The sequence below is a fragment of the Proteus alimentorum genome, from assembly GCF_002607735.1.
Lineage (GTDB): Bacteria > Pseudomonadota > Gammaproteobacteria > Enterobacterales > Enterobacteriaceae > Proteus > Proteus alimentorum.
In genome coordinates this window covers 576715-634385 of record NZ_NBVR01000031.1, presented here as the reverse complement: position 1 = coordinate 634385, position 57671 = coordinate 576715, and the positions used below count along the sequence as shown (strand labels likewise).

At 38.0% G+C, this 57671-nt stretch carries 48 protein-coding genes, 1 tRNA gene and 2 riboswitches (2 of these 51 only partly in view); of the genes, 21 read left to right on the top strand and 28 right to left on the bottom strand.

Annotation, left to right across the window (positions count from 1 at the left end; genetic code table 11):
* The 3 genes in view from B6258_RS13465 to B6258_RS13455 are tightly spaced (at most 2 nt apart) and all read left to right on the top strand, a layout consistent with a single transcriptional unit that may run on beyond the window.
* On the top strand, positions 1-392 hold the 3' end of the coding sequence (locus B6258_RS13465; RefSeq protein WP_099075675.1) for a fimbria/pilus outer membrane usher protein. The gene continues 2137 nt to the left of window position 1, outside the view; only the last 392 of its 2529 coding nucleotides appear in the window; its start codon lies beyond the left edge, outside the window; the stop codon is at positions 390-392.
* Entirely contained in the window at positions 389-1768 is a 1380-nt protein-coding gene (locus B6258_RS13460) for a fimbrial protein (RefSeq protein ID WP_099075674.1), read from the top strand. Before B6258_RS13465 ends, B6258_RS13460 begins: the two co-directional genes overlap by 4 nt.
* A gap of 2 nt (positions 1769-1770) precedes the next feature.
* Complete coding sequence (locus B6258_RS13455) at positions 1771-2460, top strand: fimbrial biogenesis chaperone (RefSeq protein WP_099075673.1); 690 nt, start codon at positions 1771-1773, stop codon at positions 2458-2460.
* Between the two features lie 238 nt (positions 2461-2698).
* Here B6258_RS13455 and B6258_RS13450 read toward each other — a convergent pair.
* Positions 2699-2774: transfer RNA gene (locus tag B6258_RS13450), tRNA-Lys, on the bottom strand.
* Positions 2775-3034: 260 nt separating this feature from the next.
* On the opposite strand from B6258_RS13450, the gene cycA reads away from it, so the two are divergent.
* The 3 genes from cycA (at position 3035) to B6258_RS13435 (ending at position 6074) form a co-directional block, all read left to right on the top strand.
* Positions 3035-4447, top strand: coding sequence for a D-serine/D-alanine/glycine transporter (cycA, locus tag B6258_RS13445; protein WP_099075672.1), 1413 nt, complete (start codon positions 3035-3037; stop codon positions 4445-4447).
* 175 nt (positions 4448-4622) lie between these two features.
* Positions 4623-5057, top strand: coding sequence for a universal stress protein (locus B6258_RS13440; protein ID WP_099075671.1), 435 nt, complete (start codon positions 4623-4625; stop codon positions 5055-5057).
* 198 nt (positions 5058-5255) lie between these two features.
* Entirely contained in the window at positions 5256-6074 is an 819-nt protein-coding gene (locus B6258_RS13435) for an MBL fold metallo-hydrolase (protein WP_099075670.1), read from the top strand.
* A 191-nt stretch (positions 6075-6265) separates the two neighbouring features.
* Here B6258_RS13435 and B6258_RS13430 read toward each other — a convergent pair whose 3' ends face one another.
* The gene (locus tag B6258_RS13430) at positions 6266-6712 is read right to left on the bottom strand and encodes a universal stress protein (protein ID WP_099075669.1); all 447 of its coding nucleotides are present in this window, start codon (positions 6710-6712) and stop codon (positions 6266-6268) included.
* 241 nt (positions 6713-6953) lie between these two features.
* Between B6258_RS13430 and psiE the strand changes: the two genes are divergently transcribed.
* Both psiE and rlmA read left to right on the top strand, forming a co-directional pair.
* Positions 6954-7367 (top strand): phosphate-starvation-inducible protein PsiE, encoded by a 414-nt coding sequence (psiE, locus tag B6258_RS13425; RefSeq protein ID WP_099075668.1) that lies wholly within the window; start codon positions 6954-6956, stop codon positions 7365-7367.
* Between the two features lie 145 nt (positions 7368-7512).
* The gene (gene rlmA, locus B6258_RS13420) at positions 7513-8328 is read left to right on the top strand and encodes a 23S rRNA (guanine(745)-N(1))-methyltransferase (RefSeq protein WP_099075667.1); all 816 of its coding nucleotides are present in this window, start codon (positions 7513-7515) and stop codon (positions 8326-8328) included.
* A 91-nt stretch (positions 8329-8419) separates the two neighbouring features.
* On the opposite strand, the gene mntP is transcribed toward rlmA, so the two are convergent.
* The 4 genes from mntP to pabB form a co-directional block, all read right to left on the bottom strand.
* Entirely contained in the window at positions 8420-9007 is a 588-nt protein-coding gene (gene mntP / locus B6258_RS13415; RefSeq protein WP_099075666.1) for a manganese efflux pump MntP, read from the bottom strand.
* An 84-nt stretch (positions 9008-9091) separates the two neighbouring features.
* A riboswitch (yybP-ykoY riboswitch) is annotated at positions 9092-9205 on the bottom strand.
* 493 nt (positions 9206-9698) lie between these two features.
* Positions 9699-11060, bottom strand: coding sequence for an L-serine ammonia-lyase (locus tag B6258_RS13410; RefSeq protein WP_099075665.1), 1362 nt, complete (start codon positions 11058-11060; stop codon positions 9699-9701).
* Positions 11061-11244: 184 nt separating this feature from the next.
* Positions 11245-11808: a CoA pyrophosphatase gene (locus tag B6258_RS13405; protein ID WP_099075664.1), complete on the bottom strand. Its 564-nt coding sequence runs from the start codon at positions 11806-11808 to the stop codon at positions 11245-11247.
* Positions 11795-13180, bottom strand: a complete 1386-nt coding sequence (gene pabB, locus B6258_RS13400; protein ID WP_099075663.1) for an aminodeoxychorismate synthase component 1 — start codon at positions 13178-13180, stop codon at positions 11795-11797. Before pabB ends, B6258_RS13405 begins: the two co-directional genes overlap by 14 nt.
* 112 nt (positions 13181-13292) lie before the next feature.
* Between pabB and B6258_RS13395 the strand changes: the two genes are divergently transcribed.
* Positions 13293-13475 (top strand): YoaH family protein, encoded by a 183-nt coding sequence (locus B6258_RS13395; protein ID WP_069367593.1) that lies wholly within the window; start codon positions 13293-13295, stop codon positions 13473-13475.
* Positions 13476-13571: 96 nt separating this feature from the next.
* Positions 13572-13961, top strand: a complete 390-nt coding sequence (yebF, locus tag B6258_RS13390) for a protein YebF (protein ID WP_099075662.1) — start codon at positions 13572-13574, stop codon at positions 13959-13961.
* Between the two features lie 104 nt (positions 13962-14065).
* Here the strand turns inward: yebF and B6258_RS13385 are convergent, their stop codons facing one another.
* Entirely contained in the window at positions 14066-14299 is a 234-nt protein-coding gene (locus B6258_RS13385; RefSeq protein WP_099075661.1) for a DNA polymerase III subunit theta, read from the bottom strand.
* A 1341-nt stretch (positions 14300-15640) separates the two neighbouring features.
* Here B6258_RS13385 and B6258_RS13380 point away from each other — a divergent pair.
* Both B6258_RS13380 and B6258_RS13375 read left to right on the top strand, forming a co-directional pair.
* Positions 15641-17113, top strand: coding sequence for an alanine/glycine:cation symporter family protein (locus tag B6258_RS13380; protein WP_099075660.1), 1473 nt, complete (start codon positions 15641-15643; stop codon positions 17111-17113).
* 99 nt (positions 17114-17212) lie between these two features.
* Complete coding sequence (locus tag B6258_RS13375; RefSeq protein WP_099075659.1) at positions 17213-18052, top strand: N-acetylmuramoyl-L-alanine amidase; 840 nt, start codon at positions 17213-17215, stop codon at positions 18050-18052.
* A gap of 141 nt (positions 18053-18193) precedes the next feature.
* On the opposite strand, the gene brnQ is transcribed toward B6258_RS13375, so the two are convergent.
* The 3 genes from brnQ to B6258_RS13360 all read right to left on the bottom strand — a co-directional run bounded on the left by brnQ (position 18194) and on the right by B6258_RS13360 (position 21164).
* A complete protein-coding gene (brnQ, locus tag B6258_RS13370; protein WP_099075658.1) occupies positions 18194-19540 on the bottom strand; it encodes a branched-chain amino acid transport system II carrier protein in 1347 nt (448 codons plus the stop codon).
* A 302-nt stretch (positions 19541-19842) separates the two neighbouring features.
* Positions 19843-20649 carry a sugar-phosphatase gene (yidA, locus tag B6258_RS13365; protein ID WP_099075657.1) on the bottom strand — a complete coding sequence of 269 codons (807 nt, stop codon included), beginning with the start codon at positions 20647-20649 and terminating at the stop codon, positions 19843-19845.
* A gap of 128 nt (positions 20650-20777) precedes the next feature.
* A complete protein-coding gene (locus tag B6258_RS13360; protein WP_006533085.1) occupies positions 20778-21164 on the bottom strand; it encodes a helix-turn-helix domain-containing protein in 387 nt (128 codons plus the stop codon).
* Positions 21165-21523: 359 nt separating this feature from the next.
* Here B6258_RS13360 and mgrB point away from each other — a divergent pair, with 359 nt between their 5' ends.
* Together mgrB and B6258_RS13350 are read left to right on the top strand one after the other, a co-directional pair.
* Positions 21524-21679, top strand: a complete 156-nt coding sequence (mgrB, locus tag B6258_RS18400; RefSeq protein ID WP_226892284.1) for a PhoP/PhoQ regulatory lipoprotein MgrB — start codon at positions 21524-21526, stop codon at positions 21677-21679.
* A gap of 149 nt (positions 21680-21828) precedes the next feature.
* Positions 21829-23211 (top strand): amino acid permease, encoded by a 1383-nt coding sequence (locus tag B6258_RS13350; protein ID WP_099075656.1) that lies wholly within the window; start codon positions 21829-21831, stop codon positions 23209-23211.
* A gap of 115 nt (positions 23212-23326) precedes the next feature.
* On the opposite strand, the gene pagP is transcribed toward B6258_RS13350, so the two are convergent.
* Both pagP and B6258_RS13340 read right to left on the bottom strand, forming a co-directional pair.
* The gene (gene pagP, locus B6258_RS13345) at positions 23327-23962 is read right to left on the bottom strand and encodes a lipid IV(A) palmitoyltransferase PagP (RefSeq protein WP_099075655.1); all 636 of its coding nucleotides are present in this window, start codon (positions 23960-23962) and stop codon (positions 23327-23329) included.
* 605 nt (positions 23963-24567) lie between these two features.
* Positions 24568-25212 (bottom strand): hypothetical protein, encoded by a 645-nt coding sequence (locus tag B6258_RS13340; RefSeq protein WP_099075654.1) that lies wholly within the window; start codon positions 25210-25212, stop codon positions 24568-24570.
* A 316-nt stretch (positions 25213-25528) separates the two neighbouring features.
* Positions 25529-25617: riboswitch (TPP riboswitch) on the top strand.
* A 51-nt stretch (positions 25618-25668) separates the two neighbouring features.
* Here B6258_RS13340 and thiD point away from each other — a divergent pair.
* Positions 25669-26466 carry a bifunctional hydroxymethylpyrimidine kinase/phosphomethylpyrimidine kinase gene (thiD, locus tag B6258_RS13335; RefSeq protein ID WP_099075653.1) on the top strand — a complete coding sequence of 266 codons (798 nt, stop codon included), beginning with the start codon at positions 25669-25671 and terminating at the stop codon, positions 26464-26466.
* Between the two features lie 72 nt (positions 26467-26538).
* Here thiD and fbaB read toward each other — a convergent pair whose 3' ends face one another.
* The 8 genes from fbaB to B6258_RS13295 all read right to left on the bottom strand — a co-directional run bounded on the left by fbaB (position 26539) and on the right by B6258_RS13295 (position 39878).
* On the bottom strand, positions 26539-27588 hold the full coding sequence (gene fbaB, locus B6258_RS13330; RefSeq protein ID WP_099075652.1) for a class I fructose-bisphosphate aldolase: 1050 nt from the start codon (positions 27586-27588) through the stop codon (positions 26539-26541).
* A 49-nt stretch (positions 27589-27637) separates the two neighbouring features.
* Positions 27638-28531: a lipid kinase YegS gene (gene yegS / locus B6258_RS13325; protein ID WP_099075651.1), complete on the bottom strand. Its 894-nt coding sequence runs from the start codon at positions 28529-28531 to the stop codon at positions 27638-27640.
* 296 nt (positions 28532-28827) lie between these two features.
* The gene (trhP, locus tag B6258_RS13320; protein ID WP_099075650.1) at positions 28828-30207 is read right to left on the bottom strand and encodes a prephenate-dependent tRNA uridine(34) hydroxylase TrhP; all 1380 of its coding nucleotides are present in this window, start codon (positions 30205-30207) and stop codon (positions 28828-28830) included.
* A 119-nt stretch (positions 30208-30326) separates the two neighbouring features.
* Positions 30327-31034, bottom strand: coding sequence for an envelope stress response regulator BaeR (gene baeR / locus B6258_RS13315; RefSeq protein ID WP_099075649.1), 708 nt, complete (start codon positions 31032-31034; stop codon positions 30327-30329).
* A 24-nt stretch (positions 31035-31058) separates the two neighbouring features.
* A complete protein-coding gene (gene baeS, locus B6258_RS13310; protein WP_099075648.1) occupies positions 31059-32435 on the bottom strand; it encodes an envelope stress sensor histidine kinase BaeS in 1377 nt (458 codons plus the stop codon).
* Positions 32432-35515 carry a multidrug efflux RND transporter permease subunit MdtC gene (gene mdtC, locus B6258_RS13305; protein ID WP_099075647.1) on the bottom strand — a complete coding sequence of 1028 codons (3084 nt, stop codon included), beginning with the start codon at positions 35513-35515 and terminating at the stop codon, positions 32432-32434. The genes baeS and mdtC overlap by 4 nt, the downstream gene beginning before the upstream one ends.
* Positions 35512-38643 carry an MdtB/MuxB family multidrug efflux RND transporter permease subunit gene (locus B6258_RS13300; protein ID WP_099075646.1) on the bottom strand — a complete coding sequence of 1044 codons (3132 nt, stop codon included), beginning with the start codon at positions 38641-38643 and terminating at the stop codon, positions 35512-35514. The genes mdtC and B6258_RS13300 overlap by 4 nt, the downstream gene beginning before the upstream one ends.
* A complete protein-coding gene (locus B6258_RS13295) occupies positions 38643-39878 on the bottom strand; it encodes an MdtA/MuxA family multidrug efflux RND transporter periplasmic adaptor subunit (protein ID WP_099075645.1) in 1236 nt (411 codons plus the stop codon). Before B6258_RS13295 ends, B6258_RS13300 begins: the two co-directional genes overlap by 1 nt.
* 561 nt (positions 39879-40439) lie before the next feature.
* Between B6258_RS13295 and dtpA the strand changes: the two genes are divergently transcribed.
* Positions 40440-41906, top strand: a complete 1467-nt coding sequence (dtpA, locus tag B6258_RS13290; RefSeq protein WP_099075644.1) for a dipeptide/tripeptide permease DtpA — start codon at positions 40440-40442, stop codon at positions 41904-41906.
* A 146-nt stretch (positions 41907-42052) separates the two neighbouring features.
* Here the strand turns inward: dtpA and B6258_RS13285 are convergent, their stop codons facing one another.
* Positions 42053-43426: an MFS transporter gene (locus B6258_RS13285; protein WP_099075643.1), complete on the bottom strand. Its 1374-nt coding sequence runs from the start codon at positions 43424-43426 to the stop codon at positions 42053-42055.
* 769 nt (positions 43427-44195) lie between these two features.
* Between B6258_RS13285 and B6258_RS13280 the strand changes: the two genes are divergently transcribed.
* A complete protein-coding gene (locus B6258_RS13280; protein WP_099075642.1) occupies positions 44196-44417 on the top strand; it encodes a hypothetical protein in 222 nt (73 codons plus the stop codon).
* 71 nt (positions 44418-44488) lie between these two features.
* Here the strand turns inward: B6258_RS13280 and mgtE are convergent, their stop codons facing one another.
* The 6 genes from mgtE to purM all read right to left on the bottom strand — a co-directional run bounded on the left by mgtE (position 44489) and on the right by purM (position 52244).
* Positions 44489-45952 (bottom strand): magnesium transporter, encoded by a 1464-nt coding sequence (mgtE, locus tag B6258_RS13275; RefSeq protein WP_099075641.1) that lies wholly within the window; start codon positions 45950-45952, stop codon positions 44489-44491.
* 246 nt (positions 45953-46198) lie between these two features.
* Positions 46199-47731 carry an exopolyphosphatase gene (gene ppx / locus B6258_RS13270; protein ID WP_099075640.1) on the bottom strand — a complete coding sequence of 511 codons (1533 nt, stop codon included), beginning with the start codon at positions 47729-47731 and terminating at the stop codon, positions 46199-46201.
* A 4-nt stretch (positions 47732-47735) separates the two neighbouring features.
* On the bottom strand, positions 47736-49817 hold the full coding sequence (gene ppk1 / locus B6258_RS13265) for a polyphosphate kinase 1 (RefSeq protein ID WP_099075639.1): 2082 nt from the start codon (positions 49815-49817) through the stop codon (positions 47736-47738).
* Positions 49818-49863: 46 nt separating this feature from the next.
* Positions 49864-50454, bottom strand: a complete 591-nt coding sequence (gene speG / locus B6258_RS13260) for a spermidine N1-acetyltransferase (RefSeq protein ID WP_088495291.1) — start codon at positions 50452-50454, stop codon at positions 49864-49866.
* Positions 50455-50560: 106 nt separating this feature from the next.
* Positions 50561-51190, bottom strand: coding sequence for a phosphoribosylglycinamide formyltransferase (gene purN / locus B6258_RS13255; RefSeq protein WP_099075638.1), 630 nt, complete (start codon positions 51188-51190; stop codon positions 50561-50563).
* 13 nt (positions 51191-51203) lie between these two features.
* The gene (purM, locus tag B6258_RS13250; RefSeq protein ID WP_099075637.1) at positions 51204-52244 is read right to left on the bottom strand and encodes a phosphoribosylformylglycinamidine cyclo-ligase; all 1041 of its coding nucleotides are present in this window, start codon (positions 52242-52244) and stop codon (positions 51204-51206) included.
* Positions 52245-52475: 231 nt separating this feature from the next.
* Here purM and upp point away from each other — a divergent pair, with 231 nt between their 5' ends.
* From upp to hda, 4 genes are all read left to right on the top strand, one after another.
* Positions 52476-53102, top strand: coding sequence for a uracil phosphoribosyltransferase (gene upp / locus B6258_RS13245; protein WP_099075636.1), 627 nt, complete (start codon positions 52476-52478; stop codon positions 53100-53102).
* A 125-nt stretch (positions 53103-53227) separates the two neighbouring features.
* Positions 53228-54529 (top strand): uracil permease, encoded by a 1302-nt coding sequence (uraA, locus tag B6258_RS13240; protein ID WP_099075635.1) that lies wholly within the window; start codon positions 53228-53230, stop codon positions 54527-54529.
* Between the two features lie 285 nt (positions 54530-54814).
* Positions 54815-56020: a mechanosensitive ion channel family protein gene (locus tag B6258_RS13235; protein ID WP_099075634.1), complete on the top strand. Its 1206-nt coding sequence runs from the start codon at positions 54815-54817 to the stop codon at positions 56018-56020.
* Positions 56021-56184: 164 nt separating this feature from the next.
* Positions 56185-56892, top strand: coding sequence for a DnaA inactivator Hda (gene hda / locus B6258_RS13230; protein WP_006533048.1), 708 nt, complete (start codon positions 56185-56187; stop codon positions 56890-56892).
* A gap of 217 nt (positions 56893-57109) precedes the next feature.
* Here the strand turns inward: hda and B6258_RS13225 are convergent, their stop codons facing one another.
* Positions 57110-57671: the 3' portion of an MFS transporter gene (locus B6258_RS13225; protein WP_099075633.1), read on the bottom strand. 689 nt of this gene lie beyond the right edge of the window; 562 of the gene's 1251 nt are visible here — the last part of the coding sequence; its start codon lies beyond the right edge, outside the window; its stop codon occupies positions 57110-57112.

The following is a 57671-nucleotide window of genomic DNA, read 5'->3' as shown; positions in this document are numbered from 1 at the left end:
TTGTGCCTTCTCTCGTCCCTTATCAATATAACAATGTTAGTTTGGATGGGAAAAATATTAGAAATAATAATATTGAGCTATTGGAAAATACCAAGCAAATAGCACCGTATTCAGGTTCAAGTACCAAAATCGTATTCAAAACCCAAGTCGGATATCCTGTATTGATTTCAGTTAAGCCTGAAAGCCGATTGGCATTAGGTGAAAATGTTTATGATAAAGATAGGCATATAGTTGGCATGGTAGGGCAAAGTAACCAGATTTATGTCAGGGTTGAAAATAAAAAAGGGACACTGACTGTTGGTAAAGATGAAGATAGTTGCCAAATTGATTACTCAATACCAGAAGAAAAAGAAGCCGATAAACTCATTTTATTATCAGGTCAATGCTTATGAAATTAAATCACTGTTTACTTTCGTGTCAGTCCTCTATTTTATTGACGTTGATGCTATTTCCTTTTTTAGCTTCGGCAGCATGTTATAAAATAACAACCACGACGACGAATCCCAATAGTGTACTTTATACCGAGCCAGGTAAAGGTACAGCAAAGAAGTGGACGGGTTCTATAGATACATCGGGTTCAATGGGAACAACACCTAAAGTTATTAATGTTAATAATAACCAATTCCAGCCATTAGGATCATTAGTAGCAAGTGGATTTGTTCCATTTATAGAAGCGGGTTATGAAAGTTATGATCCTGACCAAATATTATTTCGCTGTAGTGCTGATGAGGACGGAAAATTAAGAGAGTTCTATTCAACGAACGGCGATTATCTTTATGGGGGTAATAAATTAGTTAATCCTGCATTAGGATTACAAGAAACATATATTAGTCTTGCTAGAGGATTAGGTATTCGTATTAAAAACACCGTTACGGGTGAGTATTATAGTCGTTACTGGAAATCTCGACCATTGACGAATTTAGAAAGAGACAGTAAAGGTTGGATATTAGTTAAAGCTAAAGATTTTTCCAATATGGAAGTTGAACTTTTCAAAATTAATTATGAAAAAACAGCAGATATGCCTCCTGCACAATCAGCTAGCGGATTAATTAATTTTATTAACCAACCTGCAGGTTATATTGCTTTCCAAGGTCCCGGATATTCCCCTTTATTGAAAGATGGGGCTGATCATTTGACAAATTACAGCGGCTTCTTCGATGCTTGGCCTGGTGCTGTTAATATGTCTCGCCGTATTTATATCCGTAATGCGTCCACTTGTTTTGTGCGAAATGTTACGCCTTATGTTTCATTCCCATTGGTCACTATTAATGAGTTAGCAAGTGGCAAAAAAGTGACTTTACCTATTACTATTGATTTTTATTGTCAATTAGCACCACCTGCAAGCGATGGTATGAGTAATATTGCCAGCGGAACTGGAGCAGGGCAAACTGCAATGGGATTTTTACCTAGGCCTACAAATGTTAATAAAGCAATTGAATTAGGATTAACAGTACCTAATGGTGCCGCAATTACCCATTTAGTGACAGACGGTTATGGTACTGACTCAAATATGGCAAAAGGGGTTGGTGTAAGAATATATCGCCCATCAGGTATGCCATTAAACTTATTATCAACATTAGCGAATGAAGGGCAAGGTGACGGTTATGGCTGGTATCCTATTTATGATGATGCCAGTTCAGTCTCATATAATAATGGTATTGCTGATTTATCTAAAACATTATATGCCTCATTAGAAGCGTTACCGAGAGAAAAAATAACCGCCGGTAAATTTAATGCGACATTACAAGTGATTATACAGGTGCAATAAATATGAAAAAGATCAGTATTTTTATTCTGTTACTGTGTTTTTCATTCATTGCTAAAGCGAATTTAGCATTAGAAGGGTCAAGAGTGATCCTTTATCACTCAGACAGAGAAGCATCCTTAAATATAAAAAATGATGGTGAATTTCCTGTGGTGGTTCAAACTTGGGTGGATGATGGTAATCCTGAAAATACCCCAGAAACCATAACGGATGTTTCTGCTTTATCATTACCGCCCGTATTGCAATTAAAACCGAGTGAATCACAACAAGCACGAGTGATTAATAAATTTACCAATGCAGATAAAGAGAAAGAGACGCTTTACTGGCTTAATTTATATGAAATCATGCCTAAACCAGCGAACAAAAAATATGATGAAAGTTTAATTAATGTCGTTGTCAGATTACAAGTAAAAGTATTCTATCGCCCTGATAATTTAATGATGGCGATTTCCGATGTCAGTAGCGCTCTTATTTTTACGAAATCAGATAAACAGTTAACAATTGAAAACCCAACACCTTTTTATGTCACCATTAAATCAGCATCTGGCGAAAATAATCCTAACATTCTTATTCCTATGATAGCGCCACTTTCAAAACACAAAATCAGTCTAGTGGATAGCACAATAAATACTATTAGCTACGTTTTGATCGATGATTTTGGTGGGGAATTTAAAGATAAGAAAGAGATAAAATAGGTTTTCTGGTGGTTTGTATTGGATTGTCTAATTAAATTAGACTAATTGTTTGTTTTGATTGATTTCATCGATTATAAAAATCGAATGAAATATAAGCCGATACTATTTTCTTTCATTACCGTATTATCTTGAGTTTTTAGCTTAAGATAAATGCGCCATTTTGTCGCCACTTTCTTTCAGATACAAAAAAGCCACTTATTGCTAAGTGGCATAAATGTCTGATTTATCAGCGTAAATTTGGTGGGTTGTGGGAGGCTCGAACTCCCGACCAATTGATTAAGAGTCAACTGCTCTACCGACTGAGCTAACAACCCGATGCGCTGATTATTCTCCTCTCAAATGCGATGGTCAAGTGCTTATTTTGATTTTTTTTTAAATGGATAAAATATCGCCGAGTAAATTAAAAAAAGGATCTTATCTGGTTATCAAAGCATCATTCATTTTACTAAAAGTGATCTTTTCATTACTTATACTGAGATTTATGTCACAATAATTTCGCAAACATATTACCGCGTCAAAAAATAAAATAGCGGTGAAAACAACATCGAAAATATGAAAACACTTCAGGTATTGTATGGAAGATCAAACAGAAATTTCTCCTCCCGTTAGAGTGAAAAATGCCACTCTACAGCGCGGGTTAACAAATCGTCATATTCAATTAATTGCTATTGGTGGTGCTATCGGTACTGGCCTATTTATGGGATCAGGGAAAACCATTTCGTTAGCCGGGCCATCAATTATTTTTGTTTATATGATAATTGGCTTTGTCTTGTTCTTTGTGATGAGAGCGATGGGTGAGCTGTTATTATCAAATTTAGAATATAAGTCATTTAGTGATTTTGCTGGTGATTTATTAGGACCGTGGGCTGGCTTCTTTGTGGGTTGGACATATTGGTTTTGCTGGGTCATTACAGGTATTGCCGATATCGTCGCTATAACGTCTTATATTAGCTATTGGGCTCCTAATTTTCCTGAATGGGGCACATCTTTTATTTGTGTGCTGACATTGCTTATTTTAAATTTAGCGACAGTCAAACTCTTCGGAGAAATGGAATTTTGGTTCTCCATGATAAAAATAACCGCAATTGTCTCTTTAATTATTGTTGGTATTGTTCTTATCAGTATTGGATTTGAATCGCCAGCAGGGCACACTGCGGCACTAGAGAATATTTGGAATGATGGGGGAATGTTCCCTAAAGGGTTAAGTGGATTTTTTGCCGGATTCCAAATTGCTATTTTTGCTTTTGTTGGGATTGAATTAGTCGGCACTGCCGCTGCTGAAACTCGGAATCCAGAAAAATCCTTACCGAAAGCTATCAATGCTATTCCTATCCGTATTATTACTTTTTACGTATTAGCATTAGCCATTATTATGTCGGTAACGCCATGGCGCTCTATTTTGGCGGATAAAAGTCCATTTGTTGAGTTATTCGTTATGATAGGAATACCTGCAGCCGCAAGTTTAGTCAACTTCGTGGTATTAACAGCTGCTGCATCTTCTGCAAATAGTGGGATATTTTCTACAAGCCGAATGTTATTCGGTTTATCTAAAGAAGGCGAAGCACCAAAACAGTTTAGCCAATTATCTAAACGTGCAGTGCCTGCCAATGGGCTGTTATTTACTAGCTTATGTCTATCATGTGGAATTATATTAATTTACTTTATTCCTGATGTTATGCACGTATTTACCTTGGTAACAACAGTCTCTGCATTATTATTTATGTTTATTTGGAGTATGATTTTATGCTCTTATTTGGCATATCGTAAAAAACGTCCACAATTGCATGAGAAGTCTATTTATAAAATGCCTTTGGGAATTATCATGTCGTGGCTATGTCTTGCATTTTTTGCATTTATGACGGTGCTATTGGCTTTTGAGCATGATACTCGCCAAGCATTAAGTGTGACTCCATTATGGTTTATTGCATTAGCAATTGGCTATCAGTACGTTAAAAAACGTAAACAAAAAATGGTAATAGAAAAATAAATTACTCATGCTTTTTTTATTAAATGTATAGCCTTATCAATTCATGATAGGGCTATTTTTTTGATTAAAAATTAGGTGTTATTCAAGTGAGTTAATATATTTTTAGAATATGTTAACTATATCCAGCAATTTTTTAAAAATACACTATCCTACAATTAAAATAAAAGGAGACGGTATGTATAAGAATATTTTGGTTCCCATTGATATTGATGAAGATAACCTGATGAACAAAGCAATTCCGTTAGTGGAAAATATTGCAAAAAATGAAGATCCTTATGTTCACTTTTTGTATGTGCTTCCTAAGCTTCCACAATCTTCTTATTATCGACTTGTTATGAATGGCGATCAATTAGATCAAGGATGCTTAAAAATGTCAGCGGAAAAAGAGCTTAAAAAAATAATTGAGCGTTTTGATTTACCTGACGATAGAATGCAAACTCACATTTGTATTGGTACACCACGAGATGCAATATTGCAGATTGCTGATGAAGTAGATGCAGATTTAATTGTGATTGGTTCACATAATCCTGAGGATGACTCTTATCATATCGGTTCAACCGCCGCAGATATTACACGTTATGCAAAACGTTCTGTTATGGTAGTAAGATAAGCTTAGTGTATTTATAAGCGATAAATAAGAATATTTGCAGGGTTTAGTGATATCGCTGTTATGTTTCGTTCATACGTAACAGCGATTATGCACCTAAAAAGGTAAATTAATCGCACAAATCAGCAGTTTTTATATTTGGAACAAATTCTTTTTTTAATTACTATTAAGTTATCTCCTGATAATAATTAAAAAATCCCTATGTTAACGATCACCGCACTACTAGAAAACAAATCGATTAATCCTGAACTTAACCATTATCCTGGTTTGTCATTATTGTTAGAAGATGATGAATGCCAAGCTAAAATTCTCTTTGATACAGGAAAAGACCTCACCTTTATTTCAAATGCAAAAAAAATGGGGGTTGATCTAACTACATTGAAAACGATTGTTGTGTCTCATGGGCATTATGATCATTTTGGTGGACTTACCCATTTGCCAGTAGATTTTTTCACCCATAAACCTCGAGTTATCGCTCATCCCCATTTATTTTCTGTTCGTTATTCAGCCCTTTTTTTAGGCAATAAAAATATTAAATTTAAACGTTTAGCACCTTTATTTGATCGTGCAAAACTCGAAGCGCAGTTTTCTTTTGAATTAACACAAGCACCGTTAGCCATCGAAGAAAGTTTTATCTATTCGGGACAAGTAACTCAACGCCAAGTGAATAAACGCTATGGTGTTATTATTCATGAATCAGGTGAAGAAGATGATTACGTTCTTGATGATAGCTTTCTTGTTTGGCAAGGAAAAAAAGGCCTCGTGATTATCACCGGTTGTAGCCATTCGGGTATTGAGTCCATTATTGGGCACGCGAAAAAAATAACAGGAAATGACCAAATTCAAGCGATTGTAGGAGGTTTGCATTTACGTTGTGCAACACCATCTGCATTACAACGTGCTAAAAAAGCCATAGATGAAAATATTGATGTGTATGGATGTCATTGTACTGGTGTATTAGGGCGAAAATATCTTAATGCGAAAGACTTCAATGCAGGGCAATCTTTGTCTTTTGAGTAGTATTTAATGGAATGGCGTTTTTTAAAAGAGGTGAAAAATTTGTTTTTTTGAACTGTATTCTAACAAATTAACCTATTGAAATAAAAAAATCAAAGTGCATTTAGTGCTATTTATAACGAAGAGAATTGAAGAATCTTTATTGGCAATAAATGATCTAGCTTTATTGCCAAAACGAAAGTGTATTGGCGATTTTACTTGCGAATAACCATTACTGAACGTGACGTATTGTTTACAATATAATCCGCTGTCGAACCCAGCAATATATTGCGTTGATTACGTGAGCTTGAACCTATAATAATGGTATCCGCATCAATTTTTTCTGCTAACTCTAGAATATTATAATTAGGCGTACCAATAACGGCATGGCATTGGTATTGTTCTTTGGGTAAGTTAAATTGTTGTTTTACACATTGCTCTAATTTTTCAGTCAACAAAACTAAAGCTTGTTGTTTTTTCTCAACGACAGATGGGCTATCACAATTAAGCCCGTAAGCTTCTAAAGAGCGCAAGTTAGGCATAACGGTAATGAAATGGAAATAATTTTCTGGTTTCCTAGCGAGGAAGTGAATATCTTCGATCATGCGCTGAATTCTGTTATCTTCTAATAAATCAATTGCAACGAGGTATTTGTTAGCCATAGTGTGCCTTTTCAATAAATTAGCTCTTAAATTAAGTATAGGTAAATCAGCTTGCAAGTTGAAATTTAAAAGTAAATATTGCGATTATTGCATCATTATTCTTGGTTTTTGGGCTCTAAAAGATAAAAAAATGGTGTGGTGAATGCGTAAATCCATTAAAATTTAGTAAAATTGTCTAGAGCGCGTTGACTTTTTATTATTTTTACACATCACGGAATGATCCCACTAGGTTATAGTTTATATGAGAAAATCAAGCGAAGACTTACTGAAATGTATTGCCACTATATTACAGTGGGTGCTTAATGTTGGATTACTTATTTTAGCGATTGTATTAGTCAGTTTTCTTATCAAAGAAACGTATGTAATTGCTTCATTATTATTTAACTTAGGTGCAGAAGAGTCGTCTTATCAATTGCTAGAAGGTATTTTGATCTACTTTCTTTATTTTGAGTTTATTGCACTTATTGTTAAGTATTTTTTATCTGGCGGGCATTTCCCTCTTAGATATTTTATTTATATTGGAATAACGGCAATAGTGCGTTTAATTATTGTTGAGCATAAAGACTCAGTGGATACGCTAATTCAATCAGGTGCAATATTGCTGTTAGTCATTGCGTTATTTATTGCTAACACTGAAAAACTAAAACGAACTTGATCCGTCTATAAGTTGTGCATATTAAGCTACTTAGCTAGAAAGCATGACTTAAGATTAAAAATAAAGAGTCAGGTTTTCCGCAAGATTGGGAGAGGTATGTTATTATCTCTCCCAATTCTATTCTGGGTTATACAAAAATATTACTATGTCTTATCAATGTCCATTATGTTATCAGGTACTTTCTCTCCAAGCTCACAGTTGGGTCTGTGAAAATAATCATCAATTTGATTGTGCTAAAGAAGGGTATGTCAATTTGTTGCCAGTGCAATTTAAACGCTCAAAAGAACCAGGCGATAGTGCTGAAATGATAAACGCACGTCGTGAGTTTTTAGATGCAGGTTTTTACCAGCCAATGCGAGATAAAGTGGCTGAGTTAATACAAACATTATTGCCTGAAGATAACAGTGCTGTATTGGATATTGGTTGTGGTGAGGGTTATTACACCGATCAGTTTTATCAAAATCTAAAATTACATAGCCCACAAGTGTATGGCTTAGATGTTTCTAAAGTTGCGATTAAATATGCAGCTAAACGTTATTCATCAATTCATTTTTGTGTAGCGTCAAGTCAACGTTTACCTTTCTGTGATGCTTCTTTAAATGCGGTTGTACGTATTTACGCCCCTTGTAATAGTGATGAATTGGCAAGAGTCATTGTGCACAATGGTTATATTATTACTGTTACACCAGCCCCTCGGCATCTCTATCAGTTGAAAGCACTGATTTATTCAGAAGTACACCTTCATCCATTAAAAGAAGAACATTTTGATGGATTTAATAAAGTGTCTGAACATCAAGTTGCTTATATGATGAATTTAAACGGTAAGCAGGCTTTCGATTTATTACAGATGACGCCGTTTGCATGGCGTGCAAGTGAAGAAGTAAAACAGACATTAGCGGAAAGTAAAAGTTTTGAATGTGAAACAGACTTTTTAATTCGTGTCTATCAACGTCACGTTTAATAAGGTGAAATAAAAATATTTTATTAAGTGAATAAAAAAGCTTAGGTCGGGATATTTTAAACCTAAGCTTTTTAATATGCTTTATTAGTGATTATTTAGCGTACATAAATAATTCTAAGTGTTCGAATACGATATTAAAGCCGATAGCAATTAATACGATCCCACCAATAATTTCTGCTTTTTTTCCAAGTACTGGGCCAACATAACGACCAATTAACATACCCAGTGTTGCCATGATCATGGTCATCATACCAATTGTCATCGCAGTATGAACAATATTGACTTGAAGGAAGGCTAAACCGACACCAATTGCCATTGCATCAAGGCTTGTAGCAATGCCTGTTGCGATTAAAGACAGTGAGCCGTGGCGTTGTGGGGCTTCTTCTTCGCAAGGGCAATCATCACCGCGTTTTAAGCTTTGGTAAATCATTCGGCTACCAAGAACAAACAATAATCCAAAGGCAACCCAGTGATCCCATTGAATAATATATTGGCTAGTATATAAACCTAGTGCCCAACCAATCACAGGTGTGCTGGCTTCAATAATACCAAATATAAATCCAGTGCGGAGTGCTTCGCGAAAACGAGGTTTGTGTAATGTGGCACCTTTACAGACAGAGACAGCAAATGCATCCATAGAAAGGGCAAGGGCGAGAATGATAGTAGCGTAGAAACTCATAATAAAGCCTCGGTTGGGGTATTTCCATATACACACAATTGACCCCCAACCAAAGAAGTACAATCATGTGTCTATGGTCTTGCCAACCGTATTACGGCATCTGCACCACGCTAGATGAAAATAAGCGAGTATGTTGATACAGATTTCTTAAAATAATGTTTTTTATTTTAAGACAGGCTACTCCCCAATGACTTGGTGCAGAAGATAACATATTATTTTCGAAAGGCAACATATTATTTATTATATTTCAAAGATGATATTGATAATAATTATCATTATTAAATGTGGCGGATTTAAATATATTATAAATAATCATTGGTTGTTAAAAAAATGATAATTTTCAATATGGTGAATAATTAACCATATAATAAACAATGGGTTTTAATTGTCTTTATAATAATAAATTCATTTTTTATAAAAATAAATACACGTGAAAATTATAAGCTCTATTTTCTACAAATTTAAATAAATATTAAATGAGCCTATATTTAATGTGTATATTTAATGAATGTATTTAATATGGAAAAATAAGAAAAATTTAAATTATAAAAAGATAGATTATTTAATTTTAAATGTGTGTTTTATTATTATTATCTTTATTTATCTAAGGGTTAAGTGATGATCAAAAATAAAGTAGCTAAAATAAAAAAGCCATTCAAGATGAATGGCTTTTTCGTCTAAATAGTATTAATTAGTCACACTGCACTTTGATTGCAAGACCACCGCGTGATGTTTCGCGGTATTTAGCATTCATGTCTTTACCCGTTTCATACATGGTTTCAATGACTTTATCGAGAGAAACACGAGGTTCACTGGTACGACGGATTGCCATACGTGCGGCATTAACGGCTTTAACTGAAGCAATAGCATTACGTTCAATACAAGGAACTTGAACTTGGCCTGCAACTGGGTCACAGGTTAAACCAAGGTTGTGTTCCATACCGATTTCAGCAGCAATACAGACTTGTTCAGGGCTTCCACCTAATAATTCAGCAAGACCAGCTGCTGCCATTGAACAAGCTACGCCAACTTCACCTTGGCAACCTACTTCAGCACCTGAAATAGAAGCATTCATTTTGTAAAGAATACCAATTGCGCCAGATGCTAAGAAATAACGTAAGTAGATTTCTTGTGTAACGGGTTCGATACAACGATCGTAGTAAGCCAATACAGCAGGAACGATACCACATGCGCCATTTGTTGGTGCTGTTACAACGCGTCCGCCTGCTGCGTTTTCTTCATTAACTGCCAGTGCAAACATATTGATCAGATCAACGACTTTCATTGGATCGTTTGACAGGCTGTTGCTTGATGTTAATAAGCGATTTAATGCGGCAGCACGACGAGGTACTCGCAATGGCCCCGGTAATACGCCTTCTGTATTTAAACCGTGTTCAATACATTCTTGCATTGTTTTATAAACATCAGCGAAATAAGCATTAATTTCTGCTTGAGTATGCAGATCAAGCTCGTTTTTCATCATTAAGCTAGAAATGGATAAACCCGTTTCTTTACAGTGCGTTAATAACTCTTCTGCGCTAGCATAAGGGTATGAAACAGGCTTGCTACTTAATGTTGATTTACCGAAGTTTTCTTCATCAACGATAAAACCACCACCAATAGAGTAGTACGTTTTTCTATAGACTTCTTTGTCGCCAGCAAATGCATGGATTGTCATGCCATTTTCATGTAATGACAGGTTGTCATTGCTAAAATGCATGCTTTCTGCTGGAAAATCGACCACTTTTAAGCCGTTTGCTAATGATAACTTGCCAGTTTCTTCAACTTCACGAATAAAACCGGGAATGCTGTCAATATCGACAGTAGCTGGTGCATTACCTGCTAACCCCATAATAATTGCGATATCAGTATGGTGACCTTTGCCTGTCAAAGACAAGGAGCCGTAAACATCAACAGCTACGCGAGTGACAGACGCAATCAATTCCTGGCTGACTAAATCATCGACAAATTCTTTACCCGCTTTCATTGGCCCTACGGTGTGAGAGCTAGATGGTCCGATGCCCACTTTAAACATGTCGAAAACGCTAATCACGTCAGACTCCTTAATAATAAGAGAGAGGGTTAAAAAGAATAAAATATAGTTATTTATAGTAAAGGGATCGTTTTTACGATTATATCGTCCCGTTAATGATGTAGTTTACAACATTTTTTTAAAATAGCTAAGTAGAGTTGTGAAGTCGGTGATAAAAAGCACAAGCTGAATATAAAATCGTGAGTTAAGTGATATGCAGAGCGAGTCTATGTAAAATAGCGGCGGTTAATCCCCAGACGAGATGTCCATTATAGGGATAAAAGTAGATACGATGATTTTCGCCAGCACGAGGAAAATCTAATGATTGATAATGTTGGGCATTAAGTACATGGCTTAGTGGCATTTCAAAGATAGAGGCAACTTCAGCAGGGTTATGGCGTAAAGGTAAACCCGCAGGAATGACACCTACAATAGGGGTGACTAAATATCCGCTAGAGCTTTGCAATGGGGATAATTGACCAATAACGGATACCGCATTGGGTGGAATTGCCACTTCTTCATGCGCTTCCCTTAGTGCAGTTGCGATCAGGTTGCTATCTTCAGGATCGCGTTTACCACCAGGTAAAGCGACTTGTCCAGCATGAGAGCGTAACGTTGATGCTCGCTCAGTTAATAATAATGTTGGGTTAGGTTTATTGATAATCGGCAGCAAAACGGCTGCCGATTTTTGAGCATGAAGAGGCTGATTTACCTTGTTATCAGGTAATGTGAGTTGAAAACGATTGATAAAAGTATCAATGGGTGTCATCGATAGTAGACTCACTTAAAACAGTTAATATTTGCCCAAGTTTATCGAATGTTTCTTGGTACTCTTTTTCAGCGACGCTATCAGCAACAATACCACCACCAGCCCAGCAGTAAATTTTATTTTTTTCAGTCAATAAAGTGCGGATGCTGATATTAGTGTCCATTGTGCCACAAAAGCTGATATAACCAATCGCACCACAGTATCCATGGCGACGATGAGGTTCAAGTTCTTCGATGATTTCCATTGCTCTGATTTTTGGGGCTCCAGTGATAGATCCGCCGGGGAACGCGGCTCTTAACAAATCAGTTGCTGTTAAATAAGAAGGTAACTGCGCCGTAATCGTACTGACTAAATGATGTACTGCTGGGAAACGCTCAACAACAAATAACTCGGGCACTTTTACTGAGCCTGTTACTGCAACTTTGCCAATATCATTACGCATCAAATCTACAATCATTAAGTTTTCAGCACGATCTTTACGCGAAGTTGCTAATAATTGAGCTTGTTCATCATCTTCTTCTGGTGATGCCTTACGAGGAAGTGTTCCCTTTATTGGGCGTGTTTCTATTTTATTATCAGCTAAATGAATAAAGCGCTCAGGTGAAACACTAATCACAAAATTATTGGGTAAGCACATAAAAGAAGAGAATGGTGCTTTATTCGCTCGATTTAATGTCAAGAATGCATTCCATTCACTACCTGTATAGTTTGCACAAAAACGTTGAGCCAAATTAACTTGATAGCAGTCGCCTGAAAGTAAGTATTGATGAATTTTAGCAATTTTCTCGTTATATTCATCACTACTGATGTTTGATTGCCAATCTGTTGTTAAGGTGAATTGCGCATCAAGAGATTTGGAAGTTTGGCTTTCCAACCACTGTAAGCGCTCATCAATATTGTGATAGCTAATTAAAGTAGCTTTTTTTAAGCGGTGATCGACAATAAGTGCCCAATCATAAATACCAATTGCCATATCTGCGAAATGAAGTTCATTTTTCGCTATTTCAGGTAACTTTTCAAAACGACGACCTAAATCATAACTCCAGATACCTAAAGCGCCGCCTAAAAAAGGCAATGACTCATTATGTTCTGGGTGAAAATCGAAGTGTTCTAATGCCGTTTGGATGAGCGTGAAAGGATCTTTTTTGGAACGTTTTACTGTGCCGTTTTTTTCTTTAATCGTTGTCGTTTGTTTGCGAGTTTCTAATGTCACAGCAGGATCGGAGACAATAATATCAAAACGATTATGAGGATGTTCGGCAAAGCCAGAATGAAGTAAACTAGACCAAGGCAATGACGCAATAGGAGAAAATACCCGCAGTGCGAGATCAGGGGTATAAGTTAATTCACGTTGTTGTAATTGCATATCCATCTTATGACCATGTAAACAAAATGTGTTGTATTATTCGCACAATAAATTGTAATCAAAAAGATTACATTCATGTAAATACAAAATAGACGTTGATAAAGATAAGAGTAACATTATGTTTCTAGGAATGCCTACATTAACACATGAAGAGCAGCAAAAAGCAGTAGAAAAAATTCAATCTCTAATGGCTGAGGGAATGAGTAGCGGAGAGGCAATTCAGTTAGTCGCTCAAGAATTGAGAGAGAAACATACAACCCGCGAATCAGTTTCTATCGTATTTGATGATGAGAATGAATAAAACAATTTTTTAACAAATGTCACAATTGTGTTATTGACCATGTGCTATGCTTAATGAAAACACATCCTGTTTTAAAGGATATTTTCGGGAGGTTATATGAAATTAAGCAAGTTTGTTGGTCAAACAGGGATACTTGGAGCAGGTCTTTTACTTGCTGTTTCTTTCGGAGCATCTGCAGAAAGTATCGAAAATGTTAATAAAGATATTGTACGTTCTGCTCCCTTTGCGAGTTGTGTTAACTTAGATAACAATCAACTTGTTACAAGAGTAAAAAATGATTATTTACAAAATCGTTTACCTCGCTGGCAAGATGATAAAAATGCATTAGGATCAAAACCTGTTGCAAGTATTAATGCTAATGAAGTTATCAAGATGGATAATAACTATCAGATGGTACTGAATGTCAGAGGGGCGAGAACAGATCTTCGTTACAATGTTCAAGTCAATTGTGATGACAATACTATTACTTATGTTTCTCCTAAATAATAGATAGCTGATAGTGAATTGTAGTTAATCTATTGAAAGAAAAAGAGATAAACTAAGGTTTATCTCTTTTTTTTACTATTATCAAAATCACGGAGAGTGTTTGACTATTTTTTTACCGATGGTTCATAGGGTAAACGAGAATAGTGTTGGCTTCTTGCACGATAAAATACCAGCCTTTCTTGAAAGAAGGCTTGAAAAGCTTGAGGTTGTTCTCTTAAAACAGCATCTGCGACAACAGGCATGTTATAGCGCTCTTTAAAAGCAACGCCTGAAGCCGCTAAGCTTATATTTAGTTTATCTTTTTCTTCTTGTGTTAATTCTGAAAGGTTATAACTCATTATCTTTCCCTCTATAACAATATAAGTAAGGTAAAAGAGCATGCTTATTAATGCAAGCAAATAAAGATATTAGTCATTAATGTATAGTAAAAATGATGTACTTTATTTGGTTCGATTTTTAATCAATGCCATTAAATATAACAATAAAAATTTATTCCTCTTTAATTGTTATACCACTTTATGGGTAATTCAAATAAAGATAATGATAAAACGAGCATTTTCAAGTCGGATTAAATAAATTTTAAAATAGAGAGAAAAGCTGTTTACCTATAAAAAGAGTAAATAATATGAATGTTTAATTTGATTTAGATCAATGAAAGAAGAGGGAGATTTTGCATTAGAAATAGGTAAATAATGTTAATTTATCGATGAGATATTCTATGTATTTTTATTTTGCATTATTTGACAATGGTTTATGGTAAGGCGCTGAAATATTGAGATAAAAAAATGCCCTGTTGGGGAAACAGGGCGAAAATTAATACAACACCAGGGAAAAACATAGTATAAATAAAATTAACCAAATGGTTAATAGGTAAACTTACGTGATTCTACATTTTTTTATTAATATGAAATAAATTTTTATTAAACTTTAATTAATGTTCAGAAAAGAATAAGGTTATTAATGAATAGTAAGTGAATAAAAAAGAGAAAAGAAATCAATCAACCGTATTCTTAAAAATGAAAGATCAAAAATCATGTTAGAATTAATGCATTATAGGCGTGTGATAAAATAAAATGTAAAGTTTGTTTTTTTCTTATTTTAATATCTTATTAATAGTAAAGCATTTTATTGATGTGACAATATAAAATATTCATTGTTAATTATTGTAAAAATCTTTATTTCTAAATGTTAATTACTGCAATGTTAAATTAGATATTAAAAAACATCTTAATTAATCACTTTAATAGTTCATTTAAATCTTATTTTAGATAAATAGACAAGATTATTGGTTGATGTTTTTTTAATCTGTTTGTTATTTTTTCTAAAATAACTGATTAACTTAATGACTAAAGTATTTACTTTACTTTTTCGAGTCAATGAAATAAAGAAATAATTATTTATCCTAATGATATATATGGTTTTTTTATTTTTCAATATTGTTTATTTTAGTTAACTAGATAATTAAATTAAAATAATAAAATGTAAAAAAATAAACAAAAAATATACATGTCACACATTATTGTGTTACATTTGGTTCGCTTTTCACACAGTAATCTTTGATATTACTTTAAGATAGATTCGGAACAGTAATTGACTCAATTACACGATATCTGCTTACTTTTTTATTTCAATAGCGATGTAAGGATAGGTTATATACGTTATTATATAAGGGGATTGATTTGACAGGGCTAATAAACTTTGCGAATAATATTTTATGGGGATATGTTCTTATCTACTTACTTCTTGGCGTAGGTATTTACTTTACTATCCGTACCGGATTTATACAAATCCGACATTTTAGTCATATGTTCTCTATTTTAAAAAATAGTCATAAGTCAGATAAATCAGGGATATCTTCCTTTCAGGCATTATGCACCAGTTTGGCTGCGCGTGTAGGTACTGGAAACTTGACGGGAGTTGCGATTGCTTTAACAGCAGGCGGCCCAGGTGCTATTTTTTGGATGTGGGTAGTTGCTTTAATTGGTATGGCGACATCATTAATAGAAAGTACATTAGCGCAGCTTTATAAAACAAAAGATGATGATGGTAATTACCGTGGTGGTCCTGCTTATTATATGACGAAAGGACTGAAAATGCGCTGGATGGGAGTTCTCTTCGCCATTTTCTTAATTATTGCCTTTGGTTTAGTTTTTAATGCCGTTCAAGCCAATTCTATTGCTCAAGCCACTGCTTCTGCCTTTAATTTTGATCCACTCTATGTGGGGATCTTTTTAGTACTAACTAGCGGGTTTATTATTTTTGGTGGCCTGCGTTGGATTGCACGAGTTGCTGAGTTAGTTGTTCCTATTATGGCAATGGCTTATTTATTATTAGCGTTTTGGGTTGTTGCAGATCATATTGAACGTCTACCTGAAGTTTTCATTTTAATCTTTAAGAGTGCCTTTGGATTACAAGAGGCTGCAGCTGGTGCGATTGGTTATGGTATCAGTCAAGCGATGACGCAAGGTATTCAGCGGGGTCTCTTTTCTAATGAGGCGGGTATGGGATCGGCACCTAATGCTGCAGCTTCCGCAACACCATATCCGCCACATCCTGCCTCTCAAGGTTATATCCAAATGCTAGGTGTTTTTATGGATACCTTGGTGATTTGTAGTGCCACTGCGGTGATCATCTTATCATCTGGGGTACTCGACAGTTATCCGGAAGGTATTAACGGTATTCAATTAACACAATTGGCATTGTCATCTAGTGTGGGAGGTTGGGGGAGTACCTTTATTGCGATTGCAATTTTCTTCTTCGCTTTTACCTCTATTATTGCTAATTATGCTTATGCTGAAAGTAATATGATTTTCCTTGGACGTAATCACACAACAGGGCTATTTCTTTTACGTTCAGCGGTATTAGCCATGGTGATGTTTGGCGCTTTAGCGGATATGCCTCTTGTTTGGAAAATGGCCGATCTCTCAATGGGATTAATGGCAATGACTAATTTAATCGCAATCATCTTGCTTTCTGGTGTCGCCTTAAAATTAGTTAAAGATTATAACCAACAACGACAAGCTGGCTTATTGCCTACATTTGATATTCGCCAATATCCAGAGTTGCAAGATGACATTGAAGAAGGAATTTGGGATGAGAATATGGTTCCTGATGAACCTTTAGTCCGATGTGAAAAAGTGAGCAATAACTAAAGCAATAATAAAAAAGCGTCAAAATTCAAAACCTATATTTTTTAATATGGGTTTTTTTATTACAATTTAACTTTGGGAATAATCAATCAAGGATCAGAAATGAGGTCTAGTCGGTATTATATAGGATTACTTATTGCAATAAGCCTCTTAACCAGTTGTGCTAAGCAACCAGCATTTATTGATCGAGGGGAATATATAGCTAAAGTTATTCCTAATAAGCAGGAAGCAAATGATTGTGTAAAATATTTGGTGATGCACTATACCGCACTAGATGATGAACGCTCACTTAAAGTGCTTACGGGAGGGCGAGTTAGTAGCCATTATTTGATCCCTACACATCCCTCATCTATTGATGGAAAACCAGTGATTACTTCACTAGTGGATGAAAGCGAAATTGCGTGGCATGCGGGTATTAGTCAGTGGGGAGACACAACTCACCTCAATAATTGTTCTATTGGGATTGAGATAGTTAATCTCGGTTACCGTGATAATGGTAAGTTTAGGTATTGGTATTCTTATACTGCCGATCAAATCGTGACTATTTCAGTGGTAATGAAAGATATTATTGAACGTTATGATATCGAACCTCAAAATGTTTTGGGTCACAGTGATATTGCACCTCTCAGAAAAGTCGATCCGGGGCCTTTATTTCCTTGGGAAAGATTAGCTAGCCAAGGAATAGGTGCTTGGCCTGATAAGAAGTTAGTACAAACTTATTTGGCAGGTAGAGATCCTTCAGAGCCGGTTGATATCGCAAATTTCCAAAAGTTATTACAGCAATATGGTTATCAAACACCAACAAATGGCATATTAGATAATAATGCACAAAAAGTCGTGAAGGCCTTCCAAATGCATTTTAGGGCGAGCAAAGCAAATGGGATCCCTGATGCTCAATCAGAAGCAATTTTAAGGGCATTGATTGAGAAATATCGAACTTAAAGTTTCCTATGATGAGCTGTACTGAATAGATAGTAAAAATGCAGGTAATAGAAAAGCAAAAAGCGTCTCCAATATAAAATTTGGAATACGCTTTTTTTATCAACTTATAATCAGCATTACAAATTAGGTGATATATGCGGGTTATTTCGCTGTATTTCCTACTGGAAGATTTTCTTCTTTAAGGTTTAAGCTCACAACCAGTGAAATGACAAATGCAATCGCACCTGGTAATACCCAACCTAAGCCATAATCAGACAGTGGGATATAGCTAAATAATTGCAGTAAATCAGCATTTAACCACTTCAATTGTTTCAATGTATCGAAAAGGCTCATTAAGACAATGATCGCAATTGTAAAGCGATAGGTAAAGCGAGGCGCTTTTAATTTATTACGAATAAATTGCAATAATACCAATGTGACTGATGTTGGATAAATCATGAGTAATGCAGGAATAGTCACTCGTAATAATGTATCAAGACCAAACGTTGATACGATTGTGGTCATTAATGTAAATACCACAACCCAAAAGCGATAGCCCAAACGGTGATGGAATGTCGCAAAGTAGTCTGCAGCAGCACTTGTTACGCCCACAAGTGTTGTCATACTGGCTAATAAAACAATTCCTCCCATCAACCAAGTACCTACAGAGCCAAATAACGCATCAACATAACGTGAGAAAATTTGGCCACCGTTCGTCGCATTGAGTGCAGGATCAGCAAAAACAGAAACAGAGTGGCTTGTTGCACCTAAGTAGAAAAGGCACAGATAAAGAGCTGCTAACAGTAAGACTGAAATCATGCCTGCTTTTACAGTAATAAAACCGATCTGGCGTGGTTCAGTAATACCTTTAGTATATAAAGCACGAGCAACGATACCACCAAATGCCATGGCAGAAAGAACATCCATGGTTTGATAACCATCTATAAAGCCAGAGAAGAAGCCATTTACCGCATAAAGGCCAGTCGGTTCACCAATTGGGGAAATCGGTTTAGCCACAACAGCAATGCCCACAACGACCAGTAGGACTAACAGTGCTGGCGTCATAAACTTACCAATGGCGCTGATCATCGTACCTTGTTTAAGCATAAAGAACATACTTGTGATATTGAAAACAAGTGCGAAAGTTAGATGTGTTGCGGTATTTTTCTCAATAAGCCCTAAGGGTAAGAAACCCATTTCATAAGCGGTATTGGTGACACGAGGCATCGCAAAAGTGGAACCAACGATCAAATACAGTGCTACCCAGAAAATGACGGCAACCCATGAAGGTAAATCAACAGAAAGGCGCTCACCACGTCCGCGAATTGCCACAATAACTAAGGTTAGGAAAGGAAGTAAGACACCTGTAACGAGGAAACCTAAAGATGTACTAAACCAGAGGGTTCCCGATTGAAAACCCGCCATAGGGGGGAAAATAATATTGCCAGCGCCAAGGAAGAGTGCAAAAACCATCATTCCAAGAACGAGCATATCTTTTGTAGAAAGCATAACTTAAACTACCTGTCTGTGAAGAAAATATATGAATGATTTATATTTGTTATTCTACATTTAGCTTAATTAACAGCTTAATATGTTGTGAAAATGCAGTTTGAATAACGAAAAGTGAATTGATAGTAACAAATTCTGAAGGATATGTAAGAAGAAAGGCGGATTTAACGCTCATTTAACAGCAATTATAGAATAATAAAAGGCTATATTTTTGGTCTAAAAGCAGTGTGATCCTCTGTTAAGGATCACAATTGCTATATAATTTTGTAGACATTCGCGATAAAACACAAAAAAGATCGTGTTTAAATAAATTTATTGATAGCCACTGCAACGCCGTGCTCTTCATTAGAAAGTGTGACAAATTTAGCGACTTTCTTCACTTCTTCAGGGGCATTTCCCATAGCAACACCTAAACCTGCATATTTTAACATTGCCAAATCATTACCTTGATCACCAATACACATGATTTTTTCTGGTGTGATTTTCAAGTGTTCAGCGATTTTTTGAACCGCGCTCCCTTTATTGACATTGGTGTTCAACACTTCAATAAAATAAGGGGCGCTACGTAATATGCTGTATTGCTGATAAATATTAGCAGGAAGATATTGAATGGCATTATCCAAAACGGCAGGCGCATCAACAATCATAAACTTACTAAAATACATATCAGTTTGCATTTCATTCAGTGGCCGATAATAAAGTGGCGTCCAAGATAAAAAGGCTTCTTGGCAGGTGAAGTGGCTAATATGACTATTGGTAGTATAAATCTTATTATCGCTGATAACGTGAAAATGGACGCCAATCTCACGAGCGAGGCTTTCAAAATAGAGGTAATCTTCAAAATTGAGCAAATCTTGAATGATCACTTCGCCATTATCTGCTTGATGAATTTGGCTACCATTATTGCTGATGCAATAACAATCTGAGGTATCAAGACCGAGTGTTTTTAAATAGGGAGAGATGCCATTAAGGGAGCGTCCTGAAGCTAATACAATCTTAACTCCCGCCTCTTTTGCTCGCTGAACTGCTTGTTTTACTTCTGGCGTAATTTCGTGTTGTTTGTTAAGCAAGGTTCCATCTAAATCAATAGCGATAAGCTTAATACTCATTAGCATCCCCAATATTAAATAAAAGCAATCATGATAAAGGAAGGGCGAAGCGGTCTATCATCACATAGCTTGAGTATTATTTATGTGACATTAAAGGCTATCTGTATAATGTCACATAAATGGAAGGGTTAATCACAACAAGGTGATTGTAAATGTAAAGGTTGTTTGGTTTCTAAGACGATCTCTTGATTTTGCCGAAAGTCGAAAGGCGTGATGCCATACTCTTTACGGAACATATAAGTAAAGTGAGATTGTGAACCAAAGCCAAAATCAAGGGCGATATCGAAGATAGAGCGCTCACTGGTACGTAATAAATGAATAGCGCCAGCCAATCTACGCTGACGGATATACTTTCCTAAAGAGGTGCCTGTGACTTCTTTAAAGATTTTCTGCATGTGCCAAAGAGAATACCCAGAATAAGCCGCCAACTCTTCAAGATGGATAACACGGCCTAAATGCTCCTCAATCCATTTACTTAGCGCGCAAACCAATGCGAGATGATTATCTTGTGGCATTACAGTTCCATTCTATCAATGAAGTTAAGGTAAAAATCAAAATTAACTCCCTAATCTTATACAAAAAATGGCAGACAGAGAAATCCATATTAATGGATAGCTATCTCTAATCGTTGGCAAAATGTGTACTTAAATAATATAAGGTCATTTTACATACAGTTTAGAGCGAAATAATGCAAATTATCTGAAGTCTGTCGAGGAAGCGTTTACCTTTCATAATGAAAGTTATGCTAAATTTACTCATAGAGATAATTAAATGCGAATTTTATAACAACAACTCCCTGTCTTGTTATCGTATTTAAGCGAATGCTTATAATGTGATAAGTCATACTAACAAAATGTATTTAAAGGATTTTAAATTGAACGCAAAGAAAATAATTATTAGCTTAATTATTGCATTAGCCATTACCTTTGGCCTCTATCTTGTGGCTTTAGATAATTTTTGCGATCGAGGAGAGGATTTCCAACAAGGTCTTTGTCGTTTTACCACATTATTCCCCTCTAAACATCACTAAAAGATAGCTTTTCTTATTATTTTTCGCCTAGCATAAAATGTATTTGTTATTCAAGTCAGAATAGTGTTTTAATGGTGGCTTGAAATAAACAAAATCGTAAATATTAGTTTACACGTTAAGTTGATAAAATAATAAAGAGAAGAGGATGTATGGCGAGAGAGTCGCAACAGACAGAACTTAAGCGCGGTCTGAAAAATCGACATATCCAGCTAATTGCGCTGGGTGGTGCTGTCGGCGCAGGTCTGTTTCTTGGTATAGCGCAAACTATTAATATGACCGGCCCATCAGTAATATTAGGATATGCTATTGGTGGTTTTATTGCGTTTATGATCATGCGCCAATTAGGCGAAATGGTTGCCGAAGAGCCAGTTGCGGGTTCGTTTAGTCACTTTGCTAATAAATATTGGAGCCCATTTGCTGGCTTCTTATCTGGCTGGAACTATTGGGTGATGTTTATTCTTGTCGGTATGGCAGAATTAACCGCAGCAGGTAAATACATTAATTATTGGTTACCTGATATTCCTGTTTGGGTTTCCGTTGCTATCTTCTTTGTCGCAATCAACTTAATCAATTTGATTAACGTTAAAATGTATGGTGAAACAGAATTCTGGTTTGCCATTATTAAAGTGTTGGCGATTGTTGGTATGATTTTATTTGGGAGCTACTTACTGGCAAGTGGTAATGGTGGCCCTCAAGCTTCGGTTAGCAATTTATGGGAGTTGGGTTTTTTCCCTCATGGTTTTACTGGTTTTATGTCGGCATTAGCGATTGTAATGTTCTCTTTTGGGGGACTTGAGCTGGTGGGGATCACGGCCGCCGAAGCTGAAAATCCTAAAGTCAGCATTCCAAAAGCGACTAACCAAGTTGTTTATCGTATTTTAATTTTCTATATCGGTTCGTTGTTGGTGTTACTTTCACTTTATCCTTGGACTCAAGTGGTGAAAGGGGAAAGCCCATTCGTTCTGATTTTCCATAATTTGGATAATTTCTTAATCGCAAATATTTTAAATGCGGTGGTATTAACAGCTGCACTGTCTGTTTATAACAGTGGTGTTTATTCTAATAGTCGTATGCTTTATGGCTTGGCAAAACAAGGTAATGCACCACATGCGCTTTCTCGCATTAATAAACGTGGTGTACCGGTAGTGTCATTACTATTGTCAGCGATTGCGACTTCATTAGGAATTTTAGTTAACTACTTATTACCTGATCAGGCATTAGAGCTATTAATGGCGTTGGTGGTAACCACGTTAGTACTTAACTGGATCATGATCTGTTTAGCGAATTTAAAATTCAGAGCGGCAAAAACGAAAGAGGGTGTGGAGCCTTTCTTTAAAGCACTTTGGTATCCGTATGGTAACTATATTTGCCTTGCTTTCTTGTGCATGATTTTAGTGATTATTTTATTTATGCCACAAGTGAATATTTCAGTGATTTTAATGCCATTCTGGATTGCGTTCTTGTGGGTTGGATTTAAGATTTCTCGCATGAAGAAAGCGCCTGAAAATCCTCAAGTCAGTCAGAATAATTAAATAAGTTATTTTCGGTTAATTATATTAAAAGCACATCAATGGATGTGCTTTTTTTTTGAATAGGTGAGCCAGTGTTTGGTATACACTCAGCGCCATTAATAAATAGGGAAATGGTTTACTGCCAGCGTAACCAAGCAAATAACACGTTACCATTGTTATAAGTCCCTGGCACATAGGTCGCTTGTAGTGAAAGATGTCCGTAACCGACAGAAACTAAAGGTAAAGGCAAGGGCATTGGAATGTAGTTGTATTCGTGACGTGCTGTAATACTGAGTGTAAATCCTGCCCCCATACGAAACCCATCTTTATCACCGGGATACCACATTTTCTCAAAACCATAGCCCATAATAGGCTGTACACGGTTATTTGAGTCCATAAATGCCATCGCATAAAGAGAGTGCCAATCACCATCATTGTCATAACGATACTTACCCATACCAAAGCCCCAAGGTGTTTCGTTATAGCGATCGGTTTTTTCTTTATCGTAGGTAAAACGGTTATGCCAAGTCCATACCGGTAAATAGTAATTATATTGGTCGTTATCCCAAGTTTGATTGACATTACGTTTGAATTTTCCCCAGTAGCTCTCTTCATTATTAGATTGAGATGAGGTACTGGTGACTTGTTGGTTTTCTGTCGTAATAATCTGATGGGGATTTGTATTATTTTCAGAAGCGAAAGCTGACGTTGTTAACGCAAGTGAAAACATCGTTGTGGCTAATACGCTAGGGTGAAAATAGGGTGATGACATAATATAACTCCGAGTACGGCATAAACAGTGATTCTGGTGATGACAAATAAACATTACTGATAGTGTTATTTAATCGACAAGTATTTAAGATAAGAGGTATCTGAAACTTTACTTCTTAAATAAAATCTTAAGGGATTAGAATCGGTTATAAAGAAAATAGATAAAGTTATTGTATTTATAAATGTATTTTTTTGATATTTAAGGCAGTTACTCTTAATGATAACGAATTGTTTTTAATAAAATATTAAGCTTTTATTAGATTACGAATAAATGTCTGATAAATAAGATTAAAGAAATATCATTTAAGATTGCCTATTTTCAGAAGAAAAAATCAACAAGAACACTATTTTTATGATTTAACTGAAATATTGATTCAATATCAATAGCTTTTAATTACGAAAAGGCATCTATTTCCAGCAGGATGATAGATTAACCAATAAATAGAGTTAAACAAAAAAAGAAAAAAACAGAGATTGGTTTATAAAACGTTTAGGTTTAAGCGCTGATAATGGGAGTGTGGTCTGTTTTTTATACAGATAATCCTATGGTGAAAGAGTGCAAATTAAAGAATCGTTGTTCACACTCTTTCAAAGGGAAGAAAGCATTTATTGAGATAATTTTTCTTGGCTAATCACAAGGAGTCGGTGAGTATGAGTATCACGATCCTTACCCCAGCAGAAAGCGTCCCAGTTTTCATAAAGATCATCAGTATCTTTCACAACGGTTAGAGGGCGGTTTTCTTCTGTTCCATCTGAAATATAAACATTAAGGTGAGCAGTAAAAGCCCAATCAATCATTGTTTCCCAAAAACGCTTACCAGCACCTGTTTGCTCTTCATCAGAAACAACAATGCTGTATGTTTTAAGTAAATAACTAAAGAAGTATCTAGGGAGATATCTTGTCGCAATATCATGTTCTTCAGAAACAGTTCGCCACACTTTAACTTGAGTACATGTTGTTTTACTAAATATAATGTCTTTGCGAAAAATAAGTTCCACAAGATAAACTGTTTCAGGTGCATTGGTAGTTGAAATTAAACGATATTGATTTCGTTTTAAAGACTTAACAAAACGATATCCATCGGGGATGCTATATTCTGGTAATACAAAGTCTTCAACGCCTTTTTCAAGGAATTCTTTTGTATGATCAATATTTTTAGAGTGAATTTTCAATTTTACATTAAAGTCTGCATCAGGAATAAGATAAGGCATTGATTGTCCATTATTCTGTTGCGATGGTTCATTTTTCATTTAGCCCCTCCGCATTGTGTGATTGTCCAGAAATGCATTATAAATACCTCATCTAGCAGATAATATATCGATTGTCGTTAAAATGAACAAAATAATTTATTTTATTCTTCTTATTTAAATATATCTGAAATATATTCCTTAAATTGATGTGTCATGCAATAGAAGCCATCGGCTTAGTATTTATTATATACAACCTTCGCTGATTTATCTTAATGAATAACAAATCTCAACAATAGAAAGTTAATAAATCGAGATCAGTTAACAAACTAGCATCTTTATCTTGAGCATGCGATACTCCTTATCGCCTGAATTTACAGGCTTTGGCTCGGGGCGCCTTATGGCTGAGATGAACCCGTATAACCTGATCTGGATAATGCCAGCGTAGGGAAGTCAAGGTAACTCTGCTGATTAACAGAGCCCGACTTTTCTGTAACTGGTGAAAGGAGGAGTTAATCAGTGAGATTCAATGCATTGTCTATCGCAGGCACCGATCCTAGTGGTGGTGCAGGTATTCAGGCTGATCTGAAAACATTTTCCGCACTGGGTGTATATGGCACAACAGTAATGACAGCACTTGTTGCTCAAAATACTTGTGGTGTCCGTAGTGTCTATGATTTATCCCCTGATTTTGTGGCAGCTCAATTAGATGCTGTCTTGTCTGATGTTCGTATTGATAGCGCCAAAATAGGTATGCTCTCTAATGCCTCAATTATTGATGTGGTTTGTGACAAAATTCAGCAATATGCTATTCCTTTTGTTGTGCTTGATACGGTTATGATTGCAAAAAGCGGTGATCCTCTATTACAGCCTGATGCGGTTAATAAAATGGTCACTCAGCTTTTGCCTCTGGTTGATTTGATCACGCCTAATTTGCCCGAAGCGGCAGCACTGCTAGGTTGTGAAGTCGCTCAAGATGAAATAACGATGAAGCAACAAGGTTATGCATTGCTAAAACAAGGATGCAAAGCTGTGTTGATGAAAGGAGGACATTTAACTGAAGATGAAAGTCCTGATTGGTTATTTACGCAAGATGGCGAGTGGCGATTTACTTCTAAACGCGTTAATACGAAAAATACCCATGGTACAGGATGCACACTTTCAGCCGCTTTAGCCGCTATTCGTCCTCAAGTTTCTCACTGGCAAATTTGCGTTGAACAAGCAAAAGCCTATTTACAGCAAGCGTTAGAACATGCTGACAGTTTAGACGTTGGGCGAGGTTTCGGCCCTGTACATCATTTTCATCGCTGGTGGTAAAATGTTGCTGACAACAACACTTATCTTAAAAAAAGCCACTCATTGAGTGGCTTCTACATTTAAACCTATCCGTTAAGCAATAGTGACAGATTTATTTAGATAAACATCTTGCACTGCATTTATAAGAGCAACGCCGTCTTTCATTGATTTCTTGAACGCTTTACGTCCTAAGATCAAGCCCATACCACCCGCACGTTTATTAATAACGGCGGTACGAACTGCATCTTCAAGGTCATTATTACCTGAAGCGCCGCCAGAGTTAATTAATCCCGCACGACCCATATAGCAGTTTGCTAATTGGTAACGAACTAAATCAATTGGGTTTTCAGTAGTGAGTTTAGTGTAAACACGCTCATCAGTATGACCAAAACCAATCGCTTTAAAGCCACCGTTATTTTCAGCCATTTTTTGTTTAACGATATCAGCACCAATAGTGGCGGCTAAATGGTTTGCTTGCCCCGTTAAATCTGCACTTGCATGGTAATCTACGCCATCTTTCTTAAAGGAAGGGTTACGTAAATAAGCCCATAATACAGTGACCATACCCAATTCATGAGCACGCTCAAAGGCCATTGAAATCTCTTCAATTTGGCGACGGCTTTCTTGTGAACCAAAGTAAATGGTCGCACCCACTGCAACAGCACCCATTTCGAAAGCTTGTTCTACACTTGCATACAGTGTTTGGTCATATTGCGCTGGGTAGCTTAGGGTTTCATTGTGGTTTAATTTTACAAGAAAGGGGATTTTGTGTGCATAGCGACGAGAAACAGAAGCAAGAACACCATAAGTAGAGGCTATACAGTTACAACCCGCTTCAATCGCTAACTCAACAATATTTTTCGGATCAAAATAGAGTGGGTTTGCCGCAAAAGAGGCTGCGGCAGAGTGCTCAACACCTTGGTCAACAGGTAGAATAGACAGATAACCCGTTCCCGCTAAACGTCCGTGATTAAACAGGGTTTGCATTGAACGTAACACGCTATTAGGACGATTGTTATCAATCATGACACGATCAACAAAGTCAGAACCTGGCAGGTAGAGATTTTCGCTTGGGATGGTTTGGCAACGATGTTCTAATAATGATTTTGCATCAGCACCTAACAAACTTACTATATCAGTCATTACATACTCCAGTTCATGATGAGATGAGAGTGATTGTCATTTATCTACATTAAGATAACAAGTCACATTGAGGCGGTAACCGGCAGTGGATCGCTTCAGGTAACACAATAAATTCAAATTTATTCCCTAAAAGGGGTTCTCCATCTAAATTAAATACCATTTCATGAGATGCACTAATGTTTATCCAGCGGCTTTCTCGCTCGATTATCTTGTCATTCTTCTTGCTATCAAACATGCTGCTTAGAATCGAGGGGAGAAGTTCGTTGGCTTCAACGAGGGTGAGATTGAGCTTATTGTCATTAATTAAGGCTTCTGAACACAGTTTTTGTCCTCCACCCGCTTGACGACCATTGCCGATAGCTAAAATAAGAGACTCACCTTCCCAGTGGAAATTCTCTGCTTCAATTGTGCAGTGATCTGCTTTTAAAGCATCAATATTTAAAAGACCATTAATAAAATAGGCGGCTCCACCTAATGCGGATTTTAACGCTTCTGGGGTTTCTGTTGTGATTTTTGTGCCAAAGCCGCCTGTTGCCATATTGATAAAATAGTGAGTCTTATTGACAGCGATAATATCAATAGGGACTGCACGGCCTTTAACCGCTAAATTAAGTGCATTTTCCATATCACGAGGAATTTGTGCGCTGGTGGCAAAATCATTTGCTGTGCCTAATGGAATAATCCCAAGGATTGGCGGTGATGAAAGTGATAAATGAATAAGTTCAGAAGCAACACTATTAATCGTGCCGTCACCTCCCGCGGCAATCACCGTTTCAGCATTTATATCAATAGCTTCTTGTACAAAACGGCGTACATCACAGGACTCCCAAGTCACTCTTACTTGGAGATCAAAACCTTCATCACGTAATTGGTACACCGCTTTTCTCAATGCGCTATTGTTCGCGTTTTTTCCATTAATGATTAGCAAACTAATTTTACTCATTGATGAGTTCCTTTAATTGAATCACTCTTTTAAAGGTAACGGATATCGAGAAAATTACTATTTTTTTTTACAAATGATAACGAAAAAGGGCGTGTGCTTTATACAAAGGGAGTTGATAAGAAGGGGCAAAAAGAAAAGGCAAATCCAAGGGAGATTGGATTTGCCAAGGAGGTGGTTCCTAGTCTTACTGTATTCATTCTAGTTCTTTATTTTTCGGAACTGATGATACGGTAAACAAATCATTATTGATGTGATCTGTATTTGAAATTGACCACTTTAAATCAGATTATGACGCTTTACTTCACTTCTACCGCATCAATCTTATGTGGTTGACGCGTTGTTGTACCTTGTAGGTTGCGAATAAGCAGTGCGAAATCTAAATCAACATCTTCAGGAACAGACAAATAAACCATGTGACCATTACCAGGGGCAACATCCGTTGGCTGCAGTTTTTTGTTAAACAGCGTTTCTAGCGTAAATTGAATATTTCCAGTTGGTGTCATTAATTCTAGGCTATCACCTAAAACAAATTTATTTTTAACATCAACTTCAGCTAAACCGTTTACGCGTTTACCTGTAAATTCACCGACAAATTGTTGAGTGTCAGAGACAGAATAACCATATTCATACGTTTGGTACGCATCATGGGTATGACGACGTAAGAAACCTTCGGTATAACCGCGATGTGCTAAGCCTTCTAATGTCGTTAGCAATGTTGGATCGAATGGTTTACCTGCAACAGCATCATCAATTGCACGACGATACATTTGTGCAGTACGGGCACAGTAATAGAAGGATTTAGTACGACCTTCAATTTTCAGCGAATGCACACCCATTTGAGTTAATTGCTCAACGTGTTCAATCGCACGCAAGTCTTTAGAGTTCATGATATAAGTACCGTGTTCATCTTCGAACGCAGTCATATATTCACCAGGACGTTTTGCTTCTTCAATTAAGTAGACTTTATCTGTTGGCGCGCCAACACCTAAAGTAGGCTCAACGTTTTTAACAGGAATTGGCGTGTATTTTTCAACGATATTACCGACATCGTCTTCTTTGCCTTCTTCGACTTTATATTCCCAACGGCAAGCGTTAGTACATGTACCTTGGTTCGGGTCACGTTTATTGATATAGCCCGATAACAGGCAACGGCCTGAGTAAGCCATACATAATGCACCGTGAACGAACACTTCTAATTCCATATCAGGAACTTGCTTACGAATTTCAGCAATTTCATCAATAGAAAGCTCACGAGAAAGGATCACGCGAGTTAATCCCATTTGACGCCAGAATTTTACGGTTGCCCAGTTAACGGCATTGGCTTGTACTGAAAGGTGGATATCCATTTCAGGGAAGGCTTCGCGTACCATCATGATCAAACCCGGATCAGACATAATCAGCGCATCAGGGCCCATATCAATGACGGGTTTTAAGTCACGGATAAAGGTTTTTAATTTAGCATTATGAGGTGCGATATTAACCACAACATAGAAGCGTTTACCTAATTCGTGGGCTTCTTGAATACCTTTAGCGAGGTTTTCGTGGTTAAACTCATTATTACGCACACGTAAGCTATAACGTGGCTGACCTGCATAAACGGCGTCTGCGCCATAAGCAAATGCATAGCGCATATTTTTTAATGAGCCAGCAGGAGAGAGCAATTCGGGTGTAAACATGGTTAATTTCCTGGTTCTGATTTCAAGTCAGTCCCCCACACATTGGGTAGGGGTATATCATAAAGGGGTGGATTCTAGCGCTTAAGTGTAGCGAGGTTCAATGTATTCCTGAAAAAATATCATCGAAAACGGTAAGCTTGGGTTTCCCAGCGATAGCCTTGGCCATAAATCGAGCGAATAAATTCAATTTGATCGTTAAGTTGCTCAAGTTTGCGTCGTAAGTTTTTAATATGACTATCGATGGTTCTATCCGTCACAATGCGGTCGTCATCATAAAGGTGATCCATAAGCTGATCACGGGTTAATATTTTGCCGGGCTGAGTGGCTAAGGCTTTTAATAAACGAAATTCTGCAGTGGTTAAATCGAGAATTTTATTGTTGTATTGGATTTGATAAGCCTGCTCATCAATGACGACTAATTTATCATTTTGAACAATATCTTGTGGTCGATAAAAACGACGCAATAAGGTTTTGACTCTGGCGACCACTTCTCTTGGACTATAGGGCTTGCAAATATAGTCATCAGCGCCAATCTCAAGCCCAAGTAATCGATCAACTTCTTCTGTTTTAGCGGTCACCATAATGATTGGAATATCTGAAAACTGACGTAACTCTTTACAGATCGTAATGCCGTCTTTAACGGGTAACATCAGATCTAATAGTATTAAATCGTAGTGTTGTTGTTTTACCCAATGGCTCACTTCAGCACCATCTGCTAACCAATGAGTCTGATACCCTGATGCTTGAAGGTAATCAATAAGCAATTGGGCAAGTTTAGGTTCATCCTCAACAATCAGGATTGAATAGGGTGATTCAGATACTGTCATTTATTGGCTCAATAGTGATTAGACTTAAAGGTCATCAGAATATGCAGGTAATTCTATAAGGATTTTCATGCCACCTAAAGAGGAGGGCATCGCACTTATCTTACCATTATGAGCTTCGACAATATTTTCGCAAATCGCAAGGCCTAAACCAGACCCGCCACTTGCACGATTTCGTGAGTTTTCTGCACGATAAAAGCGTTGGAAAACAACTTTGTATTGAGCGCTATCTAGTCCCGGCGCACTATCTTCTAATGAAATAACAACATGATTTTGCTCTTTTTGGGTGCTGATATGCAATTGACCACCTGAATAAGTATAGCGTACGCTATTCTCGAGCAGATTATGAAAAAGCTGGATCAACCTATCAGGATCGGCTTGCACAATCAGTGGCGATAAATCATCTAATTCGGTGAGTAAAGCAATATCTTTAGTTTGATATGTGTGACGATAAGAAGCCACTGCCAACAAAATCACCTCATTAATATCAATAAAATCTTTACGATAAGTTAAAGAGCCTCTATCTGATAATGAAAGCTGGTGGAGATCATTAACCAATTTTGTCAGGTTTGTGACTTCGAATAAAAGGGAGTTGAGCGTTTCTGTTGTGGGATTTCTGACACCATCTTGTAACGCTTCAAGCTCACCTTTTAAAATGGCGAGAGGGGTTCGCAATTCATGTGAGATATCTGCCATATAATCACGGCGAATTTGCTCATTTTTTTCTAGTGTGCTGGCAAGTTGGTTAAAGTCAGTCGCGAGTTGACTGATCTCATCCTTACTTGCAGGTGTCACACGAACAGAAAAATCACCGGCCGCTAATTTATGTGTCGCCTCAACCAGCCGCTTTACTGGGCGTATCATATTGCGAGAAAGAATAAGTGTGATGAGTAAAGCAAAAAGAACGGCTAAACCGGCAATTATCCAACTGGTGCGTAATTGTTGTTTATCAAAATTAATATCCGCTTCACTGCTGATTTTATCTGCAGCACTGACAATCACCCAACCCACAATTTCATCATGAGAGGTAATGGGCTTTTTGAATATCTCTTCAGGAAATTGATTATCATGACCAAATAACCGCTTCATATCTTTATCAACGATCCAAAACTGAGTACGCCAGCCTCTTGGTGCAGGGCCTTCACCACTTTGGCTTATTTGGTCAATACTTCGTAATATTTGATAAAGAGAACGATCATCTTTATTGAGGAAACGCCAATCTCCCGTTAACGCATATTGTTCAGTTAAGGCTTCTGCTAAAAGAGTTGCACGCTGTTCACTGTTTTTCTTGATATAACCAATGAATCCTTGCTGGAAGCTACCTCGAATACCGATATGCATGGCGAGAACAACCACCATACACGTAGCGAAAACGACTAAAAACAGCTTGCTTCTCAATTTCATGCATTTGCCTCTTTTTTGCTGATACGTCGTTGTTGCCAACGTTCACGTAATCCATCAAAAAATAGATAAATAACAGGGGTTGTATAAAGAGTCAGTAGTTGGCTCATCAATAAACCCCCTACAATTGTTATTCCTAAGGGTTGTCTTAATTCAGCACCATCTCCGCTACCTAGCATCAATGGTAACGCGCCAAATAAAGCGGCGAGGGTTGTCATAATAATAGGACGAAAACGCAACAGGCTGGCTTGAATAATCGCCTCTTTAGCTGACAACTTGCCTTCACGCTGTGCTGTAATTGCAAAATCCACCATAATAATGGCGTTTTTCTTCACAATACCAATCAGCAACATAATGCCAATAAGCGCAATCAGACTAAAAGGTGTATTAAAAAGCTGTAATGCTAATAGGGCACCTACACCCGCAGAAGGAAGGGTAGATAAGATAGTCAGCGGATGAATATAACTCTCATACAATACCCCTAAGACCAAATAAACCGTCACAATGGCTGCTAAAATAAGAATGAGCTGTGACTTAATGGTTTCTTGGAAGATCTGTGCGGTACCTGCAAAGGTGCCTCTTACGGTGTTAGGAACACCCAACTCCGTCATTGTACGCTCAATAGCATTAATGGCATCAGCTAATGTATAGCCTTCGGGGATATTAAAGGCAATGGTTGAAGAGGCAGATAATCCTTGGTGATTAACACTTAATGGTGCATTAGCGGGATACCAACTTGCAAATGCGGATAATGGGATACGTTCACCTTGATTATTGACGACATACATTTTATCTAACGCAGAAACATCTTGAGTATATTGCTCCGAGACTTCCATGACCACTTTATACTGATTTAACGGCGCATAAATGGTGGAGATCTGACGCTGACCAAAAGCATTGTTTAGCAGATTATTGGCATCACTGACATTAATACCTAATTGTGACATGGTATCGCGATCGTAAGTCAGTGCCATTTCGGCGCCTTTATCTTCTTTATCAGAGTTAACGTCTACAAGCTGAGGCAGTTGACCTAAAGCTTTACGGACAATAGGTTCCCATTTCCGCAACTCGCTTAAATCATCAGCTAATAAGGTAAATTGATAACTGGCATTCGCTTGGCGTCCACCCGCTCTAACGTCTTGCACTGGCATTAAAAAGAGGTTGGCACCGGGTTCATTGGCTAATTTTGTCCGAAGGCGATTAATCACTTGATTTGCACTGTCGGTACGTTCTGACAGCGGATTGAGGGAGATAAACATAAATCCACTGTTAATACGTCCTCCGCCAGTAAAACCTGTTACGCTATCAACGTCTTTATCAGCATTAATTTCTTGCATAAAACGGGTCATTTTTTCTTTCATCGATTGGAATGAAATACTTTGATCAGCACGCACAAACCCCATTAAACGGCCCGTATCTTGGTCGGGGAAAAACGTTTTTGGCGCACTGATATATAAATAAGCATTTAAGCCCAAAGTGGCGAGAAAAATAGCCATAACCCAGCGTCGATGGCGCAATGCGGCTTGCAATGTGACGCTGTAACCTTGCTGGGCGCGAAAAAGTAACTTACCAAAACCGCGTAAATGCGATTGTGCTTTAGGTTTCATTCCTTTTAGTAAATGCGCACACATCATGGGTGTTAGCGTTAGAGAAACAAATAACGAGATAGCAATAGCGGTTGTTAAGGTGATGGCAAATTCTTTAAATAATCGCCCGACCAGACCATCCATTAACAGTAATGGAATAAAAACGGCAACAAGAGAAATACTCATCGAAAGAACAGTAAAACCCACTTCACCAACCCCTTTCAAGGCGGCATCTTTGGGTTTTAAACCATTCTCAATATGGCGAGAAATATTTTCAAGCACCACAATGGCATCATCAACCACAAAGCCCGTAGCCACAGTTAATGCCATTAATGAAAGGTTATTTAAACTGAAACCACAGAGGTACATCGCTGAAAAAGTACCAATTAATGAAACGGGTACAGCAACAGCAGGGATCAGCGTGGCACGACCTGAGCGTAAAAATAAAAACACAACTAAAATCACTAACGCCACAGCAATGGCTAACGCGCGTTCAACTTCCGCTAATGATGCGCGAATAGTGGGTGTTCTATCTTGTGCTACTTTTAAATCAACACTGGCAGGAATAAGCTCACGCAATTCAGGAAGTTCATCACGAATACGATTGACGGTTTCAATGATATTGGCACCCGCTTCACGACGAATAACCAGCAAAATAGCAGGCTCTCCACCACTCATTCCTGCGGCTCGTGAATTTTGTACTGAGTCAGTAACTTGTGCTACATCGCTTAAACGTACAACAGCATCTTGATTGTAATGCACAATCACAGGGCGATATTCAGACGCTTTACTGAGTTCATCGTTAGTTTGGATTTGCCAACGGCCCTCATCATTATTTACAAAGCCTTGAGGTCGGCGCACATTTGCTTGATTAATCGCTTTTCTGACATCATCGAGACTGACATTTTGGTTAAATAACGCATCGGGATTGAGGGCGACACGTATCGCTGGCAAGGAGCCACCACCAACAGAAACTTCACTGACCCCTTCAATCTGCGAGATTTTTTGTGCCAATCTTGTTGACGCGAGATCGTAAAGCTCCCCTGTATTTTGGGTATCAGAGGTGAGCGTTAAGATCATAATCGGTGCATCTGAAGGATTCGATTTATAATAACGTGGGCGGCTTGGCATACCTGATGGTAATAAGCTTTGTGAAGCATTTAACGCTGCTTGTACATCTCGAGCGGCTGTATTGATATCTTTGTTTAAATCGAACACCAGCGTAATGTTGGTACTTCCAAGCGAACTGCTTGATGTCATTTCATCAATACCCGCAATTCGCCCTAAAGAGCGCTCAAGCGGTGTAGCAACAGAGGATGCCATTGTTTCAGGTGATGCCCCCGGTAATGAGGCAGAGATATTAATAACGGGATAATCCACCTGTGGCAAAGGTGCCACAGGAAGTAACATAAAGCCTAATACACCGCAAAGTGAAATCGCTAAACTGAGCAAGGTAGTTGCTACGGGTCGTTGAATAAAGAGGGCAAAGCACTTCATGATACAGCCCCGTTATTATTCTCAACGTGTTTATTACGGTTGATATAGAGCGATAATTTATCAAATAACAGATAAATCACTGGTGTTGTAAATAGGGTTAAGATTTGGCTCATAATTAAGCCCCCAACCATACAAACCCCTAATGGCTGACGTAATTCTGCCCCTACACCGGTACTTAACATTAAAGGCAAAGCACCTAATAGCGCCGCCATTGTGGTCATTAAGATTGGGCGGAAACGTAATAAACACGCTTGATAAATAGCTTCGTAAGGTGTTAAACCTTGTTCTCGTTCAGCGGCAAGGGCGAAGTCTATCATCATGATCGCATTTTTCTTTACGATCCCGATAAGCAAGATGATCCCAATAATCGCAATAATATCAAGTTCATTGCCTGCGGCTATTAAAGCCAATAATGCGCCGACACCTGCTGTTGGTAGTGTCGATAAAATCGTAATAGGGTGAATAAAACTCTCATATAACACACCTAATACAATATACATTGCGACAATTGCCGCGATAATCAGCCACAAAGTACTTGAAAGCGCACTTTCAAATGCCAAGGTCGCCCCTTGGAATTGCGTGGTAATATCTCTTGGCATAGAAATTTGCTCTTCAGCCAATTTCACTGCTTTCACCGCGTCTTCAAGAGAGGATTGTTCAGCGACATTAAATGAGAATGTTGCTGAAGGGAATTGCTCTTGATGATTAATAGAAAGTGGCGCTAAGCGTTGCTCTACGGATGCAATCGATAATAAAGGCACCATCGCACCATCGTTACCTGTTAAATGCACGGCTGAAAGTGCCTGCAATCCATCTCCATTACGAATATCTTGTTCTAATACCACGCGATACTGATTAGCTTGAGTGTAGATAGTTGAAATTAAACGCTGACCAAACGCATTATAAAGTGCGTTATCAATTTCACTCATTGAAATACCTAAACGGCTTGCTGAGTCTCTATCCACTTTGATATACGCCATCATGCCGCCATCTTGCCAATCACTGCTGATATCCATTAATTCAGGACTGTCTTTTAGTGCTTGAGAGAGCTTAGGCACCCAATAAGCCAATTCATCCAATGATGTTGCTTGTAGCGTAAATTGATACTGAGTACGAGAAACTTGCGTATCAATCGTTAAATCTTGAGTTGGTTGCAGATAGAGCGTCATGCCTGAAATAGAAGCGATACGTTCTTGTAAACGAGGAATAATCACATCTATCCTATCATCACGCTGATCGAGGGGTTTTAACGTGATTTGTAATCGTCCCGTATTGAGTGTTGCGTTGCTTCCATCAATACCGACAAAACTAGCAATATTATCAATAGCCGGATCATCAATTAATTTATCAACGACTTGCTGCTGTTTTTCTACCATTGCTTGATAAGAAATAGATTGTGAGGTTTCAATGGTTCCTTGCAATAGCCCGTTATCTTGTAATGGGAAGAAGCCTTTAGGAATAAACATATATAGCAATACAGTGAGCACCAATGTACTAAGTGCTACGCCAAGGGTTATCCATTGATGGTTTAAAACACGTTTGAGCCAAACTGCATACACGGCAATCATTCTTTCAAAGAAACGCTCGCACGCCATTTCAAAACGGTTGTGTTTGATTTCATTTTCAGGCTTTAGCAATCGAGCACACATCATTGGCGTTAATGTGAGCGAAACCACCGCAGAGATTAGAATGGCGACAGCAAGGGTGATTGCAAACTCTCTAAATAAGCGGCCAACAATATCCCCCATAAATAACAGAGGGATCAGTACGGCAATAAGAGAGAAGGTAAGCGAAATAATGGTAAAACCAATTTCACCAGCCCCTTTTAAGGCGGCTGTTAACGGTTTATCACCACGTTCAAGGTAACGGGAGATATTTTCAATCACAACAATGGCGTCATCGACAACAAAGCCCGTGGCAATGGTTAATGCCATTAAGGTCAGGTTGTTGACAGAAAATCCACAAAAATACATCACGGCAAACGTACCCACTAATGAAAGCGGTACGGCAATACTTGGGATTAAGGTTGCGACACCATTACGTAAAAAGAGATAAATGACCATCACCACAAGGGCGATAGCTAAACCAAGCTCAAATTGCACATCTTTAACTGAAGCGCGAATGGTTGTGGTTCTGTCTGTTAAGATCTCAACATTAACGGATTTTGGTAAATTAGAGACTAAATCAGGCAATAAATTACGAATATTATCAGTGGTATCAATGACGTTAACGCCAGGTTGTCGTTGAACATTAATAATAATCGCTTGCTCATTATTCGCCCATGCACCTAATTGGTTGTTTTCAGGTGCTTGTTCAATGGTCGCGATATCAGATAGACGAATAGGCGCGCCATTTTTATAAGTAACGATTAACTGACGGTAATCTTCTAATGATTTCATCTGATCATTAGCAGATAACGTCACAGAACGGGTTGGCCCATCAAGACTCCCTTTCGCTGAGTTAACGTTCGCATTATTGATGGCTACACGAATTTTTTCGCTATCTAAACCGTAAGATGCTGCGGCTTGCGCATTGAGTTTGACTCTAACCGCAGGGCGCTGACCACCCGCTAAAGCGACTAAACCGACGCCATTAACTTGTGAAATTTTTTGCGAAATACGGGTTTCAACCATATCTTGCAATTGTGTCATCGGTAATGCGGAGCTAGTAACCGCTAAGGTTAAAATAGGTGGATCAGCCGGATTGACTTTGCTGTAAATCGGCGGATAAGGTAAATCGGAGGGTAACAGATTCGTAGCCGCATTTATCGCAGCCTGTACCTCTTGCTCTGCAACATCTAAGGGTAATGTTAATTGGAACATCAGTGTGATCACCGATGCCCCTCCCGAGCTTTGTGACGACATCTGTTTTAATCCAGACATCTGCCCAAATTGGCGCTCTAAAGGCGCGGTAACCGCTGATGTCATGACATCAGGGCTCGCTCCGGGATAGAGAGTAACGACCTGAATAGTGGGATAATCAACTTCAGGTAACGCAGAGACGGGTAGCATACGATAGCCGACAATTCCGGCTAAGAGTATGGCGACCATAAAAAGGGTGGTTGCAACAGGGCGCAGAATAAATAAGCGAGAGGGTCCCCCACCGGTACCGTGTGTTTTTTCGGTCATTACGCTTTCTCCGCAACAACACGGTTATTTTCTTTCGTCTTTGGCGCCGTTGGTGTCACGATATCGACTTTTGCACCCGGTGTTAATCTATCCACACCATCAGTGACAACGCGCTGATCTGTCGATAAACCAGACGCTATGACGACCTTCTCTGCATTTTGTAATGCCACTTCAACACGTAATTTACTCACTTTATTTTCGCTATCCACCACCCAAACAAAATGACCTTCATTACCCATTTGCAGAGCAGCATTAGGAATAACAACGGCTTTTTCTAATGTGGTGACATAAAGACGGACATTGACAAATTGGTTAGGAAATAATGTGGTCTCTTGCTGAGGGAAGCGTGCTTTTAATTTAATGGTGCCCGTTGTTGCATCAATTTGGTTATCAACACTAAATAATTTTCCTTTAGCTAATTCAAATTGATTATTTCTATCTAATGCGATGACGGGTAAATCTGCATTATTTTTACGTGCTTGAATAACATTCGCGAGATCTTGTTCTGGCAAGGTAAAAAGCACATCAACAGGATCCATTTGATTGATAACGACAATAGGCGTAGATGACCCCCCAGAGATATAATTCCCAACATCAACTTGTTTTAAACCCACTTGACCGGAAATAGGTGCCGTGATTTTGCTATAAGTGAGTTGTAGTTGTGCATTACTGATAGTGGCTTCATCAATACGAATGCTGGCTTCAGATTGTTTGACTAACGCTTGCTGATTATCGAGCTCTTGTTGTGAGACTAAATTAGTTTTCGCTAATTTCTGATAACGTGCTAAATCAAGACGTGCATTAGCTAATGTCGCCTGATCTTTTGCAAGTTGTCCTTTGGCTTGGGCTAATTGAACCTCAAATGGGCGAGAGTCAATTTCAGCTAATAAATCGCCTTTTTGAACGTGTTGTCCTTCCGTGAAATGTAACGCCATTAATTGGCCTTCAACACGGCTAGTGACGGTTACACTGTTAGTGGCTTTTACCGTGCCTAAAGCAGATAAAAATTGAGGAACATCTTCTTGTGTTGATGTTGCAACTTGAACAGGCGGTAAAGGAGGGCGACGAGATCCTGATGTACCTCGATTTTGTGAGTTTGTTGCTTGAGCCTCTTTATTTTCAGGCAACGTTGTTTTTGCTGCATTAAATTGCCAATAGGCGTAACCCCCTGCGATTACGACGATTAAAGCGATAATGAGAGAAACTCTTTTTTTAGCATTTTTATTTTTATTCATTACTTTTGTGATCTCACTGGCAACTAGCTAATCAGAAATACTGAAATGAAAATCTGGAATGCTGACATTCTACCTGTTTCTTCACAGTTAAAAATGGAGGAAATATGGAAATTAAGTCAAGGAATGTGTTTTATTGGCGTTATTTTAATCAATTAAAACAAATTGCTACTGGCATTATTTTATCGTTGTTATTCAATAAGTGATAATTCAGCAAATTAGCGATAAGCAGTAGCGTAGCTTAATTGTTTATATAGAGATAATTAAGTGTAAAATAATTTATTGATTATCAGTGAGTTATTTTGTTTGATGTTTTTTTAATCGCATAACTATTTTGTACAAATGGCTGTAACTATGATAAAACGCAATAGTTAGTTATAATTCTTAGATAATTATGCTTTCCAGTGATAGAATGCCATCCTTGTTTTTCTCTGCGTTGAACTCTTTTCAAAGAATAACAATCCAGTATGAAATTCACCGAGCTTTAACTCTGTCTTGAATAACGAAATTTTTGTAAAAATTAGCCTAAGTATAAAGGCGTAATAAAATAATTAGAGGTTTTTAGTGTCAACTGCAAACACACCTGACGATGGACAAAAACCGAGCCTGAATGCATTTAAACAGCCTCGTGCGTTTTATCTCATCTTCTCAATCGAATTATGGGAACGTTTCGGCTATTACGGTCTGCAAGGGATCATGGCCGTTTACTTGGTTAAAATGCTGGGCATGGGTGAAGCAGAAGCTATCACTGTTTTTGCTGCATTTACCGCATTAGTTTATGGCTTTGTTGCTATCGGTGGATGGCTTGGGGATAAAGTCCTTGGTACTAAAAGGGTTATTATTCTTGGGGCAATCGTACTGGCAATTGGTTATGCGATGGTGGCATTCTCTGATCACGATAAAGATGTGATTTATTGGGGACTTGCAACGATTGCAGTAGGTAATGGTTTATTTAAAGCTAACCCATCATCATTATTAGCAACTTGCTATGAGAAAGACGATCCGCAATTAGACGGTGCATTTACGATGTACTATATGTCTATCAACGTAGGTTCATTTTTATCTATGTTGGCAACACCATGGTTAGCGGCTAATTATGGCTGGGATGTTGCGTTTGCATTAAGCGTTGTGGGTATGCTGATCACCTTAGCAAACTTTATGGTTTGCCGTGGTTGGATCAAAGATAAAGGTTCTAGACCTGATTTTGAACCGCTTAATTATTCAAAATTATTATTAACGCTGGTGGGTATCGTTGCTTTAACCGCAGTATCGACTTGGCTGTTACATAATAATGAAGTGGCTAGTTGGTCTTTAGCTGTCATCTCATTAGGGATCATCCTGATTTTTGCGCGTGAAACCTTTATGATGAAAGGTGTGGCACGTCGCAAGATGATTGTGGCATTCTTACTGATGGTTGAAGCGGTGGTCTTTTTCGTTCTTTACGATCAAATGCCAACATCTTTAAACTTCTTCGCAATCCATAACGTTGAGCATTCTATTTTAGGTTTCAGTGTTCAACCTGAGCAATTCCAGTCACTTAATCCATTCTGGATCATGTTAGCAAGCCCACTATTAGCGGCTGTATATAACTTTATGGGTGATAAACTGCCAATGCCATATAAGTTCACTGTGGGGATGTTTTTAAGTGCGACCGCATTTTTAGTGCTACCACTGGGTGCAAGCATGGCAAATGAAGCAGGTATTGTGTCTTCATGGTGGTTAGTCGCAAGTTATGGTTTCCAAAGTATTGGTGAGTTAATGATTTCAGGACTCGGTCTTGCAATGGTTGCTCAACTTGTACCACAGCGTTTAATGGGCTTTATTATGGGCGCTTGGTTCTTAACTTCGGCAGCTGCTGCAATTATTGCAGGTAAAGTTGCGAGTTTAATGGCAGTACCAGAAGATGTACAAAGTGCTCACGCTTCATTAGAAATTTACAGCAGTGTATTCTTACAAATCGGTATTGTAACAGGTGTTATCGCAATTCTAATGCTGATCACTGCACCTATGTTAAGTAAAATGACACAGTAATTTGTGCCATTAAAACAAAATGTTAAGAAAAAAAAGGATGCCATCAGGTATCCTTTTTTGTCTTTATTGCCATAAAATTCAGCATAAAAAATACCGCCCTTAATAAGGGCGGTATGTATAAGGGGAGAGGCAATATTGGTAAAAGCCTAGCCGATCACTTTATCAACCTGCAGTGCCACTTCTTTCTCTCTAACTTTCGGTGTTACCGCAGTCCACCCTTTATAAGCTAAAGGTAAGAAAGCGACTGCAATCGCTAATAATGATACGCCTGCAACATAATAGGCGCCTGCCATGGCGGTTTTTTCTAACCATATTCCTGTTAACATGGGTGTTAATCCACCGAACAAGGCATAAGCCATATTGTAAGCAAAAGACAAGCCAGAAAAACGAATTGATGGTGGAAATGCTCTTGTGCTAACAATAGGCGTAGTAGCAATCGCCCCAACAAAAAAGCCCATCAAACCATAGTTAAACGCTAACTGAAAACCTGACATTGTTGCATCTAAACTGCCATAGAAATGGAATGCGGTAACAATCAAACCACCCCATGATAATGTCATTGACGCGCGTGTTCCTAATTTGTCACCAATCCAACCCCAGAATATGCAACCTAAGGTTAAGGTTAATGTTGCAACACAATTCGCTTCTAATGACGTGGTTCTATCAATTTTATAGATCCCTTCAACAATGACACCGGGTGTCATCAAAATGGTGACAACAATAGCCGTTGATAAAGACCATGTTAATGCCGCTGTAATTAAGCACGCTTGCTTGTGATTTTTAATAACAGAAACCACGGGCATTTCTTGGGCTAACGCTTTTTTCGCTGCCATCTCTTTAAAGATAGGTGTTTCTTGTAAAAAGCGACGTAAGTAAACAGAGATTAAGCCAAATACGCCCCCTAAGATAAAGGGAATACGCCATGCGAAATCATTCACTTCTTGGGCGCTATAACTGCGTTGAACGATGATAGCAACGATGGAACCTAATAAAATACCGCCTGTAATACCTGAAGTTAATGTTCCTACACCCAAACCATAACGTTGTTTTGGCGTGTGCTCTGCGATAAACACCCAAGCACCCGGCATTTCACCACCAATGGCAGCACCTTGCATAATGCGCATTAATAACAACAATAATGGTGCTGCAACCCCAATGCTGGCATAAGTTGGTAATAAACCAATCACTAATGTTGGTACCGCCATTAAGAAGATACTTAAGGTAAACATGCGTTTACGCCCAATAATATCTCCATAGTGTGCCATAATAATGCCACCCAAAGGGCGAGCAAGATAACCAGCAGCAAAAATCCCTAATGTCTGCATTTGGGCAATAAAGGCGTTATCACCGGGAAAGAACAAGTGGCTCAATGTTTTCGTAAAGAACACGAAGATCACGAAATCATAGAACTCCAAAGTTCCCCCTAGTGAGGATAAACCCAACGTTTTATAGTCGTTGCGGTTCAATGGTCTTGCCGTAGGTTGACTCAACGGCTGAGTGGAGTGTGATTGTGATGTCATAATAACAACCTATAATAATCATCGTGATAAAAATAATAAGTAATAAGATCACAATTAGATTCTTTTTAAATTAGCGAATAAAATAGGGTAAAAATAAATAACAGCAAAAGGTTATTTAAAGGCTATTTATGCGAGAAAGAATAATGTTGTGATGATGGTTTCAGTTATAACAGGAAGCTATTAATAATGTAAATAGTTAAAATCAAAATAACAGCATTAACTGTCATGTCGATAAGTTACGGTTTTATCGGTTTAATTGTCTCCGTTTTGTGATATTAAATATCAAAGTGTGTGATTTCACAATATATTATAAAATTATTATATTGATTAAAAAAAGTAAGAATGCAGTGTCTCTAAATAAAAAAGGTTTAATGATGAATATATTTATTCAAATACTAAATAAGTGTGGAAATAATAAATTAAGAAATAAGTTAATTTATTATTTTCCATAAATAAAGTTATTATTAGATAATTAATAAAGCTAATGGTATTAATAATGAAAGATATGATCTGATAGAAAATGAATTATTAGAATATTCTACTGTATGTTAAATTGCCGCTTAATGGAATTTTGTTTTAATATTTTTATGATTATTGAAATTAAAATTCAATAAAGTATTTGTTGATGATTTTATTTTTGTGTTTTTATGCGCAATGTGGTTTTTTTGAGATGTGTTGTTAAATTGAAAATAAAAACAAAAAGAGGCATCAAAAAAATTATTTTTGATTATAATTACATCAGTAAGTCAATTGATATATCGGAGGATTTATGGTCTCTATCTCAATGAGTGCTGTTCTCTTCGCTGCAATTGTTCTGTTCGCATCACTTTCTATCATCGCATTAGGTGGTGGTTTAGTATTAAAAACCATGCTTAATAGTACCAATCAAAATGATAGCTATTTATTAAGTGCTTCTGTTAAAAAGACTTTTATTACTTCATTGGTTATTGCCTTGTTGCTTGTCTATTATTACTTCTCAACAACGGCTTAATAGCTGTTTGATTGACATAAAAAACGCCACTGTATTTTATTATCAGTGGCGTTAGTGTAATAGGGCTTGTTTTAGACTAAGAAAATAGTTGCTAAACCTAAGAAGATAAAGAAACCACCTGTATCTGTAATCGCGGTTATCATAACGCTTGAACCAATGGCGGGATCTTTACCTAATTTAATCATCGTCATCGGTATTAATACGCCCATAATGGCGGCCATTAACAGGTTAAGTACCATTGCCATGGTCATCACGGCACCCATTGCAAGGTCGCCATAAAGTAAGAAGGTGACGATCCCCATGATGCCTCCCCACACAATACCATTGATAAAGGCGACACCTAGCTCTCTTAAAATGAGGAAAGAGAAACTCCCTGTTTGTATCTGATGTAGCGCCAAAGCACGTACAATCATGGTGATAGTTTGGTTACCTGTATTTCCCCCGATACCAGCAACAATCGGCATCAGTGTTGCTAAAGCGACTAATTGTGAGATGGTGTGCTCAAACACACCGATAACACGAGAGGCAACGAAAGCAGTACATAAGTTAATTGCAAGCCAAGTCCAACGCGTTTTAACTGCTTGTCCAACGGGTGCAAAGACGTCTTCTTCTGGGCTCAACCCCCCCATACGACGAATATTGGTATCGCTCTCTTCATGCATGTTATCAACGATATCTTCAACGGTTAATCGCCCCATGAGAAGACCATTACTATCAACAACCGCTGCGGAAATTAAGTCATAACGTTCGAACGCACCCGCCGCATCTTCGCCTTTTTCTTCTGGCATAAAGCTCACTGTGTCTGTTTTCATTACATCAGAGACAAGTTTATCTGGCGATTGCGTTAAAACGGTGGTTAATGGAAGTTCGCCCAACAGATGGTTTTTATTATCAATAACGAAAATTTTATCTGTTGCTTCAGGAATAGAGCCTCGTTGGCGTAGATAGCGCTGTACTGTTTTTAATGTAACATTGCCTCGCACAGTGACGAACTCAAAATCCATCATCTGACCGACACTGTCTTTTGGATATTGAAGAACTTCTCTTATTCTATTACGCAGGCTTGGTTCTAAATAGGTAAGAAGACGACGCATTGTATCGCGAGGTAAGTGCTCTGCGATGTACGCTTGCTCATCCACATGTAATGTGGCGACCGATCGTAATAATTCACGGTCAGTCATATCTTTTATTAAGCTGTCCCAAACGGCGACAGAAGCTTCGACTAAAACAGCACCACGTTCATTATTATCAACCAAATGCCACAGGGCTAGACGTTCGTCATAGGGAAGGGCTTCAAGAATATCTGCAATATCTGCCGCGTGTAGATCTTGTAGTAATTCTCTAACAGTGGTGATTTTTTCATGAAGTTCATGGTGGCTCAGCCTATCATTTTCACTTGCTTCACCTAAAACGGTTTCAACAAAATGATCATCTTCGAGAAAGATGCTCAAAATTTGCTGACGCAGGTGTGCCACTTTTTGTGAATACGGATTGATGGCAGCCGCAGTATCATTGTTGATAGCTGGTTGAGACATGTTATTCCTTTTTAATTCTTACGAGGGAGATAACCATTGACACTAATTATTCCATTTTAGGATGATTATCGGTCTTCTCCGTATAAAAAATATGAATCTTGAACAATATTGCGTTGGTGATGTTCATATTATGGTCACAAATCAAACCCATGTTGTTATGTGATAGTTGTTATTTGATAGTCGTTGTATGATAGATGCAACAAAAGACGCATTGACTAGCGTCTTTTTCTGTATAATATCATATTGTTAAGCAGATTCCTCTTTTATCTCCAATTTCCAACCCGGAACTGACTGCCAATGTTCTTGTTCTTTTTCTAAATCCAATTCCATCAATGTGTTATCGGAAAGATATTTTTTAGGAAAATAAAGCACCCAATGATTTTCATCTGTAACTAAACGCAAAGATGCAGGTTTTGTTGTCGATTGTCGCTGATTATTAAGCAAAGTTGCTAATCTTAGTATTTGTACGAGTGGAAAATACTGTTTCTTTTTATAAAGATTAAATTTAGGCAACTCATCTAACTTGATCCCTTTTCGGTGATAGCGAACGAGGGTTGTTAATAACAGTTGCTGCTCTTGATTAAAACCGGGTAAATCAGTATTTGAAAGAATATAAGCAGAATGGCGATGTAATCCACTTAAATTAATGCTTAATCCCACTTCATGTAACATGACTGCCCACACTAAAATAGCCTCTAAATCAGGGCGAACTAATTTAGGATTTTGCTCTGCCCACTGAGCGTAAAGAGATTGCATGGTTTCGAGAACCCGTTTTGCTTGTTCTCTATCGATATTATAGTGCTCTGCAAGGCTTTTAGCTGTGCGTTGGCGAATATCTTGATGGCGGAATCGGCCTTCCATTTCATAAAGTACACCTTCACGTAATGCACCGTCAGATAGGTGTAGGGCTTTTAATCCTAATGAATCAAAAATACCGCATAAAATCGCCAAACCGGGTACAAAAACATGTTTGCGCTCATCGGATAAACCCGGCAGGGTGATATCTTTAAATTTTTTAAATCGTAAAACTTGTTTAGTGAGCATAAGTAGGCGTTCAGGTGTGATAACACCGTCTTTTTCACCAAGCTCAACTAAGATCTCATGAGCCGCTTTAATTGTTCCTGATGCCCCTAACGCCACATCCCAGCCAGTCATTTTGTATTGCCATGCAATTTTTTCCATTTTACGTGCTGCTTTTTCTTGTGCTTTACGAAAAGCGGATCCGCTAATTTTCTGTTCTGGGAAAAATTGACGGCTAAAACTGACACAACCCATACGTTGGCTTTCAATTAAAATGGGCTCAAAGTTTTCACCAATAACTAATTCTGTTGAGCCACCACCGATATCGATAACGAGCTTTCGACCTTTTTCAGATTGAGTGTGTTCAACACCCATAAAAATAAGTCGAGCTTCTTCATGCCCTGAAATAATTTCAATAGGATAAGGCATCACTTCTTTGGCTCGTTGAAGAAAGACTTTCGCATTAGTGGCGACACGCAAAGTGTGCGTTCCTACGACGGTGACATTTTCTGCAGGAAAGCCCTGTAACCTTTCAGCAAAAAGAGAAAGGGCGGAGAGCCCACGTAACATAGCCTCTTCGCTTAATTCGTTATCATCATCAAGTCCATCAGCAAGATAAACCCGCTGTTTTAAACGACTTAATACTTGTAATGCGCCATTAACAACACGCGCAATTATCATATGAAAACTATTAGAACCGAGGTCAATAGCTGCAATTTCTAAAGGGCGTGGTGAAGAGTCATCTTGTGATAAAGGCATAAAATTACGCTCGTGAACCGGGTTGTTCTAACAATTTAATGTACTCATAGACAGCAAGCTGGGAACGGATCTTACGTTTATTTCCACGAGGAACATAGCTATTTGTTAAATCTTTATCGATATAACGTGCTTTTACGGTGTCATTAAATTGAATATCCAGTATATCAAGAACGCGCTGTTTAAGTTGAGGATCAAGCAAAGCCACTGCAACTTCAATACGATAGTCAAGGTTTCTCGTCATCCAGTCCGCTGAAGAGAGAAAGATTTTTTCATCGCCTTTATTGGTGAACACATAAACACGGTCGTGTTCTAAAAAACGGTCAACAATGCTAGTTACCTGAATATTTTCACTAAATCCCGGTTGATTAGGGACTAAAGAACACATTCCACGGACTAGCAATCGTACTTTTACGCCCGCTTCTGATGCGTCATAAAGGCGATTAACTAGCTCTTCGTCGACTAAGTTATTCACTTTTAATGTGATCCCAGCAGGATGTCCGGCTTGAGCACTGTGAATTTCATTTGTGATTAGTTGGTTTAACAGGATACGTGAGTTTTGTGGTGAAACCATCAAATGTTCAAAAGTCACAGGGCGATAAGGGTTTTCAATAAAGCTAAAGACGCGGCGTACTTCATTCGTAATTTCAGTGTTAGCTGTTAATAGTGAATAGTCAGTATAAAGACGGGCTGTTTTTTCGTTAAAGTTTCCCGTACCGATATGAGCATAGCGAATGATTTCGCCATTTTCTAAACGTGAAATGATAAATAACTTCGCGTGAATTTTTAGGCCCGGAGCAGAGAAAATAACGTGTACTCCGGCTTCTGTCAGGCGTTTTGCCCAATGGATATTCGCTGCCTCATCAAAACGTGCTTGTAACTCAACAACGACAGTGACACGTTTGCCGTTATGCGCAGCGTGGATCATCGAATCAATGATCCGAGAGTCTTTAGCAACACGGTAAATATTGATTTTTATTGAGATAACACTTGGGTCAAAAGAGGCTTGGCGCAACAATTCCAGCACATGTTCAAAAGTATGATAAGGATAATAGAGCAAGACATCGCGCTCACGTATCGCATCAAAGCCATTACGGAAGTTATCAAACCAAACGTGGCGTAAGCGTGGGATCGGTTTATTTAATAGAAATTTACTACCTTCGTTTGGGAAGTTAATAAAATCTTTGAAATTATGATAACGCCCCCCCGCAATGACGGAGTCATTATTCGATAAACCTAATTTACTGCGCAGCAACGCCACCATTTCATCAGGCATATCGCGTTGATAAACAAAACGGACTGGCTCTGCGGTAAGGCGTTGTTTTAATGTTGATGACATCATTTCAAGTAAACTTGATTCCATTTCTGTTGCAAGATCGTACTCTGCATCTCGCGTCATTTTCATGGAATAAGCACTTAATGAATCATAATCAAAAAAGCCTTTAAATACCTCATCAAGACAGTAGCGTAAAATATTATCCAATAAAATCATGGATTTTTTCTTACTACGACCTTGGTCTGTTGGCAGAATAACAAAACGAGGGACTTTATCGGATGGAATTTCTAACAGGGCATAATGGATAATTTGCCCTTGCACAATTTCAACAGCTAAATAGGTATAGTCATCTTTAAGAAACTCAACCAAGTCTGTTTCAGGATTAATCAAAATAGGCGTGATGTGTTTTCTTAAATTCTGGCGGAAATATTGGCGTAACCAGATTTGTTGATTCGGTGAGATTTGGCGTTCGTTAATTAAAAAGATTTGGTTTCGTGCCATTTCAAGTAACAAATCATTGTATAAAGCATCAAACTCTTGGTCGGCTTTAGCCACTTTTGATTGAATTTTCTTTATAAGATGGCGAGCATGACTTGATGCAGAGCGTGAGCCACGCTCTTCATTAATTAAAATACGGCGTTTTACATCGGCAAAGCGAACCTTGTAAAACTCATCAAGGTTATTTGAATAGATCCCCAGAAACCTGACTCTTTCAATTAACGGGTTTCGTTTATCAGCCGCCTCTTGTAATACACGTTCGTTAAACGCAAGCCAACTGATCTCTTTATCAATATAGAGTCGTTCCTGGGACATCTGAACTCCAACAAGGGTTAAAGTTTAAACTTAATATCTGAATAAATCAGACGTGTTGCTTAATAGTCGCACCCGGCTTAACAAAATTTTCGGGTTTCGCTTCTTTGGCTTTTTGTTCAAAATAAGGCGCTTGAAAAGTACACATTCTAATCGCAGAACGGTAGGCACCGTTAACAAAAAACTCATCTATTAAATCACCTTCTTTTTTAAAGCCAAGCTTTTCATAAATATGAATCGCTTTAGCATTCTCTTTATCGACGATTAAATAGAGCTTGTATAAATTAAGTACAGAAAAAGCATAATCCATCGCAAGTTTCGCCGCTCGTGCCGCATAGCCATGGCCTTGATGGGCAGGGGCGATGATAATTTGGAACTCAGCACGACGATGAACATAATCAATTTCAACCAACTCGACAAGTCCAACTTTAGTACCGTCACTTTCGGCAATAAAACGGCGTTCACTTTGGTCGTGAATATGTTTTTCATAAAGGTCACTTAACTCGATAAAAGCCTCATAAGGCTCTTCAAACCAATAGCGCATAACGCTGGCATTATTATCAAGTTGATGGACAAAAGAGAGATCTTCTCGTTCGAGAGGACGTAATTTTATAGGTGGAACTTTCTTACCACCGGACATAAGCACCTCGGTGAATGCATTGAATAAAAAGAGAAAAGGGTGACACAAAAAAAGTCACGCGGGCTACAGTGTAGCACAATGTGACTTTTTATCTTAAACGAAATAGTTAACCAAGGTTGTCGAAAAGCGCAATGCCATCGAGAAAGGCCTGATTATTCTGCATTTTTAATCGCTCGTCAGCTAACCATCCGATCGCTAATGGATAGATTCGATACTCTTCCGCTTGTATTCTTGTTTGTAATGATTGCTCAGTATCATCCGGTAAAACAGGAATGCGAGCTTGAATAATCATGGGGCCACCATCAAGTTTTTCTGTAACAAAATGAACAGTAACACCATGAAAAGCGTCTTTATTTGCTAAAACTTGGCGATGAGTGTGTAATCCGGGATATTTAGGAAGCAAAGAAGGATGAATATTTAATAATTTATGCTGATAATGAGTCACAAAATCAGGCGATAAAATACGCATAAAACCGGCTAAAACGACAATATCGGGTTGATAAGCATCGATTTGTTCAATTAATGCTTTATCGTAATCAGCCCTATCATTATATAGAGTCGGATCAACAAAATAAGCTGGAATATCAGCAATTTTTGCCCGTTCAAGACCATATGCATCAGCTTTATTACTTAAGACAGCAACCACATTACCTGTGATTTTATTTGCCCTACAGGCGTTAATAATCGCCTGTAGGTTGCTGCCGTTTCCTGAGATGAGGACGACAATATTTTTCATTCACATGCTTTCATTAGTTAATAATAACTTGTGCTTCATTTGCAGCTTGTGGTGCAATTTCACCAATTAACCATGCGTTTTCACCACACTCAGCAAGATGTGCTAATGTTTTTTCAACGTCATTTGGGTTAACGGCAATTAACAATCCAACACCGCAGTTAAAGGTGCGATACATTTCATGTGTGCTGACTTGTCCCGCATCTTGTAACCATTTGAAAACCAGTGGCCATTCCCAGCTTTTGCTGTCAATACGAGCTTGTGTGTTTTCAGGTAATACACGAGGAATATTTTCCCAGAATCCACCCCCTGTAATATGTGCCACAGCATGGATATCCACATTTTCAATTAATGAAAGTAGTGACTTCACATAAATACGAGTAGGGGCTAATAGGTGATCAGCTAATGATTTGTTACCTAAGGATGTGCTTTCTGCTTGTGTATTGCTGACTTCAAGAATTTTTCTGACTAATGAATAACCATTAGAATGAGGACCACTTGATGCTAAAGCGATTAGCGCATCGCCCGCTTTAACTTTGCTACCATCGATAATTTCTGATTTTTCAACCACGCCGACACAAAAGCCTGCGATATCATAATCATTACCGTGATACATTCCTGGCATTTCAGCCGTTTCACCACCGACTAATGCACAACCAGATTGCTTACAACCTTCTGCAATACCAGTTACTACACGTGCTGCGGTATCGACATCTAATTTTCCTGTGGCATAGTAGTCAAGGAAGAAAAGGGGTTCTGCACCTTGAACAATTAAATCGTTGACACACATTGCGACTAAATCAATCCCGATGTCATCATGGCGATTTAAATCCATCGCAAGACGAAGTTTAGTTCCTACGCCATCTGTGCCTGAAACTAAAATAGGTTCGCGGTATTTAGATGGAATTGCACAAAGTGCGCCAAAACCACCTAAACCCCCCATAACTTCAGGACGGCGGGTTTCTTTTACTACACCTTTGATACGATCGACTAAAGCATTACCTGCATCAATATCGACACCGGCATCTTTATAGCTGAGAGAGGATTTGTTAGTCACGTAGAGCCCTCACGGCAAGTTGCTGTTAAGAAAAAATGTGTGCGGATGCTATTCTAACAGGCAAAGCAAACGTTTGCGAGGATCTTCTTTATAGGTCACAATTATTCATGTTGGTGTGGTTAAAAGCTGTGCGCTTGATCAATATCAATAGAAAAACGATGGAATGTTGGCAAAAAAGCGGTATAATCTCGCGATTTTTTTGTCAGGCTGCGTCGTACATTAGGAGAAATTATGAAGATCGTTGAGGTAAAACACCCACTCATTCAACATAAATTGGGGCTGATGCGAGATCATGATATAAGCACTAAACGCTTTCGTGAACTGGCTTCAGAAGTTTCCAGTCTACTGACGTATGAAGCTACCGCCGATTTAGAAACAGAGACGGTAACAATAGAAGGTTGGTGTGGTTCGGTAGAGATAGAACAGATTAAAGGAAAAAAAATCACAGTAGTTCCTATCCTCCGTGCAGGTATCGGGATGATGGACGGAGTATTAGAAAATATTCCTAGTGCCCGAATCAGTGTTGTTGGCGTTTACCGCGATGAAGAAACATTAGAACCTGTCCCTTACTTCCAGAAATTAGCATCCAATATTGAAGAGCGTATGGCGCTTGTTGTTGACCCTATGTTAGCAACAGGTGGCTCTATGATTGCCACAATTGATTTATTAAAAAATGCGGGCTGTACTTCAATTAAAGTATTAGTACTGGTTGCTGCTCCAGAAGGTATTAAGGCATTAGAAGAAGCTCATCCAGATGTGGAATTATATACTGCATCTATTGATAGCCATCTTAATGAGCACGGGTACATCGTTCCAGGTCTTGGCGATGCTGGTGATAAGATATTTGGTACAAAATAATAATTAAGCCGACTTTGATAGTCGGCTTTTTTTTGGACCCGTTATCTCGTTCTATAGTTAGAACTATAGTTAGAAATATACAAAACAAACCAATTTCACATTCATATTAAAGAGAGGTCGTAAGCATGACTCGTCGTGCAATCGGGGTAGAAGAGCGCCCACCATTATTACAAACAATCCCGTTGAGTCTTCAACATCTGTTTGCAATGTTTGGCGCCACCGTACTTGTGCCAATTTTATTTAAAGTTAATCCGGCAACAATATTGTTATTTAACGGGATCGGAACCCTGCTTTATCTCTTTATTTGTAAAGGACGCATTCCTGCTTATTTAGGTTCGAGTTTTGCATTTATCTCACCTGTACTTTTATTGTTACCTTTAGGGTATGAATTAGCACTTGGGGGATTTATCGTCTGTGGCGTGTTATTTTGTATCGTTGCAGGTATTGTCAAAATAGCAGGGCGAGGCTGGATCAATGTGATGTTTCCGCCTGCGGCAATGGGTGCAATCGTTGCCGTCATTGGACTTGAATTAGCAGGAACTGCCGCAGGAATGGCAGGATTATTACCAAGTGCAGATGCACCAGTTGATAGTCAGACACTGCTTATTTCTATGGTAACTTTAGGTGTGACTATCTTAGGCTCTGTGATGTTTAGAGGATTCCTTGCTATTATTCCTATTCTTATTGGGGTATTAGCAGGTTATGCACTCTCTTTCTTCTTGGGCGTTGTTGATATTACGCCAATTAAAGAAGCTAACTGGTTTGCACTACCGACATTCTATTCTCCGCGTTTTGAATGGAGTGCTATCTTTATTATCCTACCTGCTGCATTAGTGGTTATTGCTGAGCACGTTGGACACCTAGTTGTTACAGCCAATATTGTGCAACGCGATTTAATGAAAAATCCAGGCTTACATCGTTCTATGTTCGCAAACGGTTTCTCTACCATTATTTCGGGTTTCTTTGGTTCAACACCAAATACCACTTATGGTGAAAACATTGGTGTTATGGCTATCACTAAGGTTTACAGCTCATGGGTTATTGGTGGTGCGGCAATTCTCGCCATCTTATTATCTTGTGTCGGTAAACTGGCTGCGGCTATTGCTGCTGTGCCTGTTCCAGTTATGGGTGGCGTTTCATTACTGCTTTACGGTGTCATTGGCGCATCAGGTATTCGTGTCTTGTTAGATTCAAAAGTGGATTACAACAAACCGCAAAACTTGATTTTAACGGCCATTATTCTGATTGTCGGTGTGAGTGGTGCTTCCATTCAAATTGGCGCTGCTGAATTGAAAGGTATGGCATTAGCGACCATCGTGGGTATTGTTTTAAGCTTAATTTTTAAATTAGTGAGTATTGTTCGCCCTGAAACAGAATTAGTGGATAACACCATTGAATCAGTGAGTGGTACAGCAAACAAAAAGTAATCGATTAAGACAATCTAAGCAATATGTTGAAATTAATAAAAAAGGTGGATGAACTCCACCTTTTTTATTGAGTTTTATTTTTATGTCATATTAAAAACTAAGATTTTTGATGTTTTGAGTGTTTAAAACTTAGAAAAGTGTGATTAATTCAATCATGATGTTTATTTAAATAAAATAAATGAGACAATGGTTGCCTGTTCTTATGCGAAATAGGCATTTTATTTGCTATATCGAGTGATATTCGTTTTAAGGTTGGGAAATCTCAAAAAAGGTATAACGCAATTTATGGAAAAGCTAATTGAAATTTATGATTTCATTACATCAAAGCAGATTTTTATCACAATATTTTTAGTTGTTGTGTTGCTGGTGGTGTGGTTTCTCGCCAAAATGATTTTCCGCCGAATAGCAAAGCGTTTACTTTTTTTATTTACTGAGCTTTCAGATGAAGAAACCATAGAAGATATCGCTAAAAAGAGTGCATCTATTGTTGCAGTTACACTCGTTCTCTATATTAATCAGCTACTACCGTCTTTTTCACCTGAGATGAATATTATCTTTGAGACGGTTGCTCGCGCCTTCATTATCATTAATATCGCATCATTGCTTAATAACGCGCTTGATATCTTCAATATTAGGCACGCAAAAAAAGCGTGGCATCGGAATAATTCCATTAAAGGCTATATTGAGATTGCCAAAATTGTAGTCTGGATTATCTCTTTTATCTTGATCATTGCCTTATTTACTGAACAATCACCGCTTATTATTATCTCAAGCTTTGGTGCTATTGCTGCGGTATTAATGTTTGTTTTTCAGCATACCCTTATCTCTTTTGTTGCCAACATTCTTATCTCGAATGGGAAAGTATTAAAGCTTTATGATTGGATTGAATTACCCAGTAGTAATATCAGCGGTGAAGTGATTGATATCGCATTGCATACGATCACGGTACGCAATTGGGATAATACAATTTCCCGTATTCCAACCAAAGACTTTTTGACTGAAAAATATACTAACTGGCAGCCGATGTTTTCATCAGGCGGGCGTCGGATTAAACGTAGCTTTTATATTGACCAATCTTCAATTTCATTTGCAACGCAAGAGTTAGTATTAGAATTAAAAAATACAACACATCTTCGTAAGAGCATAGAAATAATGCTTGAAGGCAAAGAAGAAGAGATTGGCGATATTAATGAGTGGCTAGAAACAAAAGGAGTGACTAACTTACAGTTATTTCGTAAATACATGCTAAATTGGATAAAAATGCGTGGCGATGTTAGACCTGATATGTATTTGGTGATCAGAACAATGCCACCTACACCGATGGGATTACCTGTAGAGCTATATTGTTTTACTCGTGCAACTACTTGGGTTGAATATGAAGAGACACAATCTGAAATTTTTGAGTATATAAATGCATCAGCCCAATATTTTAAGCTCGACATTTATCAACAACCTTCAGGGAATGATGTTTCGAAATTAAAATTCAGATAATAAAGACGATTAATTAAACAACGACTTTTTTCTGATTATAAAATAGGCTTATCATGGTGATCTTGCTGTTATCTTAACCAGTGCAATGTGCTTTTTTAATATTGATTCTGACCTTGTGAGAATTTGTGTTAGAATCACCACGTTTATTAAACTATTCAGGTGAGGTGCTTCTGAATACGCCGTCACAGCTATCATTACCACTATCTCTGCCCGATGATGAGACATTCGATAGCTTTTATGCAGGGGAAAACGCGTCGTTAGTCGCGGCAATTCGAACCGCCATTCATCAATCTCATGGCAGTTATATCTATTTCTGGTCCCGTGACGGAGGTGGAAAGAGCCATCTATTACATGCCGCTTGTGCTGAGCTTTCTTTAAAAGGTGATGCTGTTGGGTATGTACCTCTTGATAAACGTGCCTATTTTGTTCCCGATGTTCTTGAAGGCATGGAACATTTATCCTTAGTTTGTATTGATAATGTTCAGTGTATTGCGGGTGATGAAGAGTGGGAACTCGCCTTATTTAATCTTTATAACCGTGTTTTAGAGCATGGACGAACCTGTTTATTAATTACAGGGGATAGACCGCCTCGCCAAATAGAGCTACAACTTCCTGATTTAGCGTCTCGCCTTGATTGGGGGCAAATCTACCGTTTGCAACCTTTAAGTGACGAAGAAAAAATTCAAGCGCTGCAATTAAGAGCAAAACTTCGTGGGTTTGAATTACCTGAAGATGTTGGTCGTTTTGTATTAAAACGTTTAGATAGAAAAATGCGCACCTTATTTGAAATGCTCGATGAACTTGATCACGCTTCGATTGTTGCCCAGCGTAAACTGACCATCCCATTTGTGAAAGATATACTCAAACTTTAAATAGCCTCACTCATCTTGTTCGGTGAGGCGAATAATTCAAATCTTACCGCTATTTTCCAAATTCAATACGTATTGAAGGTAACCAATTTTTGTTATTTCTTAATAGTGATCTTTCTATTTTTATCATCTCTGATAAAAGCAAGAGATAAAAAACCGCTTGTCTTTATTCAAGGCAAGCGGTGAGAGACACAAACAATAAAGGAGGAGGGTTAAATAATTAGTTTGCTTCTACTACTTTGGTTTTCTTCTGAGGTACCAGTAAGAAAATCAGATAAAGTGCAGTGATTGCAACAGTGTAGCCGGTGAAGATTAACCAGAATGATTTCCAATCAACCGCACCATTAGTGGTATATAAATCAATGACCCAGCCACTTAGCATTGCACCTAAATAAGTACCAAAACCGTTCACTAAGGTCATAAACATCCCTTGTGCTGTTGAACGATATTGTAATGGGATCTCTTTTTCTAAGAACAGTGAGCCAGAAATATTAAAGAAGTCGAATGCACAACCATACACAATCATTGATAACAATAAGACGATTTGACCTAATGATGTGTAGTCACCGTAAGCAAAAAAGCCGAAACGTAAGATCCAAGCAACCATACTGAATAAAACGATAGTTTCGATTCTTACGCGTTTTAATAACAGTGGTAAGAACAGAATAAATACGACTTCTGAAATCTGTGAAATAGATAAGAACACAGAAGGATAACGTGCAAAGAATGAATCATCTGCATTTGGAGATTGTGCAATATCTTGCAGGAATGGCACACCAAAT

Bases quoted from the DNA above. Each gene is read 5' to 3' on its own strand.
- B6258_RS13460 (WP_099075674.1), top strand. From the start codon at position 389: ATGAAATTAAATCACTGTTTACTTTCGTGTCAGTCCTCTATTTTATTG.
- B6258_RS13455 (WP_099075673.1), top strand. From the start codon at position 1,771: ATGAAAAAGATCAGTATTTTTATTCTGTTACTGTGTTTTTCATTCATT.
- cycA (WP_099075672.1), top strand. From the start codon at position 3,035: ATGGAAGATCAAACAGAAATTTCTCCTCCCGTTAGAGTGAAAAATGCC.
- B6258_RS13440 (WP_099075671.1), top strand. From the start codon at position 4,623: ATGTATAAGAATATTTTGGTTCCCATTGATATTGATGAAGATAACCTG.
- B6258_RS13435 (WP_099075670.1), top strand. From the start codon at position 5,256: ATGTTAACGATCACCGCACTACTAGAAAACAAATCGATTAATCCTGAA.
- B6258_RS13430 (WP_099075669.1), bottom strand. From the start codon at position 6,712: ATGGCTAACAAATACCTCGTTGCAATTGATTTATTAGAAGATAACAGA.
- psiE (WP_099075668.1), top strand. From the start codon at position 6,954: ATGAGAAAATCAAGCGAAGACTTACTGAAATGTATTGCCACTATATTA.
- rlmA (WP_099075667.1), top strand. From the start codon at position 7,513: ATGTCTTATCAATGTCCATTATGTTATCAGGTACTTTCTCTCCAAGCT.
- mntP (WP_099075666.1), bottom strand. From the start codon at position 9,007: ATGAGTTTCTACGCTACTATCATTCTCGCCCTTGCCCTTTCTATGGAT.
- B6258_RS13405 (WP_099075664.1), bottom strand. From the start codon at position 11,808: ATGACACCCATTGATACTTTTATCAATCGTTTTCAACTCACATTACCT.
- pabB (WP_099075663.1), bottom strand. From the start codon at position 13,180: ATGGATATGCAATTACAACAACGTGAATTAACTTATACCCCTGATCTC.
- B6258_RS13395 (WP_069367593.1), top strand. From the start codon at position 13,293: ATGTTTCTAGGAATGCCTACATTAACACATGAAGAGCAGCAAAAAGCA.
- yebF (WP_099075662.1), top strand. From the start codon at position 13,572: ATGAAATTAAGCAAGTTTGTTGGTCAAACAGGGATACTTGGAGCAGGT.
- B6258_RS13385 (WP_099075661.1), bottom strand. From the start codon at position 14,299: ATGAGTTATAACCTTTCAGAATTAACACAAGAAGAAAAAGATAAACTA.
- B6258_RS13375 (WP_099075659.1), top strand. From the start codon at position 17,213: ATGAGGTCTAGTCGGTATTATATAGGATTACTTATTGCAATAAGCCTC.
- brnQ (WP_099075658.1), bottom strand. From the start codon at position 19,540: ATGCTTTCTACAAAAGATATGCTCGTTCTTGGAATGATGGTTTTTGCA.
- yidA (WP_099075657.1), bottom strand. From the start codon at position 20,649: ATGAGTATTAAGCTTATCGCTATTGATTTAGATGGAACCTTGCTTAAC.
- B6258_RS13360 (WP_006533085.1), bottom strand. From the start codon at position 21,164: ATGCCACAAGATAATCATCTCGCATTGGTTTGCGCGCTAAGTAAATGG.
- B6258_RS13350 (WP_099075656.1), top strand. From the start codon at position 21,829: ATGGCGAGAGAGTCGCAACAGACAGAACTTAAGCGCGGTCTGAAAAAT.
- pagP (WP_099075655.1), bottom strand. From the start codon at position 23,962: ATGTCATCACCCTATTTTCACCCTAGCGTATTAGCCACAACGATGTTT.
- B6258_RS13340 (WP_099075654.1), bottom strand. From the start codon at position 25,212: ATGAAAAATGAACCATCGCAACAGAATAATGGACAATCAATGCCTTAT.
- fbaB (WP_099075652.1), bottom strand. From the start codon at position 27,588: ATGACTGATATAGTAAGTTTGTTAGGTGCTGATGCAAAATCATTATTA.
- yegS (WP_099075651.1), bottom strand. From the start codon at position 28,531: ATGAGTAAAATTAGTTTGCTAATCATTAATGGAAAAAACGCGAACAAT.
- trhP (WP_099075650.1), bottom strand. From the start codon at position 30,207: ATGTTTACACCCGAATTGCTCTCTCCTGCTGGCTCATTAAAAAATATG.
- baeR (WP_099075649.1), bottom strand. From the start codon at position 31,034: ATGACAGTATCTGAATCACCCTATTCAATCCTGATTGTTGAGGATGAA.
- baeS (WP_099075648.1), bottom strand. From the start codon at position 32,435: ATGAAATTGAGAAGCAAGCTGTTTTTAGTCGTTTTCGCTACGTGTATG.
- mdtC (WP_099075647.1), bottom strand. From the start codon at position 35,515: ATGAAGTGCTTTGCCCTCTTTATTCAACGACCCGTAGCAACTACCTTG.
- B6258_RS13300 (WP_099075646.1), bottom strand. From the start codon at position 38,643: ATGACCGAAAAAACACACGGTACCGGTGGGGGACCCTCTCGCTTATTT.
- B6258_RS13295 (WP_099075645.1), bottom strand. From the start codon at position 39,878: ATGAATAAAAATAAAAATGCTAAAAAAAGAGTTTCTCTCATTATCGCT.
- B6258_RS13285 (WP_099075643.1), bottom strand. From the start codon at position 43,426: ATGACATCACAATCACACTCCACTCAGCCGTTGAGTCAACCTACGGCA.
- B6258_RS13280 (WP_099075642.1), top strand. From the start codon at position 44,196: ATGGTCTCTATCTCAATGAGTGCTGTTCTCTTCGCTGCAATTGTTCTG.
- mgtE (WP_099075641.1), bottom strand. From the start codon at position 45,952: ATGTCTCAACCAGCTATCAACAATGATACTGCGGCTGCCATCAATCCG.
- ppx (WP_099075640.1), bottom strand. From the start codon at position 47,731: ATGCCTTTATCACAAGATGACTCTTCACCACGCCCTTTAGAAATTGCA.
- ppk1 (WP_099075639.1), bottom strand. From the start codon at position 49,817: ATGTCCCAGGAACGACTCTATATTGATAAAGAGATCAGTTGGCTTGCG.
- speG (WP_088495291.1), bottom strand. From the start codon at position 50,454: ATGTCCGGTGGTAAGAAAGTTCCACCTATAAAATTACGTCCTCTCGAA.
- purN (WP_099075638.1), bottom strand. From the start codon at position 51,190: ATGAAAAATATTGTCGTCCTCATCTCAGGAAACGGCAGCAACCTACAG.
- upp (WP_099075636.1), top strand. From the start codon at position 52,476: ATGAAGATCGTTGAGGTAAAACACCCACTCATTCAACATAAATTGGGG.
- uraA (WP_099075635.1), top strand. From the start codon at position 53,228: ATGACTCGTCGTGCAATCGGGGTAGAAGAGCGCCCACCATTATTACAA.
- B6258_RS13235 (WP_099075634.1), top strand. From the start codon at position 54,815: ATGGAAAAGCTAATTGAAATTTATGATTTCATTACATCAAAGCAGATT.